Raw genomic sequence first — 57,671 nt, forward strand, 5'->3', positions numbered from 1 at the left:
AGAAGCCTTGTTCATCGAAGAAACGATGTAGTGCTTGTGCTAATGTGTGGCGAACACGAGCAACTGCACCAATTAAGTTAGTACGAGGACGAAGGTGAGCAACTTCACGCAGGTACTCAATACTATGACGTTTGGCGGCCATCGGATAAGTTTCCGGATCATCGACCATTCCTACCACAACAACATTGGTGGCGTGAATTTCAAAGTTCTGTCCCTGGCCCGGAGATTCAACAATTTTACCGGTGACTTCCACAGAACAACCTGTGGTTAAGTGCAGCACTTCATCTTGATAATTCGGTAAATTATTATTAATGATGGCCTGTACTGGATTAAAGCAGGAACCGTCATAGACGGTAAGAAATGAGATACCAGCTTTTGAATCTCTTCTTGTACGTACCCAACCGCGAACGGTGACGTCTTCGCCAACCGCGATACGGCCTTGCAGTACGTCGACTACAGGCGCAACGATCATAAATAAATCTCTCTTCGTTTAATTAAAATAATTGTTTGGTTAATTCACTCTGCCCCTGTCGGACAGTTTTTCTATGTTACTTGCAATAGCGCAGGAAACAAGTAGGAAATTTTAGTTTAAAGAGTCAATAAAGAAGAGAAAAGCTTTTGTATAAAATAAATTGGCAAAAATAGGAGAAATATTGATAAAAGTAGGAGTTATGACAAAAGAAAGGGTAATTATTACCCTTTCTTTCATTAATGAAGATTTTTAGCTAATTAACAGGCTTGTTTGACAAGTGGAACATCAAAGGCTTTGCGTAGCTTGTCAACAAAATCATCGTCTTCGCAAATCGTTTTACCTGGACTATCTGATAATTTAGCAACTGGCTTACCATTACACTCCACCAGCTTAATGACAATATTAAGTGGTGTTATTTCTGGAATGTTACAGGTGAGCCGAGTACCAATACCAAAGATTAAACGAATACGTTTATGGAAATGTTTATAAAGTACTAACGCCTTTTGAAAATCGAGGCTATCAGAAAAGACTAATACTTTACTCATTGGGTCGATGCCCAGTTTCTCATAATGCGCAATCGCTTTTTCACCCCATTCAATAGGATCACCAGAGTCGTGGCGTAAACCTTGATAACTCTCTGCGAAGGCCTTATCAAAATCACGCAAAAAAGCATCCATCGTAATACAGTCTGTTAATGCAATACCTAATTGATCGGGGTATTCATCTAACCAAGATTGTAAAGCTGCGCGCTGACTATTGGCCAGCTCTGGGCTAATTTGCTGATGTGCCTGAAACCACTCATGAGCTTGTGTACCCACAGGGGCTAATTGCATGCGTTCTGCTAAATGATAGTTACTTGTACCAATAAGATAAGGGAAATGATTTTTCAGCTCATCCACAATGGCGCACTGCACATCATAAGAAAAACGGCGACGAGTACCAAAATCCATCAATTTAAAATCAGCTAAGTCAATCTGCTGCTCAGCGGCATCACGGTAGAAAATATCAATTAATTTACGTAATTGATTAACTGCGTCATCTGGTGTGATTTGAGGTGAACGAGCACGATGTACAATTTCACTCACTAAAGCCAACAAAGGTACTTCCCATAAAATAACTTCACGCCAAGGGCCTGTGATTTTAATGGCAAGTTGGTTTTCAGGTGTGGTTGAAATATGGACTTGTTCTGGTTTAAAACGGAAATGCTTAAACCATTGCAGATAGTCATTTTTGAAAAAAGGGAGACTCTGAAGATAGTCAAATTCTTCATTCGTTAATGACAAGTCTGCCATCATATTAACTTGATGGCGTAAGGTTGTTGCATATTCACCTAGACGTTCATCACTCCGACAACGGAACTCAGCAACGACAGGAATATCACTATAATGATGGTAAACCGCTTGCTGCATGTGGAGCTTGTATGCATCGGTATCCAACAGTGATGTAATAATCGGTGTAGCGTCTAAAATCATAGCGCGTCAAGCATCCTCACGGAGCGTTTTTATGTCTGCTAAATCGTTAAGGTTGGAGAGTATACCCGAATATGGCGACAAAGCGTCACTATTCAACAATATTTCTCTGCAACATAAAAACAAGCTGTAAAACTTAGATGAGTTTACCACGTTAAACATAATTTGGGAGTATATTAGCATCATTTACCAAATAAATTGATTACATGTATTAATAAACTATTAACATTCTGTTGACTTTTAATGTTTTCAATTGAATATTCGACTGGCTAAACAGATTTTTGACGAGTAAGCTTTGGCAATATAACCGTTAAATAGTCGTGTTAACTAAAAGGTTTTTTCTATGACACAACAAAGAATCGCGAAATTTCGCAAAGATTATCGTGCCCCTGACTACACAATCACCGATTTACATCTTGATTTTATCTTAGATAAAGAAAGCACTCAGGTTACAGCAATCAGTCAATGTAAACGTCTAAACTCAAATGCGACGGTATTAGTATTAGATGGTGAAGATTTAACATTAAAATCAATTTCAGTTAATGATGTTGCTTGGACACACTATAAAGAAGAAAACGGCAAACTCATCATTGAACAATTACCAGAGCAATTTACATTAAAAATTATCAATGAAATTAATCCATCAGCCAATACAGCATTAGAAGGACTGTATGTGTCAGGTGATGCATTGTGTACACAATGCGAAGCTGAAGGTTTTCGCCATATTACTTATTATTTAGATAGACCTGATGTGCTAGCTCGTTACACCACGACAATCACCGCAGATAAAAAACAGTATCCTTATTTATTATCTAATGGTAACCGCATCGCACAAGGTGAACTTGAAGATGGACGTCATTGGGTAACATGGGAAGATCCACATCCAAAACCAAGTTACTTATTTGCGGTTGTTGCAGGTGATTTTGATGTACTACGAGATACTTTTATCACCAAAAGCGGTCGTGAAGTTGCTTTAGAGCTTTTTGTTGATAAAGGTAATTTAGATCGTGCAGATTGGGCAATGACATCATTAAAAAATGCGATGGCATGGGATCAATCTCGCTTTAATTTAGAATACGATCTTGATATCTATATGATAGTTGCTGTTGATTTCTTTAATATGGGTGCAATGGAGAATAAAGGGCTGAATGTCTTTAACTCTAAATATGTACTAGCGAAAAGTGAAACGGCAACTGACAAAGATTACTTAGGCATTGAGTCTGTTATTGGTCATGAATATTTCCATAACTGGACAGGTAACCGCATTACTTGTCGTGATTGGTTCCAACTAAGCCTAAAAGAAGGCTTAACGGTTTTCCGTGACCAAGAATTCAGTTCAGATTTAGGCTCTCGCTCCGTTAACCGTATTAATAATGTACGAGTAATGCGTACTGCTCAGTTCGCAGAAGATGCAAGCCCAATGGCACATCCAATTCGTCCTGATAGTGTGATCGAAATGAACAACTTCTATACTTTAACAGTATATGAAAAAGGTTCAGAAGTGATCAGAATGATCCATACCTTATTAGGTGAAGAGAAATTCCAAGCGGGCATTCAAATGTATATTCATCGTCACGATGGTAGTGCTGCAACCTGTGACGATTTTATTCAAGCGATGGAAGATGCTTCTAATGTTGATCTTACTTTATTCCGTCGTTGGTATAGTCAATCAGGTACACCACAACTGACAGTACGTGACAGCTATGATGTGAATAAAAAGCAATACACCTTAACTGTTAGTCAAATGACACCACCAACAGCTGATCAAGCAGAAAAACAAGCACTACATATTCCATTAGATATTGAATTGTATGATCATAAAGGCAATGTGATCCCTCTGCGTTCACAAGGCCAGGCGATTTCTAATGTATTAAATGTCGTCCGTGAAGAACAACAATTTGTATTTGATGACGTTCCAGAACAGCCAATCCCCTCTTTATTACGTGAGTTCTCTGCACCTGTAAAACTTGATTATCCATTTACGGATGAACAATTGTCCTTTTTAATGAAATATGCTCGTAATGCATTTTCACGTTGGGATGCGGCACAATCATTGTTGGGGCGCTATATAAAAGAAAATGTTACTCGAGTGCAAAAGGGTGAAAACTGCATTCTTCCTGAAATGGTAATTGATGCTTTCCGCGCAGTATTGCTGGATAAAGATATCGATCCTGCATTAGCAGCACTTATTCTGACATTACCAACAGATGTTGAAGCGGGTGAGTCATTTAGCATTATCGATCCAATAGCTATTCATGAGGTACTTGGTTTTATTCGTAAAACACTAGCAACTGAAATGGCAGATGAATTCTCTGCTGTTTACCATTCTATGCATATTGACGCTTATCGTGTTAATCATGAAGATATTGCAAAACGTGATTTACGTAATGTTTGCTTAGGTTATTTAGCGGTTGAAAATGAGCAAACAGGTAACAAACTTGTTGATGCACAATATCACAACAGCGATAACATGACTGATGCTCTTGCAGCACTTCATGCTGCTGTAATGGCGCAGTTACCTTGTAAAGATGAGCTATTACAAGAGTTCGATGATAAATGGTATCAAGATGGATTAGTGATGGACAAATGGTTTAGCTTGCAAGCCATGAGCCCAGCAAAAGATGTGTTACAAAAAGTACGTAGTTTGTTATCTCATCGCTCATTTACACTAGCAAACCCTAACCGTACTCGTGCATTAATTGGCGCATTTGTAAATAATAACCCAGTTGCTTTCCATGCTGAAGATGGTTCAGGTTACTTACTATTGACAGAAATTCTGACTGACTTAAATAGCCGTAACCCACAGGTTGCTTCACGCCTTATTGAACCTTTTATTCGTTTAAAACGCTATGATGCAACACGCCAAGAAAAAATGCGTGCAGAGTTATTAAAACTGAAAGCACTTGAGAATTTATCTGGTGATCTCTATGAGAAAATTACCAAAGCGTTAGCTGATTAATATCGTGCTTAATATCACTTTATAAGTGAATAAGTAGCGAAAAATTAGCATGATAATCAGATCCCCAGCATAGCCTGGGGATTTTTTATGGCAAATTGTGAAATTAGAGCGTTTACTTTTCATGCTTTTATCTATATTATGCTCGACGCTTAAATCGTCGTAGACATATCATTCCTAATACCCGATATTCTCAATGGAGATCGTATGTATTATTCCTTAGTAAGGAAGGCATTGTTTCGGCTAGATCCTGAACGTGCCCATGATTTTACCTTCCGTCAGTTAAAACGTTTATCTCATTCCCCATTTCAATTTCTTATTCAGCAATCACTTCCTTCAAAACCTGTTTCCTGTATGGGACTCTCATTTAAAAATCCACTTGGTCTTGCAGCTGGTCTTGATAAGAACGGTGATTGTATAGATGCCCTTGGTGCTATGGGATTTGGTTTTATTGAAGTCGGCACAGTGACACCACGCCCTCAAGTGGGAAATGATAAACCGCGTTTGTTTCGGTTAGTGGAAGCTGAAGGGTTAATTAACCGTATGGGATTTAATAATCTCGGTGTTGATAACCTTATTGAAAATGTAAAACAATCTCGTTATGGCGGTGTGCTAGGTATTAATATTGGTAAAAATAAAGATACTCCTGTAGAGCAAGGCAAAGACGATTATCTGATTTGTATGGAAAAAGTTTATGCACATGCTGGTTATATCGCGATTAATATTTCATCCCCAAATACTCCGGGCTTGCGTACACTGCAATATGGCGAAGCATTAGACGATTTGTTATCTGCAATTAAAAATAAACAGTTAGAGTTGCAAGGAAAATATCAAAAATATGTTCCTGTTGCCGTCAAAATTGCACCTGATTTAACACATGAAGAATTAATTCAAGTTGCAGATAGCTTAGTGCGTCATCATATTGATGGTGTTATTGCGACAAATACCACATTAGATAAGTCATTAGTCAGTGGATTAGATCATTGTAATGAAGCTGGGGGATTAAGTGGTCGCCCTGTACAATCAAAAAGCACACAAATAATTCGCCAATTAAATGAAGAATTAAAAGGCGCATTACCTATTATTGGTGTAGGTGGAATTGATTCATTAACAGCAGCCAGAGAAAAAATGGATGCCGGTGCTTCTCTTATTCAAGTCTATTCAGGATTCATTTATCAAGGTCCTGCACTTATCAAATCCATAATTAATCACATATAAATACATTTAATAATGAGTTAAGGGCTTTTCTTCTGCCCTTAACTCGTTTATATTGCCCCTAGTTGGTTATTTTTTATTAAATTGCACTGATTGTGCTTAATTAATAGTAAAATGAATCCTGTTTTTGTTAGGTGATATTAAATATTTTATTTATGTCATTTAATTTTGATTATTTGTCAGAGTATAAAACAGGTAATGAATCGAAGGGGGATTAATTAGTGATAATAAAACCCGATGATCGCTGGCGTTGGTATTTTGATGTTGAGCAACAAAGATTAATGCTTGATTTAGCCAATGGCATGGTTTTTCGTTCTCGCTTTCCAAGCAAAATGCTAAGTGAGAGTGCTTGCCAATCAGCATCTTTTACCGTCGATGACGCAGCTCTTTATTATGGATACGATGAGCAGATCCGCCAGATTGATATGCCGTCAGAATCAAGAGCTGAATTAGCTTTAAATGCATTAATAGCCCATCGCTTTTTAAAGCCACTGATGCCCAAGAGTTGGTATTTTGAAGTTAACAATAATCCAGCCAACCCTTATTTATCGCAAGTGGTAGGGGCTTCATTAAAAGAAGGTAATGAAAAAGCTCTTTTTTTAGTGGCAGAAGTGGGTACTCAAGCTTGTTTATGCTTATTAGCGCAACCTCAATTAACGTTATTCGATAGAACACTTAATTTTTGTGACCCAATAAAAATTATGAATGACAGGTTAAGCAATTACCATAAAGAATCGGAGTCAGGATCATTTTTGTACGAAAAAGTTATTTAACAAAAAGAGTAAAAAGGACTTACTCTTTTTATTATTACTCATTAATTTAACATCCAAAAAAATTTACCTTAAACAACACTTCCTAAAACCAAATCTCTATTATCCTTTTCTTATAATACACTTTTAGAAACAAATAAAATGAGTTCATCGATAATTCATTATTCAGGTCTTAATGAGATAATTCTTATTAAATAAACTGTTTTATTTAAAATAAAAAAGAAGATAAGGGCAAATTACCTTCTTTTAATTTGTGATAAAGATAAGTGTTATTTTTTGTTAAGTGAAAGTTTTACATTACTTTTAGGTATGCAACTGCATGCTAAAATTTTACCTGCACGTTTAATGGCTCCTGCTTTTAATGCGTTAACATCACCTTCATCTAATTGAATTAGACAAGAGCCACAAAGACCAGCTCGACAACTATAAGGAATGGTATAGCCATTATTCTCAAGTTGCTCTAATAGTACTTCTTGATTATTACCTTCAAAAACTTCACCGTTAAATTCAATACTGACAGTCTGTTCTTGTGTGTTTTCAACAATAGGTACTGATTGTGTTTCAATAGGAGCTGTTACAAGATACTGTTTCGCTTTTTTATAAGCTAATACCTCAACAGTATCTCCCACACGAATAATGCCAGTTTGACGAATGATGACATTTTGACCAAAATCGACATCACCTGTTTCATCACTACGGAATGTTTGCAGTGTTGCAAGTGGTTCTGTGTTAGGATGTTTAACGCCTTTATCAATACTAATTGTAGTCATGATGCAACGGCTACAAGGTTTCATCAGATCCATCACAACAGAGCCAACACGAATAGTCTGCCAAGTATCTTCTTCAAAAGGCTTTGCACCTGTTATGAGGATATTACCTCGAAATTGCTCAATATTAATTGAAGCGGGGCAACGCTGTTGTAAGTATTGAAATGAGGCTTCATTAATTAATAAGTAAGGGTAACCATCAGCAAAAGAAACAGAGGTTTCCGGATTTTTTTTCACTCGACGTGTCGATTTTTCGCCAGTCCAACGAAGTTGAACATCCATATTTAAATAACGACTGAACCACTGATTTATTTCATCTGGAGCCACATACGCGGTAAAATGGTTGCCCCAAACTTCTGTCGGTTGCAATGTGGTCTCAAAATCTTGATAAGTGATAGCAATACCCTCACCATCAGGTGCTTGAATATAAATACCATTTGCCATGACAGTGGGAATAAAACACAGCAAAACGGGAAATTTTCGTGCCGTGATAAAAGTCCCTTCAGGGGTAGTTATCATAAAATCACGATCAAACGTGAATCCGCTCTCACGAGCAAATGCATGAGAAAGGCGAATTCCCTTCATTGATTTAACTGGGTGTATATAAAGGCGTGAAACGTTGATCATCGGTGCTCCCAAAAGACATTATTATTTTTTATAGCCAGTAACTTTATGACAACGTAATACAATTAGCTATAATGCCCAACAATTTTATTTTAGGTGGTAACAATACTATGCGCTCTCTGTTTGCCAGCACAGGCCGAGGTCTGGAAGAACTATTAAAATCTGAACTTGAACACCTTGGTGCTCAGGCTTGCCAGATAACCCAAGGCGGTGTTTATTTTCGTGCAGATGATAAAACCATGTATCAGTCTTTGCTTTGGAGTCGTTTAGCGTCACGTATTATGCTGCCGTTAAATGAATTCAATGTGTATAGTGATCTAGACTTATATCTTGGTGTGCAGGCAATTGATTGGAGTGAGATTTTTACTGTTAATCAGACCTTTGCTATCCATTTTAATGGTACTAATGACATTATTCGTAATAGCCAATATGGTGCATTAAAAGCAAAAGATGCCATCGTTGACTCATTTCAACGCAAAATAGGGCAACGTCCTGATGTAGCTAAACAATCTCCTGATATCCGCTTAACGATCCATCTTCATAAAGAAAAAGCATCACTCTCTTTAGACTTAAGTGGTGATGGCTTACATCAACGAGGTTATCGTGATTTAACTGGGCAAGCACCTTTAAAAGAAAATTTAGCGGCTGCGATCATTATGCGTTCTGGTTGGAAAACCGATACACCATTAATTGATCCAATGTGTGGCTCAGGAACATTATTAATTGAAGCTGCTATGATGGCGACAGACTGCGCTCCAGCATTAAATCGAGTTCATTGGGGCTTTCGTCATTGGTTAGGCCATGATGAAGCATTATGGAAAGAAGTCACTCATGAGGCTTTTGCTCGTTTTCGTGAAGGTAAAAAGAATACCACTGCTCGTTTTTATGGTTTTGATGTTGATAAACGTGTGTTGGATATGGCAAGAGCTAATGCGCGTAGAGCTGATGTTGCTGATTTAATTACTTTTGCTCATGGTGATGCGGCAAAACTGACTAATCCTGTGTCAGCAGAAATAAAAGGAACAATTATCAGTAACCCGCCTTATGGTGAGCGTTTAGAAAGTGAGCCAGCACTAATTGCACTGCATAGTCAATTAGGAAGAGCTATAAAGGCACACTTCCCAGGTTGGCGATTATCATTATTTAGTGCATCACCTGAGTTATTGAGTTGTATTCAATTACGTGCAGAACGCGAGTTCAAAGCAAAAAATGGCCCTCTTGATTGCGTACAGAAAAACTATTTACTTTCTGATACCCCATCAACAATTAACACTGGGCTTGCTGAAGATTTTGCAAACCGTTTGCGTAAAAATGAGAAAAAACTCGCGAAATGGGCAAAACAACAGCAAATTGAATGCTATCGCTTATACGATGCTGATTTACCTGAATATAATGTTGCCGTAGACCGTTATGGCGAAAAAGTCGTTATTCAAGAATATGCACCACCTAAAACTATTAATGAACATAAGGCTCGCCAACGTTTGTTTGATGTTATTAGCGCTACGATGGAAGTATTAGCATTACGTTCTGATCAACTGATTTTAAAAACCCGTCAACGCCAAAAAGGTAAATTACAGTATGAAAAAATGGCAGAGAAGGGTGATTTCTTTTTAGTTAATGAATTTGGTGCAAAATTTTGGGTAAATCTTACGGATTACCTCGATACAGGGCTGTTTTTAGATCACCGTATTGCACGAAAAATGCTGGGTGAAATGAGCAAAGGAAAAGATTTCTTAAACCTCTTTGCTTATACCGGTACTGCATCTGTACATGCTGGGATTGGTGGTGCAAAAAGTACGACGACAGTCGATATGTCACGCACTTATCTTGAATGGGCGGAGAAAAACTTCCAAGCAAATGGCCTATCAGGTAGACAACATCGTTTAATGCAGGCTGACTGTTTACAATGGTTAATGCAAAGTAATGAACAATTTGATGTGATTTTTATCGATCCACCTACGTTTTCTAACTCAAAGCGTATGGAAAATACCTTTGATGTTCAACGTGATCATATTGAATTGATGAAACATCTAAAACGTTTGTTGAGAAAAGGTGGCACGATCATGTTCTCAAATAACAAACGTGGGTTCAAAATGGAACATGAAGAGTTAGCAAAAATAGGATTATCCGCAAAAGAGATAACACAGAAAACATTATCGCAAGACTTTGCGCGTAACCGCCAAATCCACAATTGCTGGCTGTTAACTCATGCTGGTGAGGAATAATTTACAATGCCGTTAATTAGTTTGACAGGGGCTTATTTATCTTTCAGTGATGCTCCTCTATTAGATAGCACCGATTTATTTATTGAAGAAAATGAACGCGTTTGTTTAGTTGGTCGTAATGGTGCCGGAAAATCAACACTATTAAGAGTGTTATCAAAAGAACAACCTTTAGATGATGGTCAAGTTGTTTATGAGCAAGATCTTGTGACTGCTTGCTTACAGCAAGATCCTCCAAGAGATATTGAAGGCACTATCTTTGATTTTGTTGCTGAAGGTGTTGAAGAGGATGCTAAATATCTAACGGATTATCATCATATTTCTAAATTGATTGAGACAGATCCTTCTGATAAAAATCTCAATAAAATGGCAGAGCTGCAAGAAGTACTCGATAGTCGTAACTTATGGTTACTTGATAGCCGAATTGCAGAAGTGCTAGAGAAACTTGGTTTAGATGGTGAAGCTGAGCTTTCTTCTTTATCGGGGGGGTGGTTAAGAAAAGCGGCATTAGGGCGTGCATTAGTTAGCGCACCAAGAGTGTTATTTTTAGATGAACCAACAAACCACCTTGATATTGAAACGATCCTTTGGCTTGAGAAATTTTTAAAAGATTTCCAAGGAAGCATCGTATTTATTTCCCATGACCGTTCCTTTATTCGAAATATGGCAACCCGTATTATCGATCTTGATCGAGGCAAACTTTCTTCATGGCCGGGAAATTACGATAAATATCTTGAGAGCAAAGAAGAAGCATTACGTGTTGAAGAGCAACAAAATGCAGAATTTGATCGCAAATTAGCGCAAGAAGAAGCGTGGATACGACAAGGGATTAAAGCACGACGTACTCGTAACGAAGGTCGTGTACGTGCTCTAAAAGCATTGCGTGTTGAACGTAGTGAACGCCGTGATGTGTTAGGCAGTGCGCGTATGCAAGTCGAAGAAGCAACTCGTTCTGGTAAAATCGTATTCGAGTTAGAAGATGTTAATTATAGTATTGGAACCCGCAAGTTAGTTCGCGATTTTTCTGCCAAAGTACAACGTGGCGATAAAATTGCGCTGGTGGGACCAAATGGTTGCGGTAAAACTACATTGTTAAAACTGATGTTAGGTGATTTAAAAGCTGACAGTGGTCGAGTGCATTGTGGTACTAAACTTGAAGTGGCTTATTTCGATCAACATCGTGCCACTCTTGATCCAGATAAAACTGTGATGGATAACCTTGCTGAAGGTAAGCAAGAAGTAATGGTCAATGGCCGCCCTCGTCATGTATTAGGTTATTTACAAGACTTTTTATTTCCACCTAAGCGTGCAATGACACCGGTTCGGGCACTTTCAGGTGGTGAAAGAAATCGTTTATTACTGGCTCGTTTGTTTTTAAAACCAAGCAATCTACTTATTCTCGATGAACCAACCAATGATCTTGATGTTGAAACATTAGAGTTATTAGAAGAACTCGTGGATGCGTATCAAGGCACTGTTTTACTGGTTAGCCATGACCGTGAATTCGTTGATAATAGTGTCACGGAATGTTGGATCTTTGAAGGTGATGGCGTTATTAATAGTTATGTAGGTGGTTATTACGATGCTCAGCAACAAAGAGCACAAACAGTTTCACTGAGAAGTGAACAAAATAAATCACGTAATGCACCAGAAAAAGCTGAAAAAGAAGCTAAATCTAAAGATAGCGCTAAAAAGAACACCCGTAGTGGCAATAAGTTAAGTTATCATTTAGCGCGTGAACTTGAACAATTGCCCGCTAAACTAGAAAATTTAGAAACACAGTTAAGTGCCTTACAAGAAGAAGTAAGTGCCCCAGACTTCTTTACTCGTCCCCATGAGGAAACTGAAAAAGTCTTGAAAACACTTGCGGATAAAGAACAAGAGCTTGAAACCGCTTTTGATCGATGGCAAGAGTTAGAACTGATGCAAAGCGGTGAATAAATCGCCAGCCGAAAACGGGGCATTTGCCCCGTTTCACTTTCTGGATTAAATATTCTTTTATTGATCATTAAAAAATAAGAGGTGTCACTGTGTGTTCTGGTCAACAACATCGTCATGAACATAAGCATGAGCAAATATTATGTCCTCAGTGCGATCTGGTGGTCAGTGTTCCTGAATTAGTGCAAGGAACCAAAGCAACATGTCCTCGTTGTCACACAGTGCTAACGGCACGTTGGCGCCAGCCTTTTTATCAACCTGTAGCATTGGCAATCAGTGCATTATTTATGTTACTGATGGCGAGTCAGTTTACGTTTGTCAGTATGGAAGTTGCAGGTATTGCTAATAACGTAACATTGATGCAGATCCCAAGAGTGATGTTTAGTGAAAACTACATTGAATTGGGGGCTTTTTTCTTACTATTTGTTCAAATTGTGCCTGCTTTTTGTATGGTGGCAATTTTATTACTGTGTACCCCAATCAAACTGCCTAGAAAATTACAAATCTGGTTATCTCGTATTTTATTCCAACTTAAATCATGGTGTATGGCTGAAATTTTTCTCGCGGGAATTTTAGTTAGTTTTGTAAAATTAATGGCTTATGGTGATATTGGTTTAGGGTTAAGCTTTTTACCTTATGTTTTGTATTGTTTATTTCAAATCCGCGCCTTTCAGTGCCTTGATAGACATACACTATGGGAAAAACTAGAGCCACGCCCTGATTATCCTAGTATTAAATCAGGTAAATCAGGATTAAAACAAGGCGTAAGATTATGTCGCTCATGTACGGCAATCTTACCAGTAGATCAATACGAATGTAGTCGTTGTGAAGTTAAAGGACATGCAAGAAGACCGAAAAGCTTGCAATGGACAGTTTCACTGTTGATTACATCACTTATTCTTTATATCCCTGCAAATTTATTGCCTATTATGGTGACCGAATCGCTAGGTAATAATCTTTACTCTACGATTATGGCTGGGGTGATTTTGTTATGGGAAGATGGCTCTTATCCTGTTGCGATGGTGATATTTATTGCCAGTATTATGGTGCCAAGTTTGAAAATGATAGCAATAGCTTGGCTGTGTTGGGATGCACACAAATCCAGCGGTAAAAGAGATCCTGCTAGAATGCATTTTCTCTATGAAGTTGTTGAATATGTAGGGCGTTGGTCAATGATTGACGTCTTTGTTATCGCTGTTTTAGCTTCATTAGTCAGAATGGGACGTCTGATGAGCATCTATCCAGATTTTGGTGTAGTGCTATTTGCAGTAGTTGTTGTATTAACGATGTTCTCTGCAATGATGTTTGATCCTCGGTTGACGTGGGATAAATGTACAGCCGATGATGATAAACCGATGATTAAGGAGCCTAAGGGTGACTGAACAGAATGAAACTGCTTTAACAGAAGCAAAAATTAACAAACTAAAAAGCTGGTCTCCAGTTTGGATCATACCGCTTGTCACCTTATTGATTGGTGCATGGATACTTTATTATCATTTCAGCCATCAAGGTCCAGAAGTTACCTTAATTACTTATAATGCTGAGGGCATTGAAGCGGGTAAAACAAAAATCAAAAGTCGTAGTGTTGATATTGGTTTAGTCGAAAGTGTTACACTCGATAGCAATTTTAGTCGTGTTATTATTAATGCGCGCCTAGATACAGGTATGAATGAGCTATTACGGTCAGATACCGCTTTTTGGGTTGTAAGACCCCAAATAGGTAAAGAAGGGGTGACCGGTTTAGGTACCTTGCTTTCTGGTGCCTATATTGAATTACAACCAGGTTTAACTGGTAAAGAGAAAGGTGAATTTAATCTTCTTGATGCACCTCCTCTTGCTTCACCTGATGCAAAAGGTATTCGCATAAACTTGGTGAGTGAAAGAGCTGGGCAGTTAAATGCGGGAGATCCTGTTTTATTCAGAGGTTATCAAGTTGGCTCTGTAGAAACCAGTGAATTTAATATTGATAGCCGAGACATGCATTATCAACTCTTCATTAAAGCGCCTTACGACAAAATGGTGACATCCAATGTTCGTTTCTGGAAAGATTCAGGAATTGCTTTTGATATGTCTTCATCTGGTGTGCGTGTTGAAATGGCATCACTTTCTACACTCTTTAGTGGTGGCGTGAGTTTTGATGTGCCGGCTGGTTGGTTGCCTGGTGAACAAATTGCACCTAAAACAGAATTCAAACTCTACGATAATGAAAAGAGTATTCAAAACTCCTTATATACAGATTATCGCAGTTACATCATGTTTTTCTCTGATTCAGTAAGAGGGTTACAAGCTGGAGCACCGGTTGAATTCCGAGGAATTCGAATGGGGACTGTTGTGCAAGTGCCTTATTACACGAAAGGAATGCAACAATCGCTTGATAAAGATTTTCGTATTCCAGTGCTTATCCATGTTGAACCAGAACGTTTTGCCAATGATGTTGGTGAAAGTTTTGATTTCGTTAAAGAGATCTCTTCAGCTTCTAATAATGGCCTAAGAGCTTCATTAAAATCAGGAAATCTTTTAACGGGAGCTCTGTATATTGACCTTGATTTCTATCCAGACGAAACAAAATGGGAAGGACCTCAAGAGGTCGCTGGTTTTCAACAAATTCCTACTGTTAGCTCAGGTTTAGCGCAAATTCAGCAAAAAGTGATGACATCGCTTGATAAGATCAACAATCTTCCGGTTGAACCGATGCTTAAAGAGATGACAGCAACTTTATCTGAAAGCCAAAAAGCAGTAACTGAGGCAAAAGAAACACTGAAAGCATTAAATGCCATGATTGGCAGTGATGAATTTAGAAATCTTCCTAATGATATTCAACAGTCATTGAAAGAGATCAATCGTAGTATGCAAGGATTCCAACCAGGCTCTCCGGCATACGGAAAAATGATCGATAATATGCAGCAGCTTGATCAGGTTTTAAGAGAAATGCAACCTTTATTGAAAACATTAAACAATAAAAGTAATGCATTAATTTTTGAGGCGAAGGAAGGTAAAGATCCAGAACCAAAGAGGGCTGAAAAATAATGAGATACATTATTGGAATATTTGTTTTGATGCTAACGGCATGTTCAAGCCAAACTGAGAAAACCTATTATCAGTTACCTGATATTTACCAAACAGGGGTATCAACTCAAGTCACGACAACACAGTCAGCGAAAAAGCCTCAAATTTGGGTTCAGCCGATCCGTTTGTCCAATATGCTGGTTAATGCTGGTATTGTTTATCAAACAACAGATATTAACTATACCGTAGCAAATCAGCATTTATGGATAAATCCACTTGATCAGCAATTACAACAGAACCTCATTTCAGGTTTAACAAAAGCATTACCTGGAACTGTTGTTGCGAACCAACCGATTGAAGATAATTTGGCAAAATTAACAGTTACAGTTAATTACTTTCAAGGTCGTTATGATGGGAAAGTGATCATTTCTGGTGATTGGATTTATACTGAAAATAGCAAAGTGATTAGTCAGCCATTCTCTCTTGTATTGACACAAACAGAAGATGGTTATCCTGCTTTAGTCCGTACATTAGGGCAAGGCTGGGAGCAGGTTGTTTCTGATATTGCGACAACAATTCAAACTCAATATTAACTAGCCTAGCATACATTTATTTAAACCCAATATTCTCTTAAATTGCATTTAAGTTGAATATTGGGTTTTGTTTATAAAAAAAGGAACAATATGTTAGAAATGCTTAAAAAGAAATATCCCTCTGCAATCAGCTGGTCATTTGGTGATAATGCTCAGTTAGCGGATGAACTTGCAGTGCTGGTGGTCGAAGGAAAAAAAACGGCAACGTGTAGTTCATTAAGCGGTTTTTTTAGTGACAGTACTATTCCTGTTATTGGTGGTTTTAGCATTATTTTAAATAGTCAAAATGAGCCTGTTTGCGTTATTCGCACACGTTCTATGCAGTTAATCCGTTTTAATGAAGTTACAGAAGAACAAGCTAATAAAGAAGGGGAAGGGGATTTAAGTTTGGCATATTGGCAAGACGGACATAAAACTTTTTTTACTCGAGAAGGTCATTTCTCAGAAGATATGGAGTTGGTATTTGAAGAGTTTGAATTAATAGAAGTATGTAAGAGGTATTAATAACTTATTTTACTTTCTAAGATGGCTAATTCCTTAATAACAATAAGGTAATTCTAATAGGCTTTTCTATAAATAAATAAAAAAAGAGCAAAAAGTTATATCGTCTAATAATAGCTTATATTGACATTACTTTAAAAATAAAGATTATTTTTGTTTATTTAATTTGTTGATTATCTAAGATAAAAACAGATCTTATTATCTGAAATATTTTTAAATTTATTCATATCAATAGGTTAAATCAGTCTCCATTTTAAATCTTAAATTTAACCCTACAAATATTAATTAAATAAAGTTAATGATAACAAGTGTTATTAAAATTAAATTTAGCTCGGCTTCACAAATATGACATTTGTATTAACTTCTTTACTTGCTTAAATGCTCAATAAAGCGTATCAATTTATAGTGGTTGTTGAAAAAACAATCATTATCTTTCCGCTTAAACTTAGAACGTGAGGGTTGTCTAGACATGAAAAGACAGAAACGAGATCGTTTAGCAAGAGCATTATCGAAAGGTTATCAAGCTGGTATGCAAGGCCGTTCAAAAGAGCTTTGTCCTTATTTCGCGATTGATGCGCGTTCACATTGGCTGGGAGGTTGGCGACAGGCCATGGAAGATCGCCCGAGTCTGGTAAAATAAATAACCCGTCGTAGTAAAATAAACAATGGTGATATTAAATATAATCACTAAATTTTGCCGACGAACAGAATAAGGGTTATTTATATATTTCTGTGCTCACATTGAACACAGGACAATTTGAGTATAAATAACAAACAGTAGTTATAAATTGAATATAAAAAGGCTTGCATATTTTGCGAGCCTTTTTACATCATACTGGCATTGTTTTTATATTCAGCTGTACTTATTTTCTTACGTAAACGAAACCCATAAATGGTGAAAAAATATATTGATAAAAACTAAAATGAATATGATCTGTTTTTTATAAAGAAAAAAAATACATTATTAGTACAGATAAAAAAAATACCGTGTACTGTATATTACACGGTATTTCTATAATAATTTTTTGGAATTACCGATCTTAGAATGCAGTCGTATCTTTAAATAAGCCAACTTTTAAATCTTTTGCTTCATAAATCAGCTTACCATCAACATACACTTCACCGTCGGCGATACCCATAATTAGTCTACGATTGATAACACGTTTGAAATCAATTTTATAGGTAACTTTTTTTGCAGTTGGTAATATTTGTCCAGTGAATTTAACTTCACCTACACCAAGAGCACGACCTTTTCCTTCACCACCAAGCCAGCCAAGATAAAAGCCAACAAGTTGCCACATGGCATCAAGGCCTAAGCAACCCGGCATCACAGGATCATTGACGAAATGGCAATCAAAGAACCATAAGTCGGGCTTGATATCGAATTCTGCTTCGATAAAGCCTTTATTATGGGAGCCGCCATCTTCAGTCATTTTAATGATGCGATCCATCATTAGCATATTACCAGACGGCAGTGGTGGGCCATCTTGGCCAAATAATTCACCACGGCCTGAAGCAATGAGGTCTTCTTTAGAATAAGATTCGCGTTTATCAACCATTGTCTATATAGCCTTTATCAAGTGTAAGACAACAGAATAGCTTACACTTGTACGCTGAACAACTCCGATCACTTGAAACAGAATTATCTGAATAGGCGTAAGAACCAAGGTAACTTAGGTCTATCTTGATTATTTGCAAGTGTTATACGGTCATGGATCACAGCTAACAAGTGTGCATCAGATTGTTCTGGCTCACATTGCTCTTCATAATATGGCTGACGAGTTAGTAATGTTATGGCTTCAGCAACATGTGTTACAGGCCAAATATGAAATTTCTCTTCTTTGACAGCTTGCTGAACATTTTCATTTAGTACTAGATGACGAATGTTCGCGAGAGGAATAATTACACCTTGTGATCCAGTTAATCCTCTTTGCTGGCAAATATCAAAGAAACCTTCGATTTTTTGGTTTACGCCACCAATAGGTTGAACCTGACCAAATTGATCAACAGCACCCGTTACCGCAATTTGTTGATCTATCGGCTGCAGTGCAAGTGTACTAATTAATGCACACAGTTCAGCGAGAGAAGCGCTATCACCATCAACCTCACCATAAGACTGCTCAAAAACAATAGAAGTGCTAAATGGTTGTGGTTGGTCTAAACGTAATTCTGAGTTTAAGTAAGCTTGCATGATCATCATTCCTTTAGCATGAAGATTACCACCAAGCTCAGCTTTACGTTCAACATCAGTAAACTCGCCATCACCAATATGGGCAACACAAGTTATACGAGTAGGTTCACCAATTAAATCAGGATAACCAGGATAATCTAAGACAGAAAGTCCATTGATTTGGCCAACGGCTTCACCTTCTGTTTGTATCATTACCTGATCTTGCAAAATTTCATCACGACTACGTTCTAACAGATAACTATGTCGCCATAAGCGATTTTCTTCTGCTTTTTTTAGTGCGTCTGCGTTTAGATAAGCATCATGATTAAAACGCATTGCGTAACGGAGTTGACGTAAGATCCATTCTAAATCTAAGCTCAATATCAATTGATCTTCATGTTGCCTTGCCGCTTGTGTTAATAACACTTCCCAAGCATCTGCTGATAAAGAAGGGAGGCGGTATTTTTGGCACAATGCATTTACAAAACCACACCATTGAGAAAGTGCGGCCTCGTCTTCTAAATACATATCGTATTCATATTCGCCATATAAAGCCACGTTACTTAATTCTGGCTCCATAAATTCGAGCTCTTCAAGGCTTAATCTATCGCCAACTAAAATCACTCGCAGATTGAGAGGCATACTTTCAATGGGTAAAGGCAATGATTGATTATCATTCCAAACAAGCCATTCAAAGCGTTGCTCTTCAACCATTTTTTTTAGGCGAAACCACATTAATGGTTGAGCTAATAAAGATTTAATGGAGAGAACAAGAATTCCGCCATTCACTTTATGTAATAGACCTGGGCTGACAGTGATATTATCTTTATGACAATAGAAAGAGCCAAAGAGTTGTTCGGGTTCTATCCACTGGCAGCAAGTAATAGATTCTGATGATGAAAATGTACCTTGTACATTTTCTTGCCAATAGATTTTATTTGATTCTGCTTGATAGGCACCAACAACCGGATAGGTTTTGATCTCTGATTGCGTTAATGTGTCTGTCAGCATATCAAAGTAAGCGGTAGAATCATCGGCTTTTAACAGCATAAACTGGCCTGAATCTGCATTATTTAGCCATTGTAGGCTTTCATACAGGCGAGGCTGAACCTCACGTAGTAGTGATGCAGGTAATTGTGATGCTGTTTGAAAGAAAGTCTGGTAGGAGGCGTAATCAGGACGTAACGCCTGCCATTCTAATTCGTTGTTTTTCAAGGTTACCGTTTTTATTATTGGTTAGTGAAAAGAGATTTATTAGATGCCACTATAAGTGGGTATCTATCCTGCAATAAGACGGTTCTTTAACTGTCATCAACTGCATAGGCAGGGAATATGTATCGCTACGACCTTATAGTGATGAGCTAACAAATCAGCCATTAAGTTTTATTATAGCGACGCTCGATTCTATCATAACGTGCCTAGAAAACTATCCCTTATCAAGGCTTGTTATTAATTGATAAAAAAAGATTATCCAAAATATCTTTGCTTATAAAATAGGCAAAAAATTTCGGTTCAGTGGCAGTATTTTTGTAAAATTGTTGATATGCTAGTATATAGTTACGTTGTCACGGGGATTTGTATGAAATATCAACAGTTAGAGAATCTAGAATGTGGCTGGAAGTGGGCGTATCTCGTCAAAAAGCATCGTGAAGGTGAGTTAATTACCCGTTATATTGAAAAAAGTGCGGCTGATGAAGTTGTCGAGCAATTATTGCTGATAGAATCACAGCCATTAAAAGTTTTAGAGTGGATAGACTTGCATATGAATCCTGATCTATCCAATAAGATGAAACAAACTATCCGTGCTCGTAGAAAGCGGTATTTTAATGCAGAGCACCAACATACACGAAAAAAATCGATAGATTTAACATTTAAAGTTTGGCAGCGTTTATCGGCTTTATCGCAACGCCGTGGAATAACATTATCAGAAACAATAGTACAATTAATTGAAGATGCTGAACGAAAAGAGCAATATGCTTTAAAAGTACATAGTTTAAAAGACGGGTTAATTGAATTATTAGAACGAGATAAAGAAAAGTAATCGATATTATTTTTTTATCTGTGTTAACGACATCTCTTTTTTATCTGTGTTAACGACATCTCTTTTTTATTGTGATACTTCATATCCCTTTTTATTTATTCAATCTTTGCCTCTCTATTTTTAATTGTATATTTTTTCTTCCCATAAAGAAAAACCCTGCCAGAGGCAGGGTTTTGAATTCATCAACAGTAGATTATTCTACTATCTGAATTATTTACCAGGTTGAACAACAACTTCAGTTGTACCTTGGATTTCGATTTCAACACGACGGTCTGGCGCTAAGCAATCGATCAGAGCTGAACGAGCTTTAACGTTGTCACATGTGTTGCCAGTAACTGGATTTTCTTTACCACGACCTTCTGCAGAGATGCTGTTTGCAGGGATACCTTTAGATACCAGGTAATCAACTACAGATTGAGCACGTTTTTCTGACAGAGGCAGGTTGTAGTTTTGAGAACCGATACGGTCAGTGTAACCAATAACTACTACACGACCTTGAGTTGGGTCGATGTTAGCCAGTTCATTGTACAGACCATTCAGAGCTTCTTGACCTTCAGCTTTCAGGGTAGATTTGTTGAAGTTGAACAGAACGTCTGAACGCAGAGTAAAGGTTTTGTTCTCAACAACTGGAGCTGGAGCTACAACTGGAGCTGGAGCTACAACTGGTGCTGGAGTTTCTTGGTTGAAGCGGTAAGCAACACCAACACTCAGCATGCCGTTGTCTGGACGCGCATTCAGAGTACCTTTATCACCAATGTTGTTGATCCACTGATATTCAACACGAGTAGCGATGTTTGGAGTGATCGCGTATTCAGTACCTAATGCGAATACTGGAGAAACGCCAGTGTCGTTATTAGAGAAGCTTTTCTGAGTTGGAGATGGTGAAGTTGCGTTTTTAGTTGCAGAAGAATCTGCACGCCACACCATACCACCTAAACGTGTATAAACGTCTAAGTCTTCCATTACTGGATAACTTAATTTAGTGGTTAATTGGATACCTTGAGCACGGAATGCGCCATTGTCATATGAACCTTTATAAGTCATACGACCTAACCAATCATAACCCAGTTCAAAACCTAAGTATTGGTTGTACTGATAACCAGCAAATGCACCTGCACCTAATTGATCACGGTGAGTGTTACCATTACCGATAGAAGTACCATCAAAATGGTTGCTAGTACCTTGGTATTGAGACCAACCTAATTTACCACCGGTATACCAGGTATTGTCTTTTGGAGCTGCTTGCGCTGCAGTTGCGAAAGCTGCCACTGCCACTGCTAATGCGATAGCTGTCTTTTTCATTTTTACGCCTCGTTATCATCCAAGTTAGGCATTTGGCTTTAAGCCTTATTATTTGCCCTTGGTTAAATTATTGTTAGGAATCCAATGCTTTCATCAAATGATGATCCCAAAAAATGGGATTTAAAGCATAACCTTAACGACATAAAGTCTACAATGAACTTAAAAAGTTACAAGTAATCCTTTAAAATTCGACTTAAAATTTTAAAAAGATCTGCCTAATTCCACAATGGGTAAGATTCTGTATTTTTGTTAAAATTATTGTAACTGTATGATTTATGTTATAAATACTTTTAACTTATCTTAAATGATATTGAGGTGTTCTGAGTATTAGGAAAACTCTTAAATTTCACTAATGGTAGTGAATTGAATGAATTTTTACGGAATTCAAATGTCGTTTAGATGTATTAGTACTTTCTAAATGGATATTTGTATTAATTTGTTGACGCATGATAAACCCCAAACTTTTACCTTTGCTTGCAGCAGATTCTAATCTTTTCATCTCTTCTGGCGATATTTCTGGTAACCAAGCTAGAACGACACTGTAATTTCCACTCATTAACGCTTTTTCCATCAAATCAACCGTATTGATTGTATTTGCATGATTTAATTGAATTATTTTATCAAGAGGTAATCCTGCGTTTTTCAACCAAGAGCGATTGAGTCTTTGTTGTGGGCTTAACCACAATAACCAACGTGATTCATGGCTATACTGTTTTAGTAATGGCAAAAGGATGTGATTAATAACGAGTGGATTTTGGTAGAGAAGTTCACTTACCATGCCTTGTTTATTATCACTCTCCAGAGTAACCCTTGCTGAAGGGATAGATAGAGGTAATACCTCATTCGAGATCTCTTGGAGAATGGTGTTTTGTCTTATCGGAGATGATGTTGAGATTTTCATATTTACCCCTGCCTATGTATACTGTATGAATATACAGTATATCTAAATTTCGCTTAAATCAAGCTCAATTTTTTGAAAGTTCCTCTCAAATTTTATGTAAATCTCTATTTTCAAGTTGTTAGCTATTGGCAATAAAAAGGAAATTCTTTATTGTCTTTATGGTAAGTTTTATATGCATGTTTTTGAATTCAAAGATAAAAATTAACATCAATGTTTATGTTGGAGTTTTAATGTCATTTTTACCTGAGCAACGGAAGGCTCATTTACTATCGCGTATTGCGAAATATGGAGAGTTAACAACAAAGTCTCAATTTGGTGGTGTTAGCTTAATGATTGATGACGTTATGTTTGCTATCACGTCTGATAATCAACTTTATTTAAAAGGAAGCGATTTTTTAGAGACGCTTTATAAGGCAACAAAAATGGAAGCCTATATATATCTGAAAAAAGGAAAGCCAATAACGTTACGTTATTATAAAATCACAGCTTCTTTATGGGAAAATCAGCAAAAATTAGATCAATATATTGATTTGTCATATCACTACAGCATGCAAGAGTATTTAGGCCAACGGAAAAGGCCTTGTCGAATAAAAGACTTACCTAATTTAGGCGTTATATTAGAGAAAAGACTAAGCCAAATTGGGGTTAATAAAGTTGAAGAATTACGACTTATTGGTGCCAAAGCCTGTTATTTGAAATTAATGCGCAGTCATAATTTAAAAAATAGTGAGCTTTTACTTTCATTAGCGGGGGCAATAATGGGTTGTCATCGTTCAGTGTTACCTAACCAATTAAAAGCAGAACTATTAGATTGGTATAATGAATTGTCTTTTCAATAAGATGAACCCAAGGACAGTTATTTTCTCTGATCTTCATATGAAATTAGAGAAAATAACGTCGATTAGGTATTAATGCTAATGTTGTGGTTCAAGTGCTTTGTTTGTTTCTCCTTGCTCAATCATTTGAATGCAGTTAATGATTTGAGGGAGCAAATCTAGTAATAATCGAATCTGAGTAATGACTAATTGAATTCGGCCATCATCAGCATTAGGTAATGAATTGATCCGTTCAATTAACTCGATATGAGATTGTTTAAATGCTTTATCTTGCGCTGTCTTACGACGCAAAGCAGCGTCGATATAACAAACAGTATCATTAAGCAACGTAAGTACTGTTTCATCTTCGATTTTAGAACGATGAACACCAAGTGCCGAAATATAACTAAGCAAGGTGTGATTCAAACAGAGTAACTGGAAAGCGACCTCTTGGGAGGCTTGATAACTTTTTGGCTCTGATGACATATTCGAGATAAGTGAAGCGAGTTCACCATCACTACTATGAGCATTACGGCGAGCAATTCGATAACCTAAACTATTGTCTTTTCCTTGATAATATTGAATAAGGATAGCATCAAGGTAATAGCAGTTATTTGTCATTGTTTTTTGAATAACAAAAGGTAATTGGCGGAACTTCCAATCAGGCCAAATAAAACTGACCGCAAACCATGCAATAGCGCAACCAATTAAGGTATCAATAATTCGAGGAAGAGCGACATCATAGCCTTCACCAAGTAAATTAAAACTTAGCAAAACTAATAATGTAATAAATAGTGTGGCATGTGCATATTGTATTGTTCTAAATGCAAAAAAGAGCGTACCGGTTATTACGATTAAGACCAGCTGTCCTTCAATAGAGGGAACAAAATACAAAATAGGGAAACCGATTAAAATACCAATAATGGTGCCACTTACACGTAATGTTAAGCGTCTACGTGTTGCATTGTAGTTAGGTTGGCACACAAACAAACTGGTTAATAATATCCAATAGCCTCTGTCTAATTGGAAAAATTGAATAATTGCATAACCAATACAAAGTACGAGTGACATTCTAACTGCATGCCTGAAAAGCGCTGATTTAGGGGTGAGATGTTCTTTTATTCTTAATGCGATATCTCGCCATCCGGTTAAACCATCATCGGAAAGTTGCGTTTCTTCTTTTTGGTCATGAGATATTTGGTACTGCTCTGTGCTAATACTGCGTAAAAGAGCATCAATCCCTTGAAGGTTTTGCAATAAATTATTCAAAGGAGTCATTAATTGCGGTTCTGAGGTTGTATTTTTTAAATGATTGAGGGCATTTTCTAAATAATTAATGGAACGCTCAAGAGCGGGATTATGCTGATATTTTTTATGCCAAAGAATGGATTGTGCAACTTGCTCACAAGCCCGAGCCTGCATAGAAAGTAAACGTTGAAAACGAAAAAGTACATCACTGTGGCGCAATTCATTACTCAATAATTGATACTGGACATGAGATGAACTTGCTCTTTCATGAATATCTTGAGCTACAAAATAGTAATGAAGCGTAAAGCGACTACTGCGCTGACCTCTATCACCTTTGAGTCGGCTTAATAATGTGACTTTAGTTTGATTCATTGTGTCAATAAGCTGGCTGTTTGCCATAGCCAAACTATAAAGCGAGTGTTGATAGTCATCTTCAATATCAGGATCAAATAAAGTTGCTTTTGCCTCTAGGTACGTTGCAAGTTGCTGGTAGCAGCGAGTCAAATTATCTTGTACAGGGCGAATAGGAAACAATAAGTGACCAACCAAGGTTAGCGAATTGTACCAAATAGCACCTAACAGCAGCAAAATAGGTTGTTCATACCAAACGGGGAAAATAGGCATGCCGAGCATAGTGTAAATGGCAATTAATAAAGCTCCAAAAGCAATGGTAGCGTAGCGTTGTCCTAACGCACCTAATAAAATAAATCCCCAAGTTGAAATTGCTAAACCACAAAAGAATAAAATAGGGTAAGGGTAAAGCAATCCTATTGATGCTGATGCAAGAAGAAAACAGCATAAGGTAATGACCAGGTTTTTTAAACGCCCGACAAGTCTGTCATCTAAGTCCGTTAATGCTGCTGCGACCACACCTAAAGTCAGCGGAATGGTATATTTAGGCTCTTGACCTAACACCCAAGGAAACAAAGTCGTTCCCGTAAGTGCGATTATTATGCGAATATAATAGAGAAAGTGGCTATTATAGATAAATCGGCGGGCGCCATTTAGCAAAGTGAACACAAAAAGCCCTTAAATAAACAAGATGGAGATAATTACCTCTTAGAATATAGGGTTTATCACCGATTAAAAAGAGCTTAACAACAGACTATTGTTATTTATTGCAGGAATTACGTATGGAACTGAAATCCACTCCGATGGGGCAACGTTTAGCACAGCATCCTTATAATAGAGTCAAATTGTTAAATGCAGGTATTGAAGTCAGTGGTGAAAAACACCAGTATTTAATTCCTTTTAATGAATTGATTGATATTCACTGTAAAAAAGGGATTGTGTGGGGCGAATTAGAATTTTTATTGCCTGAAGATAAAGTGGTTCGATTACATGGAACAGACTGGGAGGAAACACAGCAGTTCTATCGATATCTATTCCAGACATGGCAACTTTGGAGTCAAGAAATGAGTGAAATAAGTGCTCAAGTTCTTGAGAAACAACTCCAAAATATTACTGAAATTACGCAATCTAATAAATGGATAAAACAATCTAACCTTAGTGAAATTCAACAATCTATAAAAGAAAGCTTCTCGGCTATTCCACTTCCACTCGAACGCCTTACCCAATTTGATAATTGCCAAGTGCTTTATCAGCAATGTTTAGAGTGGTTAAAACAAGGTGAATCACTTATTAATAAAGAAAATTCTGCATGGATAACACAAATGCTAAATGAGCATGCGGAGTTTTTTAATTCGATTGAATCATCTCCACTCAATGGATCACAATGTCGCGCGGTTATTAATGGTGAAGAGAATATTTTAGTCTTAGCGGGGGCAGGAAGTGGTAAAACATCTGTATTAGTCGCAAGAGTAGGATGGTTATTACGTCGAAATTTAGCGCAGCCAGAGCAAATTTTGTTATTGGCATTTGGGCGTAAAGCGGCGCAAGAAATGAATGAACGTATCTCAGCGCGTTTAAATGCCGATATTATGGCGAAAACATTCCATGCATTAGCATTATCCATTATTCAACAAGCGACAAAGAAACAACCTAAAATTAGTGAACTTGAAATAAATAGTGAAAAAAGAAGAGCATTATTATTAGGCGAATGGCGAAATCAATGCCAGCAGAAAAAAGCACAAGCAAAGGGATGGCGTGAATGGTTATCTCAAGAGCTTGATTGGGATATTCCAGAAGGTGAATTTTGGCATGATAAAAAATTAGAAAATCAAGTTGCTGTAAGGTTAGAACGTTGGATTGGCTTGTTAAGAATGCAAGGCGGTAGCCAAAAATCACTGATTGAAAGTGTACAATCTGAATATACAGATGCATTTAAAAAATATTTAAAATTGTTATCTCCTTTATTAAAAGCATGGAAGATGGCATTAAAAGAAGAAGATGCGATAGATTTTTCCGGTTTATTACACCAAGCTATTAATCTTATTGAAAAAGGGCGTTTTATTAGCCCATGGAAACATATACTTGTTGATGAATTTCAAGATATTTCGCCACTTAGAGCATCATTATTAACAGCATTAAAGCAGCAAAATAAACAAACGTCTTTATTTGCTGTGGGTGATGATTGGCAGGCTATTTACCGTTTTAGTGGTGCAGAATTATTATTAACGACCTCTTTTCATCATTCATTTGGAGAAGGCGCCGAATGTGCATTAGATACGACCTACCGCTTTAATGACGTAATTGGTGATGTTGCTAATACATTTATTCAACAAAATCCAATGCAATTATCTAAGCCTTTAAATAGCCTAGCTAAAGGTAATAAAAAAGCGGTTGTTTTATTATCAGATGATCAACTTGAAAATCTATTAAATAAAATGAGTGGTTACGTTGGTGACAATGAAACGATCCTTTTACTCGCCCGTTATCATTATTTAAAACCTGAACTATTAAAAAAAGCTAAGACACGTTGGCCTAAATTAAATTTAGAATTTATGACTTTCCATGCATCGAAGGGTCAACAAGCTGATTATGTCATTATTTTAGGTTTACAAGAGGGTAAAGATGCTTTCCCAGCACCTGCAAGGGAATCAATTATCGAATTAGCGTTATTACCAAAAGTTGAAGATTATCCTAATGCAGAAGAACGACGTTTAATGTATGTCGCATTAACAAGAGCAAAAAAACAAGTATGGCTATTATTTAATAAACAACAGCCATCTTGTTTTGTTTCAGAGCTAAAATCTCAAGGTGTCCCTATACAGCGAAAACCTTAGAATTATTTTAATCTTTCTTTTAAATAACCTTCGTAATCAGGAATTTTAATTGTGGATTCTTGTGAAAACAGAGGCGATGAAATTAAAAAGTTTGCAGTTGCACGATTGGTGGCAACCGGAATGTTCCATACTGTTGCTAAGCGTAGAAGGGCTTTAACATCTGGATCGTGAGGAACGGCGTTCAATGGGTCCCAAAAGAAAATCATGATATCGATTTTCTTTTCAGCGATCATTGCACCTATTTGTTGGTCACCACCCATTGGGCCACTTAGCATTTGAGTAACACTTAGGCCTGTGTGGTGGTTAATTAAATTTCCTGTGGTTCCTGTTGCAAATAATTTATGTAGAGACAGTTGTTCACGATTATTTTGAACCCATTCAAGTAATGAGCTTTTACAGTGATCATGGGCAACAAGCGCGATATTTTTTTCTTTTAAGAGCGTGCGGTCAATTTGTTCCATTTGATACCTTTAAAAATAAATATAGTTATTGTTCCAGCTGTCAAAATACCTTTTTTTTATCTTACAAGCTATGAACGGATCAAGATACTATGATGTATCATAATATTTTCAATCTTCATGATGAACGGAGTATATAAATGGTGGACTCAGATATTTATGACATTTTAAGAAGTGTCAAAACAATTGCACTTGTTGGTGCGAGTAGCAAAGAAGATCGTCCAAGCTATAAAGTCATGAAATTCTTATTAGAACAAGGTTATGATGTTATTCCTGTAAACCCAGGTATGTCTGGACAAACATTGTTAGGTCAACAATGCTATACCTCATTAAAAGATATTCCTGTCTCGATTGATATGGTTGATGTTTTCCGTCAATCATCTGCCGCATTAGAAATCGCAAAAGAAGCGATTGAAATTGATGCCAAAGTCTTATGGTTACAAATTGATGTGATTAATGAAGATGCCAAAGAGTTAGCAGAAAAGGCAGGATTACGAGTGGTTATGGATCGTTGCCCTAAAAAAGAAATCGAAGCACATGGCCTTCCTTGGTAAGAAATCAAAATAAAATCGCCGAAAACAAATTCGGCGATTATCATATTTATTCAGATCACAGCTTATTTAGATTATTCGGTTAATTTCTTAATCGTGGAGCCTGTAATTGGCTACGAATTGACTGCGATAGCTCATCCAATGAGTCATTATCTAAGTGTTCATCTGAAACTTCATAAGTTATCTGCGCTTCAGCAAGATAAGTATGAATAGGTTGTCCTTCATCATCTTCCATCACAACATGGTACCAAGGTGCTGCTCGCAAGGTCACATTAGATGCAATATCATCCTCATTAGGCTGATCAAGGGAATATTCAGCATCCACATCGACAACAACGCCTAAGTAGCCGAGTAATTTATGTCTAACTTGCTGTCCTATCCCAAATTTGCTGGCGGTCATCATAGTATCACCTCCATATAGCCTTGCTTATTGGTTATATATATGAGGGCATAAAGTGAAATATCAAGGATTTGAAAAAAATATAATCCTTTGCTTTCATTATGAATAAAGAACCTCACAAAATCAGATTATCTATTGTATAAAGAAAAGACAATAACCTGAGTAGAATTTTTATTTTAACAACACTATCAGGAGAGCATATGAAAAAGGGCAGAGAATATATTATTCAAGGGCGTGTACAAGGTGTTGGATTTCGTTTTTTTACTTATCAATGGATGAAAAAACAACCAATAACAGGTTATGTTTGGAATCGTGACGATGGTAGTGTGGGAGTAAGAGCGTTTGCAAAGGAAGATGCATTCAAAGAATTTGAAAATTGGTTAGAAGCTGGTGGCCCTAGAAGCGCCAAGATTACATTTTGGTCTGCCACACCTTGTGAATATGAATCAATGGCAGATTTTTCAATCCGCCATTATGAGTAATGTAGTTTTTAATTATTTTTTATTAAAAGCTAATGTTTTAAATACATTTAACGGGTTTAGGCAAACCAGCCAGTTTTGTGGCTTGCTTCGCTGGGCCTTTAGGAAATAGGCGATAAAGGTAGCGACTATTGCCTTTCTCTTCGCCATATTTTTGCGCAAGGGCTTTTACCAGCATACGAATAGCAGGGGAGGTATTAAATTCTAAATAAAATTGGCGAACAAAGCGGATAATTTCCCAGTGCTGTTCTGTCAGCTCAATTTCTTCTATTTCAGCTAATGTTGGAACCATATCTTCGCTCCATTCATTGCTATTTTTTAGATAACCGTGACTATCTGTCTCGACTTCTTTTCCGTTAAATACAAACATATGCATTATGACCAATCAAAAATAATAGCGTTAATTTAGCAAAAATAAGGAAAATACCCAAGCAGAACCCATAAATCGTTGATTAATTAAGCCATTGACTTGTAATGCGTTTAATTTTACAGCAAACAGTACAATAAGACCTTTACAATATAAGCCTAGGTGTTTATATTGCTCCCCATTGCGGAGGGGTGGCCGAGCGGCTGAAGGCAGCGGTCTTGAAAACCGCCGATGGGAAACCATCCGAGAGTTCGAATCTCTCCTCCTCCGCCATCTCAACATCTCCTAGCGTCTCCTGAAGTCTCCTTATCCCAGTAAAATCAAACCTTCGCACTAAATCATTGTCTCCTGAAGTCTCTTGAAAGTTCCATTTTTTGGGTACAAATGGGGGAACATTATACCCCCTTAATACTTAATACCCTCAATATGAAACCTCAGATATTTAATCATGAAACTGGTGATGAAGATGATCTCTATTTAATCAATGCAAAATTGAGTAGGGATAAGTTTGAAAGACTTTCTATTAAAAACATTTCCATGTGTGACCCTATTCAGTATCTATCAGGATTTGAAGCATTAGTTAAAATGAATGCAATCGACCTGAAGTGGTAGTTTGCTACTATAAGTAACTATACCAAAGAAAATAAAAGTACTGCGGAATCATTGCCATTTTAGGGCTGTTTTTTCATTCTATTTTATAGGTGAGAAAATAATCAATAAAACTCACCTATTTAGTATTAGTATCAAAATAATTTTAAAGGCTTATTTGTTGATTTCATTATTTTGAGCTTGAAGAAAATCAGTGAGAAATGCTTGTGCATTACCTTCATGGGATATTTCTTCAGAGTAATTTACTGATATAGGCTGAGGTTCTCCTGGTATATAAAGGTTACCACAGCATTTATTCTCAATAATTAGGGTAACAAATTTATTTCCATTAATATTTATTGAGTACCGGGTATCTCTAGTGGTTTTTTCGACCTGCATTTTTTGAATTTTTAAATTCCAGTCATGGTCAATATTTTCGATCTGTACTAATGCTTCATTAGCATTACGATCACCAACACGTAGAGTCCAAACAATCACTCCTTGTTGACCTTTATAGGCAATGACATTATCTGCCACATCAGGGCGTTGCTCTGCATGTGCGCTCCCTATTATGCAGGTAAATAATATAACGATTAGTGCTATTAAATTTTTATAACTAGTCATATTTTCTATCCTAATTTATTGTTATATATAAATAATTATGTAAATACTAATATTCTATTACTATGATGTTAGTCATCATAATAGATTTATTTATTTTTAAACATAGCACGAATTTACTATTAGGATATTTCTTGTTTAATTTTCAACAAAATATTAATCAATTCTTTTTAAGAAAAAAATAATATAATAAAGATTGATACAGAGAAGCTACACTTCTCTGTATTTTTCTTGATTTAGTTTATAAAGATAAAATTCGTTCAGATATTAGCGACATTAATTTCTCTGATTGAACATCAGTGATTATCATCGTATTCATGCGGCATTCATTTGAATTGCCATTACTTCTAGATGGTGTTTGGTCATCATGGATTGTTGCGAAGCTTAGACCAAAGAGTTTGCCTGATCCGTACTCAATATCAATATGACCGTTTATACCTGTAAAAATATCTGGGCGAATTAGATAACCTATTACACAGGGATCATGTAAGAAGGGATCAAATGCAGCATATCCACGAGCCATTTTTGCTGCTGTTCTAGCAATAACGTTACCTTGCTCTAACGATTGACATAAACCAGCTCGAATATCAGCTTTATGGGTTACATCTAATCCCAGCATCGTAATATGCTCTGCTGTATCAAAAACAATATGTGCTGCATGTGGATCAACATAAAAATTGAATTCAGCGGCAGGTGTTATATTTCCACCGCGAAATGCGGCGCCTCCCATTAGAACAATATCTTTTACATTATCTTTGAGCCTTGGTTCTTTGAGCATAGCCATTGCGATATTGGTAAGTGGTGCTGTTGGACAAAGGGTAACTTCTTTAGGGTTAGACATCACTGTATCAATAATAAAATCCACCGCATGTATATCAGGATAAGTGTAATTAGATTTCGGTAACGTAACCCCCGCAAGACCATTGTTGCCGTGTACTTGAGTCTTATTTCCTCTGCGTGCTATCAAAGGTCGTTCACATCCTCTTGCTAGAGGTATATCGGGTCGTGATACAAATGAGAGAATATTACGAGCATTCTCATGAACTTTATCCAACTCAATATTTCCGGCTACGGTTGTGATCCCCAGAACTTTAATTTCTGGTGATGCTAATGCAAGTAAAATTGCAATAACGTCATCGACACCCGGATCACAATCTATAATAATTTTAGTCATATAACTTCTCCTTTGATAACTTACATAACACATTGAATAACAAATAAAACTAAAACTAGGACTAAGGAAATAAATATCAACTGACAAAAATACCGACTATTGTTGCAGATAAGCAACTCACCAACGTTGAACCGACTATCAGTCGAAAACTGTTTGCCGCTATCATTTTTCCATGTTCTTTACTGATACTGGCGACACAGGCAATAATCATTCCTATTGAACCAAAATTTGCGAACGAAATTAGGAATACAGAGATAATGGCTTCTGTTCTCGGGCTTAAATCATCCAATTTGCTATAATCAAACATTGCAACAAACTCATTTGTTAAAATTTTTGTGGCAATAATTTGCCCAAACTGAATACTGTCTTGCCATGGAACACCAAGTAAAAACGCTATGGGTGAGAAAATATAGCCAAGAAGACCTTGGAAACTAATTCCTATGCTGTATAAAAAAATATCATTCAACATGCTAATCAGGGCAATAAAGCCAAGAAGCATTGGAACTATAGCTAGAATTAATTTAAAACCATCAAGCATATGTTCTGTTAGTACTTCAAAAAAACTATGATGCTCATTTTTAGGGGCAAAAAAATGGCTCGATATTTCAATGGGATCGTTAGGATTAATAATAGAAACAATAACAAAAGTACTAAAAAAGTTTAGACATACACCAATAAAGACAAATTCAGGTGATAACATTTGAGTGTATGCACCCAGTATTGCGATATCCACAGTAGACAACGAGCATGCAGCTATTGTGTACATTTGTGGTTTTGTTAAATTGGGTATGTATTCTTTAATCGAAACATATACGGCCATCATACCTACAATAACAGCACTAACTGCTGAAAAAGACTCAAGTTTACCGACTTTTGCTATTTTATTAATAAGGTAACCAATAGTAAGAATAATCAATCGTAGAATACCAAAATATTTTAATATCCCAATAATTGAACAAATAAATACTAAAGGCATTAGAGCAACAATAACAAACACAATAGGTGTTTTTGTGCTTATATCTCCAAATACAAAATCAATTCCTTTATTTGCATGATGTATTAAATATTCTATACCTATATTCGTTGTATTAAGAATTGTGATCCCAATAGTTGTATGTAAAAGTATAAAAGCAACGGTGGCCTCTATTAATAGAAGAATAATTATAGGAATAAATTTCATTTTTATTTTATTAGCATTAAAACTAATAGAAGATGCCACTATAAAAATTAAGAGAAGGCTAATAATGAAAATTAAATATTTCATAACGACCTCGATTATATAATTTATTAACGGGGGGGTTATTTATGCACTTCCCTTACATACGCTCTTTTTTTAATCTGGCATCAACACTTGTCCTAGAAGGCATTGATGATGCACCTTTTTTTTCAACGGCCAATGATGCATAAGCAATAGAAAATTTAATTGCTTCATCCATATTTTTACCTTCTATTAATTTTGCGGCCAAAGCACCTGTGAATGCATCACCTGCACCACTTGTATCAACGACAGATGCACTCATCGCTTTGTAATATTTCATAGTGTTACCATTGAAATAAAGAGCACCACTGTCACCAAGTGTCATTACTATTTCTTTAACACCTAAATTGTGTATTGCTTTTATGGCTTCCTGCGCTGAAATAACGCTATCAATTTTAATGTTTGATATTAGTTCTGCTTCTGTTCCATTTGGTATTAATAAATCAACAGATGGCAAATGTGAGACAATGTGCTCTGAATAGGGTGCTGGATTAAGAATGACATAACATCCCGATTTTTTTGCTATTTCAATCGCAAACTTAGTTGCTTCTATATTATTTTCTAATTGAGTAAGAAAAATTTTTGCCGATTGTAGATTATTAATATCTGAAAGAATTTCAGCTTTAGTAATGGTTGCATTAGCCCCTAGATCAATAACAATACTATTGTTACCGGTGGTGCTCTCAACCATAACTAATGCATTCCCTGTCTTTGCATTGGCATCCTTAATTAAGGTATATGAACTTATCTTTGTAGTTCCGAAATATTTCTCTGCAGTAGCGCCGAATGAATCGTCGCCTACTTTAACAAAAAAATGCACATGGTCATTTAATTCAGCCGCCGCAACTGCTTGATTAGCACCTTTCCCACCAGGAAAAAAATTTGTAGAGATTGCTTTGATTGTCTCTCCGACAAAAGGAAATCTTTCAACTTCTGTGACAACATCTAAATTGAAAGATCCTAAAATATATAATGAGCATTTATCTGCAGTTTTTTTATCTCTACTTTGTTCTTCATAATTAAATTGAAGTACTCTGGTTTCATCAATAGTTCTATTTATTATTGGTTCTAATTCAATTTTTTGTAATCTCACTCCACCATGAAATTTAGTTGCTATACCTAATAACTGTAATTCATCTATGTATCTTCTTACTGTTCTTTCCGATACATGAAGTAGCGTACTGAGCTCTTTCACGTAGATAGAATTATCTTTCACTAATTTTTTTCTGATAAATGCAATACTACTCTTTTTTTTCATATCACCTCTCATTTGTTAAAAAAATGTTTTACTATTTGTTAACATAATAGAGGTTAATTAAGTTTATTCTGCCTGAGTAGTCACGTTTTTTGCTCGTAATTGGACAATTAACTGTCCGTTTAGATAAGTTTTAAGGAAAATATATGAATAATGCGATTTGCTTGTATTGGATGATTATCTAAAATCGTAATGGAATTATTGAAAATATTTAGACCAAAATTAATAAAAATATAAGATAAAGAAAAACAACTTCGATAGTATTTTCATATAAATTTTAATTAAATCAAAGTAATTGACTGAGTAAAATAAAAATCAAACAAATATCAGCGATAACAAGTAAGATGCCAATAAGTGTTCTGACCAAAAGGCATGAAAGTGCTGTAGAAGGAGCTTTAGGAAATAATGCAGAAAAAGACCAATGAGCCAGTGCGGCAATCAAAAATATAGCGAGTATCATATAACTTATAAAAAATACCATCATAAAATCCTTTAGACTATGTGTTATATTTTCTTCTAAAAAAGAATACCTTTATTTTTTATAGAACTTTTATAATTCTAATTTACTATTGAGATAATTTGAAGCATATTAGCATGATGATAGTCATTAATTTTATTATTACTATCTTGATATTAATAGGTTTATACCATATTTGTACTAGCAATTGTTTTTTTAGATGTTTGTGTGTTTTTTTATTTGTTTCTGGTTTTTATGAAATCTAGGAGATTACTTGGATTATAATTCTGATATTATTTTTCTTTTTATTTTTCTTTTTCTCATCATGTTAGCTTTGTGTTTTTATATCGAATTTATTCTTTGATATGGTTTTAATTAAATTAATGCTTTTTATTTGTATAAATACAAGGTTCTTATATCAATGAGGTCAATATGTTCCAACTTAAACGCAAGCTAGTTTGCATTAGCAAATTTCCCTGTTCAAGATCAAACGGTCAATATTAAATTTACCTCTAACTATTCACTATAGTAACGATCCAGTTAAATATGATGAAGCGAATGGCAAAGTAGATTTCACATTTACCTATGATTAATTATGAAAAATAAGTAAAAAAGCACCTAATGGAATATGAACTATCCAATAAACTGGGGTCATTTCAATATCAAAGGGTGCTTTTTTGAGATTTTAATTACGTGCAACAATACGTTTTTCTTTATGGCTGAACCAGCTTTCGCGTAATTTATCGTAACTAAGATTAAATGCATAAGTATAGAAAAGGAAGAAGATAAAAAATCCTATTTCTAATAAAAATACATCCAATAGCGACATATTTAATAAAAATGCCAGTATTGGCAAACCGATAATAACAAAACTAAATTCAAAACCAATTGCGTGCATAATACGTATTTTTGTTGGCCTTGGTCCTTTAGATAAAGGCCAATAACGATCGAAAATCATGTTATAAAATAGATTTAATAGCATCGCTAACGTTGATAAAACAATAGCCACTGTGCCCATTTGAAAAATGGAGCGACCCAAAAGCCATGCACTAAGCGGTGCTGTTATGGCGATAGCAATTGCTTCAAATGTAACAGCGTGAAAAACGCGCTCAGTAAATGTTTTTTGATATTGGCTCATATCCCACCTCAAATTAATTATTTAACAAAAAACGAGTGCAATTATTGGTGATATTTTGTATATATACAAAATAGGTGCCATCGAAAAAACCGATACCATAATGAATTATTCCATAGAAACTTTACGTACATTTATTGAAGCTGCTTCATTAAAATCATTTTCTGCAGCTGCTCGAAAATTAAATAAAAGCCAATCTACGGTCAGTAGCACAATAACTGGTTTTGAAGATGATATGGGGTTTGAATTGTTTGAGCGCAAAGGACGAGAATCAACACTCACTTTTGCAGGACAGAAAGTATTAAGCCTCGTTGAAGATATCTTAGCCGCTGATGAGCGATTACAGGCATTAAGAATAGAACTATCGCCTGAAATGGAGCCTCGTTTAAGTTGTGTATTCTCTGATATGTATCAACCACCTTATTCAGAGAAACTCTTGAAAATTCTAGATAAAGAATTCCCACATCTTGAATTTGAGTTTCTTGTTGCTGAGAATGATGATGTGATTAATATGCTGCAAAATAATCAGGCGCATATTGGTATGATGGAATCACGAATAGAATATCCTGCTGATATTGCTTTTGCCCGATTACCTATACAAGGTGAGCTAGGATTATATGCACATAAAGCCCACCCTTTGGTGAAAGAAAAGCAGATAACTTATCAGCATCTCACAATGAATCGTCAGCTTAGATTAAGTAGTCGTGCTCAATTTGTTATTAATAGTGAGAAAAACTGGCAGGCACCTAATTATCTATTATTGCTCGAAATGGCAGAACAAGAGATGGGATGGGCGATACTACCTACATGGTTAGTAAAGCAATTTGGGCATGGCTTATTAATGAGCTTAAATTACGATCAATTTCCTAAAAAAATAGATATTGATTTAGTTTGGTCTAGAAACAATCCGCCAGGAAAAGCAGGGTATTGGATGATAGATAGGCTCTTAAAAAATGATCTTCAATTTTCTCTCTAGGTATTAATCAATCACCTTCATTATCAATATATATAGTGAAGGTGATATATTCCTTTCACGACATCAGATCACCAACCACAAACATTTGTTTCTTCATCCATATCATAACCACGTACAATATTGATAAGATCTTTTACCATTAAACTTGATGTATCAGCATCGAGTAAATCGGTTAAATAACACTCTTGATCAACAGAAACGCCATTATTTTTGTTCGTGAGTTCCAAAGAGAGTTCTTGAGTATCAAGATTTATTTTATTTTTTAATTCATCAACTAATGATAAAATTTCTTTTGTTGCGATTTCTGGAATATATAAAATTTTAGGGTTAAGAAAGATTTTTTCAGCTTTTTCATTATCATTAGTGTTAATCAATGCTAATAAATAACCTTTGTTTTCATTTTCCATATTATTAACCTTCAGCAAGGACTTTGGGATCGACATAAAAATCGACATTAAAAACAGTATCTTCAGTTTTTGCTTCTATTTTGTGCCATGTTTCTGGTGGGAATACACCAAATTCACCCGCATTAATCACTAATGTTTCTGTTGGCTCCGGGCTAATTTCATCTGCATATGCGTAATAAACAATCACTCCTTGCATAACAGATAGTTTTGGGTAAACCCCTTGGCGAGTTCCTTTATCTAAATGTCTTTCCCATATTGATTTTGGGGCTGTATCTACAGTCCAAAGTGGCGTTGAGCGTACATGAATATAGTGAGTAGGGATAATAATCCTTTCCATTTTACCGCCCTTATTGCATTGAATAATGTGATTTATCTGCTTTTTATCTTAGTCAGAATAAAAAGCTAAATTTGTCACTAGGTAAATGACTTTTCTTAATGACAAATCTACCTCGTATAAAAAAGTATTTCAAATGCCACTTAACAATAAATTGCTAAAAATAGACGGAGGGTTAAATAAGATATTGTTTTTACTTAATAAAAAATATTTTAAAAAATAAAAAATATTTTAAATGAGAGGGTTAAATGATAACACCATGTTATTTAATTTGTTTATAAGGTGTCTCATTATAGTGCGAAAAAATAAAAAAATAGGGTGAAAAGTCATCTTTTCACCCCATATTTGACAAAATTTGTCGCTATTTCATTAATCCCAATTAGGTGCTAATCCTTCAGGGCTAACTAAACGATCATTACAATCTAATGCTGCAATTGCTTTTTTGTCTTCAGCATCAAGTTGAAGATGAAGGCTTAATAAATTACTCGCTAAGTTTTCACGTTTTGTTGAAGATGGAATAACAGAATATCCTTCACTTATTGCCCAAGCTAAAATAACTTGTGCGGCAGTTGCATTATGTTTTTTAGCAATTGCCTGAATAGTTTCATCTTTTAATGCTTTACCATAGGCTAATGTCATATAAGACGTAATAGGGATCCCATGTTCTCTCGCCCAATTAACAACATGATGACTTTGCAAATAAGGTGATAATTCGATTTGATTAGTTGCGATATTTTCTACTCCAACGGCGTTAATTGCTTGTTCCATTAATGGGATCGTAAAGTTAGAGATCCCAATTTCACGTGTTAAACCTTGTTTTTTTGCTTCTAATAATGCTTGCATAAATTCTTCTACTGAAACCGCATTATTAGGTGATGGCCAATGAATAAGAGTTAAATCAACATAATCGGTTTGTAAATCACGTAAACTTTGTTTTAAGCTCGGGATCAATTTGTCTTTAGGTAAATTTTCTATCCAAATTTTAGTTGTGATATAGAGATCTTGACGTGGAATACCACTTTCACTGATTGCTTGACCAACGGCTACTTCATTGCCATAAATTTGAGCAGTATCAATTGCACGATATCCTAATTCTAACGCTGTTTTTACAGAGGCAATAACAACGTCATCTTTTAAACGAAAAGTACCAAGACCTAATACTGGAACGCTCATAATATTCTCTCTTAATAAATTGAATTAATTTTAAAGCACAATTCAATATTCATGATGGGTTAATACAGCACATGCTCATAACTTATTGAATTTAGCTATCGTTACTTGCTGCTATAAGCTCATATTGATAGAAGGTCGTGCTATTCATAATGTTTCGATGGCAGTTATTGTATTCTTATCTGTTTTTCTAAAAAGAGGGATAAAAACAAAAGACTTTTGCTAAATAGGCAATAATGAAAGGGTAAATCTATGTGTTATAAGCTGAAAAATTCTGCTTTAAAGAGTTTCATTAACCAACGTAGTTTCTCTGTTCTATAATAAATTAAGTATAAGGTATTAATATTTTATTTGTTATTTAACGTAATTGAGATATCACTATGGAATTAAAGGATTATTACGCCATTATGGGCGTTAAACCTACGGATGATATTAAAACGATTAAGACAGCATATCGCCGTTTAGCAAAAAAATATCACCCTGATGTCAGTAAAGAGCCTGATGCTGAGGCGCGTTTTAAAGAGATTGCTCAAGCTTGGGAAGTTTTAGGTAATGAACAACGTAGGGCAGAATATGATGAGCTCTGGGCTCATCGCAACGACCCGAAATTTAGGCAATTTACGCAACAACACTCAAATCAAAACCAAGAAAGCTTTAGCCAAGAAGAGTTTGACGATTTTTATACCTCTTTTTTTGGACACCATTCTCCATTTGAAGGGCGACGAGCTCAACAACCTCAAAAACAACGTGGTCATGATTTAGAAATAGAATTAGCTGTTTTTTTAGAAGAGTCGCAAGAAGAGCATAAACGTACAATCAGTTATCATTTACCGGTTTATAATGTGTTTGGGATCTTAGAAAAAGAAATACCTAAAACATTGAATGTTAAAATTCCTGCTGGTGTTATTGATGGTCAACGTATTCGTTTAAAAGGGCAAGGAACAACCGGCGAGAATGGTGGTGAAAACGGTGATTTATGGCTAACAATCCGCATTGCACCACATCCTTTATTCGATATTAAAGGCCATGATTTAGAAATCGTTGTTCCTGTTGCACCTTGGGAGGCTGCATTAGGTGCAAAAATTCCTATACCCACAATAAAAGAAAAAATCTTATTAACGATCCCTGCAGGAAGTCAAACTGGGCAAAGATTGCGCATTAAAGGGAAGGGATTGGTTAGCAAAAAAGTCAGTGGTGATTTATATGCAATTATTAAAATTGTCATGCCACCGAAACCGGATGAAAAGACACGCGAATTATGGCAACAAATTGCAGATAGCCAGGCCGATTATAATCCACGTAAAGACTGGGAGAATAAATAATGGGTCAATTAACAACAACAGTATTTACTGTTACTGAATTTTGTCATCATACGGGAATATCCAGTGATGATCTCAAAGAATTTGTCGCACTTGGTGTTATTGAACCATTAGAAATTGAAACTCAAGAATGGTTTTTTGATGATAATGCGATTGTAGTAACACACCGCGCATTAAAACTGCATAAAGAACTTGCATTAGATTGGCATGGGATTGCGATAGCGCTCACTTTATTAGATGAAAATGAGCAACTTAAACAAGAAAATAAACAATTACGTCAGCAGTTAATGCGGTTTATCGATAAACTCTAGTTAAATAACATAGCCATTAAAGACATTAACTCTCTTAGTGGCTATTTTATTATTTTCTGACTTTAGCCACTTTTTATGCACTATTAGATACAGGATATAGAGTTATTTATACAAGTGCAGTAGAGCCTAACAAAGAGATCTACTATTTATTAGAATTTATAAAAAAACGCATCATTTAAATTTAATAAGAGAATAAATATTAATAAATGGGGGGGGTTATTAAATCACAATGGAATTAACATAATTTGTGCATTATATAATGATTTATTACATGAAGTGATTACTAATAACAATGTTTTTTAATATTTAATTGCATTCTAAATATATCTTTTAATAAAGATTATTAATATTAATACGATATGATTAAATAATGTTTTTATTTCGAAATATAATGCTTGTTGAGATATAAATCACGGAAATACTCTCTTTCTCATTGCTAATATTCTATCTCCAATTATCTATCTGGTTTTTTATTTCTTTATAGATATTTAATTAATATACAAATTATAAATAACAAGCAAATGGGAGTTTTATGTCTTTATTCAAAAAAGGCATTATTGCCTTATCAATTAATATAGCACTTGCTTCTTCTGCATTAGCATGTACCACGCTTTTAGCTGGCACTGAAGCAACAAATGATGGTTCATATATCATTGCTCGTAGCGCAGATAGTGATGCATTAAAAGCACAACATTTTGTTATTCATCCAGCAAAAACAAACCAAACAGGCATCTATAGCACTAAAGAGCATAATGGTGTTAATAACTTCACTTATCCATTACCTAAAAATTCATTACGTTATACCACTGTACCTAATTGGAAAACACAATTGCATGGTGCAACTGGGTTTAATGAATTGGGTGTTGGGGTTAGTGGAACAGAATCTATCTTCGCCTCACCTCAAGCACTTGCATTTGATCCTTATGTTGAAGATACAGGAATAACAGAAGATGATATTCCTGATGTGTTACTTTCAAGAGCAAAAACAGCGCGTGAAGCAATCGAATTATTAGGAAGTATTATTGAAAAACAAGGGGCTGGAGAAGGATTCGGAGTTGCAGTTGTTGATAAAAATGAACTTTGGTATTTAGAAACAGGGACAGGACATCATTGGGTTGCACAAAAAATGCCTAAAGATAAGTATTTCGCAACAGGCAATCAAGGCAGGCTACAATTTTATGATATTAAAAGAGATGATGTTTTAGGTTCTAAAAATTTAGTGGAATTTGCGATCGAAAAAGGACTTTATAACCCAGAAAAAGAGGGGGTTTTTAATTTCTCTAAAGCTTATACGCGTGATGATGAACGTGATCGCACCTATAATGATCCTCGAGTGTGGATCATTCAACAACAATTTAACCCATCACTAAAACAAGCTGTCGATGATGGGCGCAATTTTGCACCTTTATTAACGCCAGAGAAAAAAGTTTCTGTTGAAGAAGCTAAGGCAATGTTACGTAATCATTTTGAAGGTACAGAGCACGATCCTTATACCAATGGATTAAATGGTAAAGAGCCATGGCGCCCAATTAGTGTATTTAGAACTTATGAAGCACATGTAATGCAAGTTCGTCCTGAACTTCCTCAGGAAATAGGTGAAGTAACTTATGTTGGTTTAGGTATGGCGGATTTAACTGCATTTGTTCCGTATTACAGTGGACTAAAAGCTTATCCTCAACATTATGGAATAGGTACAAATAAAGCAGATAGCGATTCTATTTATTGGAAATATCGAAAATTACAAACATTAGTGATGACAGACTATCCAAAACTTGCACCAATAGTAAAAAAAGCCTACCAAGAATGGGAAGAAAAAACAGCATTAGAGCAAAAAGAAATGGAAGCTAAATATCTTGCTATGGTTAAAACAAATAAAGTAGGTGCAGATAAAATGCTAAATGAATTTAATTTACGTGTGATGGAAAGTGCGGAGTTATTAACCGAAAATTTAACAAATGAATTATTTACTGTAAAAACAAAAGATATTCAAGATGATATTTTCTTTGCTAATAAGTCTAAAAAAGACTGATAGATAAATATTGTTTTAAATATAGTTTAGACAAAAGATCCCAAATTGTTGGGATCTTTTTAATAATAGGCCATTAAATAACAGGAATATAGTAGCTAATTTTTTGCAAATACTGCCCACTTTGATCAAGTAATTTATCGTAACTCACTGGCTCTTTTAGTGTATATCGTTCAATATCAGGGCCAGGTCTACGTAATAAATTCATTTTTGGTAATACCTTAGTATATACCGTATAAATAATGTCATCATAACCCGTTAATGAATCCAAAATTTCATCCATATGGAAAGTAATTTCTAAGTAATTACCACTGGGTAGTTCTAATTGTGACATTGCTGAGATATTAGCTGCCGTTGATAGCTTTTCTTTATCAATCGCAGTGTTATAAATGTACATGGTGTCATCTAATGTACTTGCAGATGCTCTGTGCATTGCGTATAACTCAGTCGGTATTGTATGTACATCTTTCAAAAATTTACGCCAAAACTCCCTTCTGAATTTTTTCTTGTCTGAATTCCACGTTGAAATGGGTTTATTATACTGGTGTGACATGCCGGCTAATTTTAGAGAAGGGAAGGTAACGACCTCATATTTGGCACTTAGCTCAACAGTTTCTAGTGCTGGAAAAATAAGCTCACTAATATCCCAACCTGGTTTTTTTCTATACTCGGAAGGGGTGATATTAAATTGTTTTTTAAATGCACGACAAAATGTTTGCTGAGAGTCAAACCGGTATTTCAATGAAATATCTAGCAGACTGCAACGTGTAATACGTAAGGCATAAGCACCACAAGATAAGCGGCGGGCGAGTATGTATTTTCCTAAAGATATTCCTGTATATGCTTTAAATAAGCGCTGAAAGTGCCACTTCGTATAGCCTGATTTTTCAGCAACGATATCTAATGATAAACGTGAATCAAGATTCTGCTCGATCCAAACAATGATATCTTTAACAACATTCTCTTGAAGCATGAATATTCCTATTATTTTTCTCTATCGATATTTTTCAATAAGATCGATTTAATTTATTGAACTACAATAAATTTATAGGTGCTAGGATAATAGCATATCGTATAGTGGTAGTTACATTGAATAAAGTAAAATAGGCGAGTATTAATGTAAAGTTATGTATTGAAAATTATTTGAATTAAATTTGATTTTAAATAAAAAATAACCGGCGAGGTCATTAATCAATGATTGATTTTATTTATTCAAATAAAGATAAATTTTTTGTTTTCATTAAATGCGGAAGTATCCTATTTTGTCTTTAAAAGAAAGCGCCTAGCTTTATTGTATTAGTGAAATTCATTTACTATTTTAGGAGATATAATGAATAAGTTATTTTCTATTTCAGCTGTTGCTTTAGTCTCATCGTTAATAGCTGCTCCCGCTTTAGCTGCTAAAACGGATACTTATAATTGTGAAGGCCAGAAAATTAGAGTTTCATTTCCTAATGAACAGCTTGCTGTTATGTACTACAGCGATGAAATTATTGTTCTGCAAGAGGCTATTGCGGCGAGTGGTGCTCGTTATGTTGGTGAAAATTTCCAAATATGGGGAAAAGGGAAAAATGAGTTTAACCTCGCTACCATTTCAGAAGATGATGCTATAAATGGACGTGTTGCCGAAGATAAAGGGCGTATGTGCGAATTAGTAAAATAGCTTCGTTATAGCAATAATGTTTAAAATTAAAGGGGAGTGTGTATAACTTCCCTTTTATTTACAAATCAGGTTGAATGTAAAATATTTCCATAGAATGCAATGAGTTTTAGCATATCTATTATCAATTTAGTAGCTTTTAAAATTTAAAAATAAAAAGATCATAAATATAACTATAATAATTCCTGTGCTGTTAAATATAAGTTGGTGTTTTTACTGTTGTTCAATAGAAGGGAGAATATACTGTTTTTTTATTTAACAAATAGAAAAGGAAATTATTTGAATTAAACAAATATACTTAAAAGTACACGGAGGATAATGATAAAGGTGTTATTTTGAGCTCAATAAATAAGCTTAATTTAACTATATAGTGATATTGTGATTTAAGTAGTGATAACAGTATAAATAGGCTCTTAACGAATGGGCTCATTTTAGTTATACTGTGTGAAATAACATAAAAATTATTCGTTTCTTACCTTGAACACTATCAGAAAATTTATTGTGAGTTTATATGAAATCTTATCCTTAGCTAGTCTCATATTAGTTTTTAAAAGTTAAATTTAGAAAATAATACACCACTATTTAATATAGTGGGCATTATACTATCAAAAAATTAATAGAGAATAAATCTAATGAAAGTTAAAAATTCAAGAAAATATAATGTAGTGTTACCTGATAATAGAATTTTAGAGTGGTATGAGTCTGGGTCAGAACAAGGTAAACCAGTGGTATTTTGTACTGGTGCAGGTATGAGTGGTCTATTAGGTGTGGACATTGAATATCTAAATAAGCTTAATATCCGTTTAATTACCCCAACTCGTCCAGGATTAGGTAATTCAACGTTCGATCCTCATAAAACGTTAAAATCTTTTTCTCAAGATATTTTATTTTTACTCGAACATCTTAATATTAAAAATTTTAATGTAGTGGGATTTTCTCAAGGGGCTGTATTTGCTATGGCACTTTGCTTTTATTGTCATGTAGACAAATTAGCCATTGTCGCAGGACAAGATCAATTTGATTATCCTGATACGCGAAACCAACTCACAGACGATGTTGCTAATATGCAACAGCAGGCGGTGAGTGCTCCTGACGTATTAGCTTCTTGGATTAAGCAAAATATATCAGCTAATTGGCTAATGGACTTTATTCTAAATTACAGTGCAGATGTTGATTTAGCTGTTTATCAATCGATAGATTTTCTTCCTGTTTACCAAGAATGTATGGCTGAAGCTTTTAAACAAGGTAATGAGGGATATACTCAAGATCTTCTTATTGCTATGCAATCATGGGGCTTTTCACCAGAAGACATAAAAACGCCAACAACATTATGGTATGGCATGAAAGATACGAGTACCGTTCATTCTCCTGATTTTGGAGCATTGTTGTTTCAACGTTTTCCTAATGCACAACGACATTTATGGCCAGAAGAAGGTGGATCACTTCTGTGGACAAAAACTGAAGATATTTTATTAGAATTAGTTGATTAAAACTAAGCACTATATTATTGATGGAGTAGATACTGCGTATTATAAAAAATAACAGTATCTACTGTTTTAAGGTATATTTAATCGATTTACTTCAGTTCTACCGGAAAATACAATTATAAATATGGTTTTCGGTTGGATGGATAATTACTCTTATATTATAATTATTTTCTAAATTGCCAAAATGACATTTTTTTTTAAATAAATTTGAAAATAATTTGCTATAGATCGAATTATATGACTTAATAGCGCCACTGGTTTGGAAGTACAGACCTATTTATGTTAGTGCAGTTTTAAGTAGTTCACCGTTTAGCGTTATCCATGATACCTCTTCGTAGCGAATTCCTTCAAATAGTGACCATAAGTAAAATCCGAAATCAAACCGCAAACAATGCCTTATGGCAAAATAATTAATTAAAGGAAATCTTATGTCTAATACAATGACTGGTACAGTAAAATGGTTTAACGATGATAAAGGCTTCGGTTTTATCACTCCTAAAGATGGTAGCAAAGACGTATTCGTACACTTTTCAGCGATCCAAAGCGAAAGCTTCAAATCTCTGAAAGAAGGCCAAGAAGTTTCATTTTCTATCGAAAATGGCGCTAAAGGCCCTGCAGCCGCGAACGTAATCGGTCTGTAATTTTTAGTCATGATTAAATAAGATATTACGTTAAGTAATATCTTATTTATTAATCAGGCTAATAAAAAACCTCGCTTCGGTGGGGTTTTTTTGTGTCTGCTTTTTATATCCGCTTTTTATGTTACTTTATTTATATTTTCACGTAGTAAGATATATAAGTCATTTTATTAAAGTTAAGTAAATATTTAATGTAAATAATTTAAATTACCATAAGTATATTTACCTTTATAATTGGTATGATAGATAAAATAATAAAATTCTTATAATGCTGAAATAAAGATAGCAAGATATTGCCTTCTCGATGAAAAGAAAGAAAAAAACTTCATTAGAATAGAAAGATATCAGATAAATCATAAAAAATAATTTAAAGAAGAATATTAAATTAATATTTAATGACTTATCTAAAAAAAATGCTGTCTAATTCAATGTGGCTTAAATGCTTTTAGTTCTCTAAGGACAAACTTGTGTACGCTAAAAATTTTTTTTCATTGCATCTGTTACACCCAAAATATTTTTTAACTTGGTTTGGTGTTTTTATTCTTTTTCTATTAGTACAATTACCCTATTCTTGGTTACTTTTCTTAGGTAAACGTTTAGGGTTACTATCTCGTTTTTTTGTAAAAAGAAGAGTCTCTATAATAAAGCGAAATTTAGAGCTATGTTTTCCTAATAAAGATAAATATGAAATAAATAAACTCGTCATGGAGAATTTATCTTCACTTGGTGTTGCTTTATTTGAAACAGGAATGGCTTGGTTTTGGAGTGATCGCCGATTAAAAAAACTTTTTGTAGTACAGGGAATATCCAATTTTACAAATGCTAATGAGAAAAATGCAGGAATTTTATTAATCGGTATACATTCGATGTCGCTAGAGTTGGGTGGGCGTATCATGGGGCTTTGTTTCCCTGTTAATGCCATGTATAGACCGCATAATAATAAAGCGATGGAATATATTCAAACTAAAGCGAGATGCCGTTCTGATAAAGGGATGATAGATAGACGTAATTTAAAATTTATGGTTATGGAGCTAAAAAAAGGAAGGGCAATTTGGTTTGCTCCTGATCAGGATTTTGGTTTGAAAGGAACCACATTCTCACCTTTCTTTTGTGTCGAAAAAACATCAACTTCGAAAGGTGTTGCAATATTAGCCAAATTATCAGGAGCACCTTCTTTAACTGTAACGCTGATTAGAAACGAAAATAAGAAAGGTAAACAATACAGCTTAATTATTGGTGAAGAGTTGGTTAATTACCCTAGTGAGAATATTCAAAACGATACAGATAGAATGAATAAGTTGATTGAAACAGAAATCATGAGGGCGCCAGAACAATACTTATGGGCCCATAGACGATTCAAAACACGACCTGCAGGTGAAGCGAGTTTCTATCATTAACCTATTTATAAATAGGTTAATAAAAAAAGACCAACACATAATGTGTTGGTCACAGTAAATACTGGAAGCAATGTGAGCAATGTCGTTGTAAAGGTTGAGTAAAAAACTCAATTATTTACAATCTAAAAGATAATCATTATCAATTATCTTGTCAACCCTTACGTTTGTATGGATTAATGAAAAATGAAACAAAAGGATAGAATGGAAAATAAAAAGGTAAGAAGAAGAATAGAGTTAGCAGGTATATAAATTAATTACACCTGCTTAATATATTATGATCATAATAGAAAAATACCATTTATATAAATATAGTAATAACTTCTAATGTTCGAAAATATATACTCATTATTTAATAATAAATATTAGATTAGAGAAGTGATTAATTATATACTATATCCATTATAGCTAAATTTTCACTAAGCCAATTTATATTCATTGAACCTCTATTTTCATTTAATTTAGCATTAAATATTTCATTTGGTTCAATTTTATGCTGTGTTTCCTCCATTTCAACACCATTCCAGCAATTTGTCTTAAATATATGTCCGACAGAGTTAATCATACAATTACCTTCTACGATAGAGCCTGTAAAAGTAATTGTTCCTGAACCAATAACCTTATTATTATTTGCGAGGGTGGGTGCTGATAATAAAAATGTTAAACAAGCTCCTATAATAAGATTCTTTTTCATTTTATATTCCTTAATATTATTCTATTGGTCAAATTTAATAATTGATCTCTATTGTGAAAGATCTGTATTTTTTGTACTGGGCTGATGGAAGGAATATTAGAGAAAAAAAATATATCAATCTGTAAAAAAACTTGATGGATAATGACAATTATATAAACATTTATGAATGAATTATTGAAGGCTACAATAATAGAATAATAATTGAAATAAAAAATAGCTTACATAACTAGTTGAATAGTATTAATTTGATAAAATTAGGTCTACTTTTATTAACAAAATAAATTTATTAAACATAAGTTATATTACTTAATTTTTTCATGATACATTTTGTTGTTAAAACAAAAAATTAATAATCTGAGCTATTTAAATATGACAAAAAATTTGTCAAAATATTTCGACGAAGTTACTGTAAAAATAAAAACTATATCTTTATTTGATGATTTTTATCTAGTTAAGCATTGATATCTTAATTTATCACTTTATTATCATTTAAAATAAACAACAAAAAGAGAATAAAATATTTATGCAGAGTTATCATTCACTATCAGCCCAAGTTTACCAAATAGATAAACCTATAGGATGTAGTTTTGGTGATGTAGAATATTATCAAGAGCGTCTTAAGGATGTTAATGGTAAAATCTTAGAACCCGCTGCGGGAACTGGGCGTATTTTGATCCCTTTATTAAAGGCTGGGTTTAATATTGAAGGGTTTGATCTTTCAGATGAGATGCTTTATTTCTGTATGGAAAATCTAAGAAGTCATGGATACCCCCAAGATAAAGTGACTAAAGATAATTTGTTGACATTCCAAGTTGAGACACTTGTTGATGCAATAATTATTCCGACAGGAACTTTCTTATTGTTAGATAGCGAAACAAAAGCACTACAGTCACTTCAACAATGTTATAACGCATTAAATCCAGATGGACGTTTGCTAATTGACATTAGTCTGGCGCATACCTTTACCAAAGGCCAATGTTTTAGTCGACAATTTGAAACGCCGGAAGGGGATTTAATTACCTTGCAGATGGTGAATGCCGAAATAGATTATATTAATCAATTAATAATATCTCATCACCGTTATGATAAATGGAGAAATGGGAAAATAATTGAAAGTGAGTGGGAAGTGTTTAAATTGAAATGGTTTGGTATTTATGAATTTAAACGGCTCCTTGAGTTTATTGGTTTTAAAAAAATAACAATTTCTGGAGATTATCAATATTTACGCGAACCAAATAATGAAACAGAAATTATTACTTTTGAAGCTTATAAATAGAAATGAAATAAAATAGTGATAAAAAGGTCATAAAAATAATGGCCTTTTTAACTTGTTAGTTTTTTTGGTTTTTTCTTGAGAAATTAAATTTTATCTTAGCTATAAAAAACAAGTGAACATTTAATTTGAAAGGAACAGTAATTTTATTTACCAGTATTAAATTGAGTTCTTGAGATAAAAAAATCCCCGCACTAGGCGGGGGGAAATTAAATATCTATCAGTGATGAAATACTGAAACCAATAGTAAGGGAAAAAAAGATATCAATCTGTAACAAACTTTAAAAAAAAATAATGAAAATAAGTGTGAAACTAAAAGTGTTTTTTGAAAAAATCAATAGATACTTGATTCATTTTTAATGTAATTGATTGTTTTTAATCTATTTTTAATTTATTGGGAACTCAGGGGTGGATCATATAGCTAATAATCATATTAATTTAGCAATAAAATTTGTATACATTTAGCTGAGAGCATTGATAAATTTCTTAATCTTTAGAACAAAAAAATACGTATTTATAATTATTTTGGGTGAAAATTAGGCAATAATAATGATTGATTATTGCCTAATTAGAACAGATGCAAAAAGATGATAGGGTGTCTATCTATTAACTACCATTGTTTTACATCAATCATAGTGTTTGGGTATGCCTTAGCGATATAAGAAGAGATATTATTGCGAATATAGGGACTTTTTTCTTCAGGATACATTTCCCAAGCTTTTTTTAAATAACCCAATAGCTCACTATTGATATAATTTGAACTAGATAATGCCTGAATTGCGCCTAAGCTGATTTCTGCGTTATCAGAGATAGTTAGTTCAAAAAATGCTGAAATTTTATATTTTAAATTAGTATCATGAGAGGCTGCATAAATAGCACTTCTTATGATCTCTACATTTTGATGAGTAAAGAAAGGCTGAAAGTCCTCAACAAAAATAGTTTCTAGCTCTGTTAAAATGTAGCCGATAAAGCGCAATGTATCTTCGTGATTGGTTACTTTAAGAATAGAAATAAGACTTTCTTTAAATTGTGCATATTGGTCTTTATATTTGAAGTAAATAACAGCAATCGCAATGTCTGTTTTTTTATCATATGGCGTAATTAATGCTCGTTGAATATGAGGTAAAGCGAGTTCTTTAAAATAAGTTGCTAAGACATTTAAAGAGGCTTTATATAACTCAATACTTTCGGTTTGTAGTTGTTGCTCTAAAAAATATAAACTCCTATTTGATAATTTAGGTAGTTTAGTTAATGAGTTGATAGCATTGATTTTTCTAGTAATATCATCGTTATCGTTGGCAAGACAAAGTAGAACTTCTTCATTACCTCCCATACGATGACCAAACCAACTTGTGTCATAGCCTAAAATAACTTCATCTAACCAACGTTCATACCATTGTGTAAATGATGTCTCATAAGAAAATGTGTAGGGAGTATCTGAATTTACCCAATCAGATGTATATAAAATATGACCTTTATAATCACCATTCACTACTAATAAAAGATCGTACTCACAACCACAGGTTCCTAAATAGAGTGTACCTTGGTGAAGCCTATCGTAAATATTATCAAATTCTTCATCACTACAATCATCAGGTACATGACATAGTGCTTTCCATTCCTCAATATCCATATTAGGGCTAAGCAAGCAGGGTAATGCGTAGTTTTTTATATCATGTCTATCTATCGCGTCATCAAAAGCGTAGAGCCCATAATAAGGGCCTGCACCACCATAAGAACCTGTACCACCATGACCAATTCGAGTGATAAAGTCGATATAGTCCTGTGGAAATTTACATCCAGCTTTTTCTTGTAACTGATTAGCCTTTTCTATAGAGAGTGGTGGGTTTAATTGATAGTTATGGTTATTAGCGCCAAATTCTTTGTGTTCATGATCGACAATAGCAACAAGTACTAATTTTTCACGGATACGCTCAATAGGATTATCTGCATATTTTTTATTTATTTGTTCCCATTGTTGCAACGATGTCAATTTGTTCTCTTTTTCAAAGAGAGATGAAATAAAGCCCATAAAGTAAAATCCCTATTGATGATATGCTTTAAGTCTAAAATGCTTGTTTAACAATCCATTATTATGGGTAGAAAACCAAATATAAAATGATTTTCTTACTGAAATTACACTATAAACTATTTTATCTTTAATAAGAAAATAGTATTTTTAGGTAATGCTTTTCTTTATTTATTATGAAATGAGTATAAATATGCAATAGATAAAAAAAAGACCAACGCTAGGAGAGTTGGTCAATAAATACTAGAAGCAATGTGAGCAATGTCGTTGTGAAAAACCAAGTAAAACACTCAACTATTCACAAGGTAAAAGATAATCATTATCATTTGATATGTCAACCCCACTAAGATTATGGTCACTACTCATTCACACTAAAAACCAACAAAATAATCTAGTTTATAGAAACTAAAGTCGGTAATTTATCAATTATAACAATGAGATCACTTTTTTCTGATTTGGTATTTATCGCATTCTCAATTCTTTTCATTTTTTTTATTTTATTGATTAAATCCTTAGCGTGTCGAGATCGTAAATGTATTGTCTTTTTAACCATGAGTTTTCTCCTTATTTGTGATAACCACTACGATAATAGTGATAACACTCAAATGAAAATGATAATCAATATCATTTATTGCTTTGTATTGAGGAGGAGAATAAATTCTTGGTAAAGACTGTGACACATCTTATCCATACTTTATGCACAGATTTTCTTATCTCAGCACTATTAAAAAAATGATAGTATAAATAATCAGAGCTTTAATAAGGAATTGACGCTATGGCATATGATTTAACAAAAAGATTAGTCATAGGGCTATCTTCTAGTGCGTTATTTGATTTAGAAGAGTCAGATAATATATTTCGTACTGAAGGTGAGGAGTCTTATCGAAAATATCAGCGAGAAATGCAAGATATTCCATTAAGTAAAGGTGTTGCATTTCCGTTTATTAGCCGACTTTTAAAGTTAAATAACATTAGAATTGATGATCCTTTGGTCGAAGTTATTTTATTATCTAGAAATGATCCTGATACAGGATTAAGAGTGATGAATTCTATTGAGCATTATGAGCTAGGGATCACCAGAGCTGTATTTCTTCAAGGAAAATCACCTCATATTTATATTCCAGCCTTTGATATTGAATTATTTTTATCAGCAGATCATGATGATGTTATACAAGCAATTAAAGCTAATTATCCCGCAGGACAAATATTAGCGGGCCATGTTAATGATGATAATGCAGATGAATTAAGAATTGCTTTCGACTTTGATGGTGTCATCGCTGATGATGAGGCTGAGGTTATTTACAAAACATCGGGAGAATTATCACAATTTCATCTTCATGAGGCCAAAATGGTTGATACTCCTCATAACCCAGGGCCGTTAAAAAAATTTCTACTGCGCATTTCAGATATTCAAAAACTAGAATTAGAAAAAGTAAAGCAAGATCCTAGTTATGTTCCATTACTTAAGATCTCCATTGTTACTGCACGAAATGCACCGTCTCATAAGCGAGTTATTAATACCATGAGGGCATGGGGAATTTCTGTTAATGAAGCCTTTTTTATGGGAGGAGTAGAGAAAGCAAATGTACTAAAGATTTTAAAACCACATATATTCTTTGATGATCAAAAATTACATTTAAAATCCTCGTCTGAACTTCCTTCTGTACATATTCCGTTTGGAATAGCGAACAAAGATATAGATAATAAATAAATTATTATAATAAAAAAGGTGTGTGATATTTATATCATACTCTCTTTTTTTATTTTGTCTAATATTGCCTTTAGTGGGAATATTCTATTTTTATTGTTTTATTTTTGTTTTTTAAATAAAAGTAAGAACAAAATTGGATCTATTTTTATAGAAGTAGTATGGTGTTGGATGATTTATATATACTATAAATTAATAATATATATAAATATTTTATCTTAAGAGGTATCTAATTAATTAATATTAAATAAGGAAAATTGAAATGGATAATAATCATAGATTTTTTTCTGATGATGTATGCCCTAAAACTGCATTATATGGCCAATTTTATGGTGATAATCACTATGCTGGCCGAGATTATGAGCGGAAAATATATAATGGAAATAAATTTCCAAAAACTAAAAAAGGATTCTATTTTAAAAAATTAATGAATTTCAAATAATAAAAGTAACAAGCAAGTAATATAAATTTATTTTAAATAAAAATATCAATATTATTTAATACGTTCAAATTGATATTTGAAAATGAGTTGATGATTGCATAATTAGGGGAATTTACTACGCTGATAATTTACAGTGCAGTAAAAATAATTATTAATTTTTCTCAATACCAATCGGTTGATAACTTTGCCATAAAGGTTTGAAATATTCACCTGAATTATTTGGTATTAGATGAATGTAGTGATCACCGATTTTGCTCAATAAAATGCAATCATCAACATCTTTTAAATTATCTTTATGTTATTGCTGTCTATTGAATAAAATTGTTGTGATGACTTTTGGGGATCTTATTTGTTGATTGTGCAACAAATTGAATATCGTGAACTTCGATATTTTACTTACCGATATTGTCACCAGCATAAATAATTTCATTAAGAATCCATTTTTTTGTATTATTATCAATATATTATTTATTATATAATCATATTGAGAGTAAGTGTAAAAAATGAAAATGATTGGTTTTATGAACTAATTTATTCATTTTTACTCTAAATACTTGCTATTAATTTAAATGTTATTTGGGGTAGATATGAGGTTACTTATGCTTTTGAGTGTTTTTTTTATTTCTGCTTGCTCATCAACAGGAGCAATAGAATCTCAAGGAAGTAAAAGTCATAAAGAAGATCCATATTCTGATAGTACATTAAATAGTATTAAAACTAATCAGAATATTTATATTGAACAGCAACGTAGTAAAGGAAATTTTTAATCTATTAACTATAGGTCCAGATGAGGCTAAACTTAAATTATCAGATGTGTCTAGCTCTTTATTAATATCAGGCAGACCTACACCTGTTCTAGTGACCAGTAGTTACTTAAAAGATTTTCTATCAAGTTTGGAAAAATAAAGTAGCATTGATAATAAGCCTCTTCAAACAGGAGAGGTTTATTATCTAAAAAATATAGGAAAATCAGGTTTAGTGGATTAGTTTTTATAGAAGGCAGCTATATTAGCCAGTTACATAATATTTGTGAGAGTAATTTAATGTGCATAATACCTACTAAAAGAGAGACAGAAAGCAAAATAAAAATTATCATTTAAATGATATGTTGTGAAAGACCAGACTTAATCATAATTAGAAAAAGACTTTCTTATCGTAATAATAGTTACTGCCCCAAAAAATATAATAAAGAAAATAAGCGAATAAAATGTTAAAAAATTAATATCGCTTTCTTTAAATAACATCATTATCAATAATAAAAACAGAGAGAGTAAAAGGAATTTTTTGTTACTATTAATCATGCAATATATGAAAGAAACAAAAATAGATACGAAGAGAAAAGAAAAATAAGCTATAAGAAAAGCAATAAATTCCACACTATTAAAAAAATCAGAGGGTACTTTTTCTTCATGGAGTATAATTATCAACACTATGGCGGTTGCTATAAAACTCATTAAAGTAAAGATTAAAATAACAAATTTATTAGTATATAAAAATGATAGCTCTTTAAAATAAATAATTTTTATAGAAATTTCTAATGAAGATATAAATATGAAAAAAGCGATAAAGAAAATAACAGAAGAAATAGCTAGCCAAATAATATTATTACAGCCAAATGTAGATATGCTGATATAGAGTGATATCGTCAAAGATAATAATGGAGATGCAAATGTTAATAATTTTTTGTTTTCTTGTTTATCGTTCATATTCCTATCCATTGTAAAAATAACAGGATATTAATTAGACAGTGGCAATGATAACTGAATGATTATTTCGCTTAGTCAGTTACATTGAGCATTATTTACCACGTTTAGTTTTGTTAGACCTTCGATACAGAGAAGCCGTTTTTGCTAACTAAGCTGACTTTATTTTATATGAGATAGTATCTGATTTATCCAACGAGAAGAATATGCAACTATTCAAAAATGTGGTTAATGTGATAATACCAAGTATGCATATTATTTTTTCATATTACGCATCAAATATTTATTGTTTTTCTCTTAAGTAATGATACCTGCTATTTTATTTTTTTAGTTATCCAGTAAGAATCTTTTTACATAAGTTTTGCTAATGATTTTGGCAAAATAATCGCAATAAGAAAAGGGCAATTTTATAAGCGAAAGAAAGGACTGTTTTGAGGGATTAATTGTCGGGGTTTTACCAGTGGCAAATTTCAGACATAAAAAAACCAACCATAAGCGGTTGGTTTTCTTAAATATTGTTGGTCGGCATGATAGGATTTGAACCTACGACCCCCGACACCCCATGACTAACAGCAATATATATATAACCATATGATTAATATTAACTTTAATTACAAAACACTGTATGTGTAAACAGTGTATTTTATGCATGTTTGGTATTATGGTAATCAAATACTTACAGATACTTTTACACCACTAACTTACTTTTATTTCAGCATGTGGAACGCTAACCCAATCAACATGGTTTTGTGTATAAATTTTTGTTGATTTAGCATCGGAATGAGCCATGCGAGCTTGAGGATCTATTCCTTGTTGTTTGAATAAATATGCAGACAATGCTCTTATTTCATGAAAAGTAGGGCGTTGTTCTAATGGTAGTTCTGACTTAACTCCTACGCGATCCCTTAGTGCTGAAAATGCACGACTTAAGTAATCTGGTGCAACTTGAGTAGGATGTTTAACCATAGAGCTAATAGGATTACTATATTTTTTAGGTAGTCTATGAACAATATACGGGCTTGCTATGCTATCCCGACTTTCATCGATAATCCGCTTTAGTTCAGCACCGATAGGAATAGCTACGTGGGACGCCTCTTTGTCTTTAACTTTCTGACGATGAATATAAAGTGTTCCATAAATTCCATTTGTTGGATGATCTAGC

At 34.3% G+C, this 57,671-nt stretch carries 52 protein-coding genes, 1 tRNA gene and 1 pseudogene (2 of these 54 running past the window's edge); 28 read left to right on the plus strand and 26 right to left on the minus strand.

What is annotated here, in order from left to right:
• Together asnS and pncB are read right to left on the minus strand one after the other, a co-directional pair.
• On the minus strand, nucleotides 1-472 hold the beginning of the coding sequence (gene asnS / locus ABN217_RS05820; RefSeq protein WP_072069658.1) for an asparagine--tRNA ligase. 929 nt of this gene lie to the left of the window's left edge; only the first 472 of its 1,401 coding nucleotides appear in the window; its start codon is at nucleotides 470-472; its stop codon lies beyond the left edge, outside the window.
• Between the two features lie 257 nt (nucleotides 473-729).
• Nucleotides 730-1,944 (minus strand): nicotinate phosphoribosyltransferase, encoded by a 1,215-nt coding sequence (gene pncB, locus ABN217_RS05825; RefSeq protein ID WP_115350973.1) that lies wholly within the window; start codon nucleotides 1,942-1,944, stop codon nucleotides 730-732.
• Nucleotides 1,945-2,284: 340 nt separating this feature from the next.
• Between pncB and pepN the strand changes: the two genes are divergently transcribed.
• The 3 genes from pepN (at nucleotide 2,285) to ABN217_RS05840 (ending at nucleotide 6,885) form a co-directional block, all read left to right on the plus strand.
• Nucleotides 2,285-4,900: an aminopeptidase N gene (gene pepN / locus ABN217_RS05830; protein WP_349459171.1), complete on the plus strand. Its 2,616-nt coding sequence runs from the start codon at nucleotides 2,285-2,287 to the stop codon at nucleotides 4,898-4,900.
• Nucleotides 4,901-5,104: 204 nt separating this feature from the next.
• Nucleotides 5,105-6,115 (plus strand): quinone-dependent dihydroorotate dehydrogenase, encoded by a 1,011-nt coding sequence (gene pyrD / locus ABN217_RS05835; RefSeq protein WP_036912193.1) that lies wholly within the window; start codon nucleotides 5,105-5,107, stop codon nucleotides 6,113-6,115.
• A 218-nt stretch (nucleotides 6,116-6,333) separates the two neighbouring features.
• Complete coding sequence (locus ABN217_RS05840) at nucleotides 6,334-6,885, plus strand: cell division protein ZapC (RefSeq protein ID WP_349459172.1); 552 nt, start codon at nucleotides 6,334-6,336, stop codon at nucleotides 6,883-6,885.
• Between the two features lie 266 nt (nucleotides 6,886-7,151).
• Here ABN217_RS05840 and ABN217_RS05845 read toward each other — a convergent pair whose 3' ends face one another.
• Complete coding sequence (locus ABN217_RS05845) at nucleotides 7,152-8,276, minus strand: YcbX family protein (RefSeq protein WP_196553330.1); 1,125 nt, start codon at nucleotides 8,274-8,276, stop codon at nucleotides 7,152-7,154.
• Between the two features lie 107 nt (nucleotides 8,277-8,383).
• On the opposite strand from ABN217_RS05845, the gene rlmKL reads away from it, so the two are divergent.
• The 7 genes from rlmKL (at nucleotide 8,384) to rmf (ending at nucleotide 17,173) form a co-directional block, all read left to right on the plus strand.
• Nucleotides 8,384-10,498, plus strand: a complete 2,115-nt coding sequence (gene rlmKL, locus ABN217_RS05850; protein WP_196553329.1) for a bifunctional 23S rRNA (guanine(2069)-N(7))-methyltransferase RlmK/23S rRNA (guanine(2445)-N(2))-methyltransferase RlmL — start codon at nucleotides 8,384-8,386, stop codon at nucleotides 10,496-10,498.
• A gap of 6 nt (nucleotides 10,499-10,504) precedes the next feature.
• Entirely contained in the window at nucleotides 10,505-12,436 is a 1,932-nt protein-coding gene (locus tag ABN217_RS05855; protein WP_349459173.1) for an ABC transporter ATP-binding protein, read from the plus strand.
• 89 nt (nucleotides 12,437-12,525) lie between these two features.
• Nucleotides 12,526-13,815 (plus strand): membrane integrity-associated transporter subunit PqiA, encoded by a 1,290-nt coding sequence (pqiA, locus tag ABN217_RS05860; RefSeq protein ID WP_196553327.1) that lies wholly within the window; start codon nucleotides 12,526-12,528, stop codon nucleotides 13,813-13,815.
• Nucleotides 13,808-15,460 (plus strand): intermembrane transport protein PqiB, encoded by a 1,653-nt coding sequence (gene pqiB, locus ABN217_RS05865; RefSeq protein WP_196553326.1) that lies wholly within the window; start codon nucleotides 13,808-13,810, stop codon nucleotides 15,458-15,460. The genes pqiA and pqiB overlap by 8 nt, the downstream gene beginning before the upstream one ends.
• On the plus strand, nucleotides 15,460-16,032 hold the full coding sequence (pqiC, locus tag ABN217_RS05870) for a membrane integrity-associated transporter subunit PqiC (RefSeq protein WP_349459174.1): 573 nt from the start codon (nucleotides 15,460-15,462) through the stop codon (nucleotides 16,030-16,032). The genes pqiB and pqiC overlap by 1 nt, the downstream gene beginning before the upstream one ends.
• Nucleotides 16,033-16,122: 90 nt before the next feature.
• The gene (locus tag ABN217_RS05875) at nucleotides 16,123-16,536 is read left to right on the plus strand and encodes an ASCH domain-containing protein (RefSeq protein WP_349459175.1); all 414 of its coding nucleotides are present in this window, start codon (nucleotides 16,123-16,125) and stop codon (nucleotides 16,534-16,536) included.
• A gap of 466 nt (nucleotides 16,537-17,002) precedes the next feature.
• A complete protein-coding gene (rmf, locus tag ABN217_RS05880) occupies nucleotides 17,003-17,173 on the plus strand; it encodes a ribosome modulation factor (RefSeq protein WP_023581348.1) in 171 nt (56 codons plus the stop codon).
• 400 nt (nucleotides 17,174-17,573) lie between these two features.
• Here rmf and fabA read toward each other — a convergent pair whose 3' ends face one another.
• Nucleotides 17,574-18,092 carry a bifunctional 3-hydroxydecanoyl-ACP dehydratase/trans-2-decenoyl-ACP isomerase gene (gene fabA / locus ABN217_RS05885; RefSeq protein ID WP_072069647.1) on the minus strand — a complete coding sequence of 173 codons (519 nt, stop codon included), beginning with the start codon at nucleotides 18,090-18,092 and terminating at the stop codon, nucleotides 17,574-17,576.
• Between the two features lie 83 nt (nucleotides 18,093-18,175).
• Nucleotides 18,176-19,918: an AAA family ATPase gene (locus ABN217_RS05890; protein WP_196553323.1), complete on the minus strand. Its 1,743-nt coding sequence runs from the start codon at nucleotides 19,916-19,918 to the stop codon at nucleotides 18,176-18,178.
• Between the two features lie 364 nt (nucleotides 19,919-20,282).
• Here ABN217_RS05890 and matP point away from each other — a divergent pair, with 364 nt between their 5' ends.
• Nucleotides 20,283-20,744: a macrodomain Ter protein MatP gene (gene matP, locus ABN217_RS05895; protein WP_072069645.1), complete on the plus strand. Its 462-nt coding sequence runs from the start codon at nucleotides 20,283-20,285 to the stop codon at nucleotides 20,742-20,744.
• 210 nt (nucleotides 20,745-20,954) lie between these two features.
• Here matP and ompA read toward each other — a convergent pair whose 3' ends face one another.
• Together ompA and sulA are read right to left on the minus strand one after the other, a co-directional pair.
• A complete protein-coding gene (gene ompA, locus ABN217_RS05900; RefSeq protein WP_072069644.1) occupies nucleotides 20,955-22,046 on the minus strand; it encodes a porin OmpA in 1,092 nt (363 codons plus the stop codon).
• Nucleotides 22,047-22,395: 349 nt separating this feature from the next.
• A complete protein-coding gene (gene sulA, locus ABN217_RS05905) occupies nucleotides 22,396-22,947 on the minus strand; it encodes an SOS-induced cell division inhibitor SulA (RefSeq protein ID WP_115350979.1) in 552 nt (183 codons plus the stop codon).
• Between the two features lie 230 nt (nucleotides 22,948-23,177).
• Here sulA and ABN217_RS05910 point away from each other — a divergent pair, with 230 nt between their 5' ends.
• Nucleotides 23,178-23,786, plus strand: a complete 609-nt coding sequence (locus ABN217_RS05910; protein ID WP_072069642.1) for a TfoX/Sxy family DNA transformation protein — start codon at nucleotides 23,178-23,180, stop codon at nucleotides 23,784-23,786.
• A gap of 75 nt (nucleotides 23,787-23,861) precedes the next feature.
• On the opposite strand, the gene yccS is transcribed toward ABN217_RS05910, so the two are convergent.
• Nucleotides 23,862-26,030: a YccS family putative transporter gene (gene yccS / locus ABN217_RS05915; RefSeq protein ID WP_072069641.1), complete on the minus strand. Its 2,169-nt coding sequence runs from the start codon at nucleotides 26,028-26,030 to the stop codon at nucleotides 23,862-23,864.
• Nucleotides 26,031-26,143: 113 nt separating this feature from the next.
• Here yccS and helD point away from each other — a divergent pair, with 113 nt between their 5' ends.
• Entirely contained in the window at nucleotides 26,144-28,195 is a 2,052-nt protein-coding gene (helD, locus tag ABN217_RS05920; RefSeq protein WP_349459176.1) for a DNA helicase IV, read from the plus strand.
• A 2-nt stretch (nucleotides 28,196-28,197) separates the two neighbouring features.
• Here helD and ABN217_RS05925 read toward each other — a convergent pair whose 3' ends face one another.
• Nucleotides 28,198-28,656 carry a methylglyoxal synthase gene (locus ABN217_RS05925; RefSeq protein WP_072069639.1) on the minus strand — a complete coding sequence of 153 codons (459 nt, stop codon included), beginning with the start codon at nucleotides 28,654-28,656 and terminating at the stop codon, nucleotides 28,198-28,200.
• A 137-nt stretch (nucleotides 28,657-28,793) separates the two neighbouring features.
• Here ABN217_RS05925 and ABN217_RS05930 point away from each other — a divergent pair, with 137 nt between their 5' ends.
• Nucleotides 28,794-29,207, plus strand: a complete 414-nt coding sequence (locus ABN217_RS05930) for a CoA-binding protein (RefSeq protein WP_072069638.1) — start codon at nucleotides 28,794-28,796, stop codon at nucleotides 29,205-29,207.
• Between the two features lie 79 nt (nucleotides 29,208-29,286).
• Here ABN217_RS05930 and hspQ read toward each other — a convergent pair whose 3' ends face one another.
• Entirely contained in the window at nucleotides 29,287-29,607 is a 321-nt protein-coding gene (gene hspQ / locus ABN217_RS05935; protein WP_181879868.1) for a heat shock protein HspQ, read from the minus strand.
• A gap of 197 nt (nucleotides 29,608-29,804) precedes the next feature.
• On the opposite strand from hspQ, the gene ABN217_RS05940 reads away from it, so the two are divergent.
• Nucleotides 29,805-30,086: an acylphosphatase gene (locus ABN217_RS05940; protein ID WP_115350983.1), complete on the plus strand. Its 282-nt coding sequence runs from the start codon at nucleotides 29,805-29,807 to the stop codon at nucleotides 30,084-30,086.
• 37 nt (nucleotides 30,087-30,123) lie between these two features.
• On the opposite strand, the gene tusE is transcribed toward ABN217_RS05940, so the two are convergent.
• Nucleotides 30,124-30,453, minus strand: a complete 330-nt coding sequence (tusE, locus tag ABN217_RS05945; protein WP_072069726.1) for a sulfurtransferase TusE — start codon at nucleotides 30,451-30,453, stop codon at nucleotides 30,124-30,126.
• A 182-nt stretch (nucleotides 30,454-30,635) separates the two neighbouring features.
• Here tusE and ABN217_RS05950 point away from each other — a divergent pair.
• Nucleotides 30,636-30,723 (plus strand) — tRNA-Ser (locus tag ABN217_RS05950).
• Nucleotides 30,724-31,212: 489 nt separating this feature from the next.
• Here the strand turns inward: ABN217_RS05950 and ABN217_RS05955 are convergent.
• The 6 genes from ABN217_RS05955 to ABN217_RS05980 form a co-directional block, all read right to left on the minus strand.
• Entirely contained in the window at nucleotides 31,213-31,662 is a 450-nt protein-coding gene (locus ABN217_RS05955; protein WP_196553315.1) for a hypothetical protein, read from the minus strand.
• Between the two features lie 238 nt (nucleotides 31,663-31,900).
• Nucleotides 31,901-32,833: a nucleoside hydrolase gene (locus ABN217_RS05960; protein WP_072069636.1), complete on the minus strand. Its 933-nt coding sequence runs from the start codon at nucleotides 32,831-32,833 to the stop codon at nucleotides 31,901-31,903.
• Nucleotides 32,834-32,909: 76 nt separating this feature from the next.
• Complete coding sequence (locus tag ABN217_RS05965; protein WP_196553314.1) at nucleotides 32,910-34,097, minus strand: NupC/NupG family nucleoside CNT transporter; 1,188 nt, start codon at nucleotides 34,095-34,097, stop codon at nucleotides 32,910-32,912.
• 52 nt (nucleotides 34,098-34,149) lie between these two features.
• Nucleotides 34,150-35,349 carry a ribokinase gene (locus tag ABN217_RS05970; protein WP_196553313.1) on the minus strand — a complete coding sequence of 400 codons (1,200 nt, stop codon included), beginning with the start codon at nucleotides 35,347-35,349 and terminating at the stop codon, nucleotides 34,150-34,152.
• Nucleotides 35,350-35,632: 283 nt separating this feature from the next.
• A complete protein-coding gene (locus ABN217_RS05975) occupies nucleotides 35,633-35,827 on the minus strand; it encodes a hypothetical protein (RefSeq protein WP_349459177.1) in 195 nt (64 codons plus the stop codon).
• Nucleotides 35,828-36,488: 661 nt separating this feature from the next.
• A complete protein-coding gene (locus ABN217_RS05980) occupies nucleotides 36,489-36,941 on the minus strand; it encodes a multidrug/biocide efflux PACE transporter (protein ID WP_349459178.1) in 453 nt (150 codons plus the stop codon).
• A 100-nt stretch (nucleotides 36,942-37,041) separates the two neighbouring features.
• On the opposite strand from ABN217_RS05980, the gene ABN217_RS05985 reads away from it, so the two are divergent.
• On the plus strand, nucleotides 37,042-37,914 hold the full coding sequence (locus ABN217_RS05985; RefSeq protein ID WP_072069628.1) for a LysR family transcriptional regulator: 873 nt from the start codon (nucleotides 37,042-37,044) through the stop codon (nucleotides 37,912-37,914).
• 68 nt (nucleotides 37,915-37,982) lie between these two features.
• Here ABN217_RS05985 and ABN217_RS05990 read toward each other — a convergent pair whose 3' ends face one another.
• The 3 genes from ABN217_RS05990 to dkgB all read right to left on the minus strand — a co-directional run bounded on the left by ABN217_RS05990 (nucleotide 37,983) and on the right by dkgB (nucleotide 39,828).
• Entirely contained in the window at nucleotides 37,983-38,321 is a 339-nt protein-coding gene (locus ABN217_RS05990; protein ID WP_196553310.1) for a DUF1869 domain-containing protein, read from the minus strand.
• Nucleotides 38,322-38,325: 4 nt separating this feature from the next.
• The gene (locus ABN217_RS05995; protein WP_196553309.1) at nucleotides 38,326-38,658 is read right to left on the minus strand and encodes a TehB family protein; all 333 of its coding nucleotides are present in this window, start codon (nucleotides 38,656-38,658) and stop codon (nucleotides 38,326-38,328) included.
• Between the two features lie 366 nt (nucleotides 38,659-39,024).
• The gene (gene dkgB, locus ABN217_RS06000) at nucleotides 39,025-39,828 is read right to left on the minus strand and encodes a 2,5-didehydrogluconate reductase DkgB (protein ID WP_197269368.1); all 804 of its coding nucleotides are present in this window, start codon (nucleotides 39,826-39,828) and stop codon (nucleotides 39,025-39,027) included.
• 377 nt (nucleotides 39,829-40,205) lie between these two features.
• On the opposite strand from dkgB, the gene cbpA reads away from it, so the two are divergent.
• From cbpA to ABN217_RS06015, 3 genes are all read left to right on the plus strand, one after another.
• Nucleotides 40,206-41,147, plus strand: a complete 942-nt coding sequence (gene cbpA / locus ABN217_RS06005) for a curved DNA-binding protein (RefSeq protein WP_196553307.1) — start codon at nucleotides 40,206-40,208, stop codon at nucleotides 41,145-41,147.
• The gene (cbpM, locus tag ABN217_RS06010; RefSeq protein ID WP_196553306.1) at nucleotides 41,147-41,455 is read left to right on the plus strand and encodes a chaperone modulator CbpM; all 309 of its coding nucleotides are present in this window, start codon (nucleotides 41,147-41,149) and stop codon (nucleotides 41,453-41,455) included. Before cbpA ends, cbpM begins: the two co-directional genes overlap by 1 nt.
• A gap of 532 nt (nucleotides 41,456-41,987) precedes the next feature.
• Nucleotides 41,988-43,484 (plus strand): C69 family dipeptidase, encoded by a 1,497-nt coding sequence (locus ABN217_RS06015; protein WP_349459179.1) that lies wholly within the window; start codon nucleotides 41,988-41,990, stop codon nucleotides 43,482-43,484.
• 73 nt (nucleotides 43,485-43,557) lie between these two features.
• Here the strand turns inward: ABN217_RS06015 and ABN217_RS06020 are convergent, their stop codons facing one another.
• Entirely contained in the window at nucleotides 43,558-44,454 is an 897-nt protein-coding gene (locus ABN217_RS06020; protein ID WP_349459180.1) for an AraC family transcriptional regulator, read from the minus strand.
• 357 nt (nucleotides 44,455-44,811) lie between these two features.
• Between ABN217_RS06020 and ABN217_RS06025 the strand changes: the two genes are divergently transcribed.
• The 4 genes from ABN217_RS06025 (at nucleotide 44,812) to lpxL (ending at nucleotide 48,663) form a co-directional block, all read left to right on the plus strand.
• Nucleotides 44,812-45,144, plus strand: coding sequence for an MliC family protein (locus tag ABN217_RS06025; RefSeq protein ID WP_196553304.1), 333 nt, complete (start codon nucleotides 44,812-44,814; stop codon nucleotides 45,142-45,144).
• A 629-nt stretch (nucleotides 45,145-45,773) separates the two neighbouring features.
• On the plus strand, nucleotides 45,774-46,631 hold the full coding sequence (locus ABN217_RS06030) for an alpha/beta fold hydrolase (RefSeq protein ID WP_196553303.1): 858 nt from the start codon (nucleotides 45,774-45,776) through the stop codon (nucleotides 46,629-46,631).
• Between the two features lie 425 nt (nucleotides 46,632-47,056).
• Nucleotides 47,057-47,269 (plus strand): transcription antiterminator/RNA stability regulator CspE, encoded by a 213-nt coding sequence (cspE, locus tag ABN217_RS06035; RefSeq protein WP_193014255.1) that lies wholly within the window; start codon nucleotides 47,057-47,059, stop codon nucleotides 47,267-47,269.
• A gap of 464 nt (nucleotides 47,270-47,733) precedes the next feature.
• Nucleotides 47,734-48,663: an LpxL/LpxP family Kdo(2)-lipid IV(A) lauroyl/palmitoleoyl acyltransferase gene (gene lpxL, locus ABN217_RS06040; RefSeq protein ID WP_340896001.1), complete on the plus strand. Its 930-nt coding sequence runs from the start codon at nucleotides 47,734-47,736 to the stop codon at nucleotides 48,661-48,663.
• 379 nt (nucleotides 48,664-49,042) lie between these two features.
• Here lpxL and ABN217_RS06045 read toward each other — a convergent pair whose 3' ends face one another.
• Nucleotides 49,043-49,354 carry a YmdA family protein gene (locus tag ABN217_RS06045; RefSeq protein ID WP_349459181.1) on the minus strand — a complete coding sequence of 104 codons (312 nt, stop codon included), beginning with the start codon at nucleotides 49,352-49,354 and terminating at the stop codon, nucleotides 49,043-49,045.
• Nucleotides 49,355-49,877: 523 nt separating this feature from the next.
• Here ABN217_RS06045 and ABN217_RS06050 point away from each other — a divergent pair.
• A complete protein-coding gene (locus ABN217_RS06050; RefSeq protein WP_196553300.1) occupies nucleotides 49,878-50,630 on the plus strand; it encodes a class I SAM-dependent methyltransferase in 753 nt (250 codons plus the stop codon).
• A 607-nt stretch (nucleotides 50,631-51,237) separates the two neighbouring features.
• Here the strand turns inward: ABN217_RS06050 and ABN217_RS06055 are convergent.
• Nucleotides 51,238-52,659 (minus strand): SMI1/KNR4 family protein, encoded by a 1,422-nt coding sequence (locus tag ABN217_RS06055; RefSeq protein ID WP_196553299.1) that lies wholly within the window; start codon nucleotides 52,657-52,659, stop codon nucleotides 51,238-51,240.
• Nucleotides 52,660-53,431: 772 nt separating this feature from the next.
• Between ABN217_RS06055 and ABN217_RS06060 the strand changes: the two genes are divergently transcribed.
• Together ABN217_RS06060 and ABN217_RS06065 are read left to right on the plus strand one after the other, a co-directional pair.
• Nucleotides 53,432-54,367: a 5'-nucleotidase gene (locus ABN217_RS06060; protein ID WP_196553298.1), complete on the plus strand. Its 936-nt coding sequence runs from the start codon at nucleotides 53,432-53,434 to the stop codon at nucleotides 54,365-54,367.
• A gap of 259 nt (nucleotides 54,368-54,626) precedes the next feature.
• Nucleotides 54,627-54,806, plus strand: a complete 180-nt coding sequence (locus tag ABN217_RS06065) for a hypothetical protein (protein WP_115351004.1) — start codon at nucleotides 54,627-54,629, stop codon at nucleotides 54,804-54,806.
• Between the two features lie 151 nt (nucleotides 54,807-54,957).
• Here ABN217_RS06065 and ABN217_RS20635 read toward each other — a convergent pair.
• Nucleotides 54,958-55,104: pseudogene (locus tag ABN217_RS20635) on the minus strand (DUF1543 domain-containing protein); the annotation flags it as partial.
• A gap of 289 nt (nucleotides 55,105-55,393) precedes the next feature.
• On the opposite strand from ABN217_RS20635, the gene ABN217_RS06070 reads away from it, so the two are divergent.
• On the plus strand, nucleotides 55,394-55,573 hold the full coding sequence (locus ABN217_RS06070; RefSeq protein ID WP_196553297.1) for a hypothetical protein: 180 nt from the start codon (nucleotides 55,394-55,396) through the stop codon (nucleotides 55,571-55,573).
• A gap of 357 nt (nucleotides 55,574-55,930) precedes the next feature.
• Here ABN217_RS06070 and ABN217_RS06075 read toward each other — a convergent pair whose 3' ends face one another.
• On the minus strand, nucleotides 55,931-56,512 hold the full coding sequence (locus ABN217_RS06075; RefSeq protein WP_196553296.1) for a hypothetical protein: 582 nt from the start codon (nucleotides 56,510-56,512) through the stop codon (nucleotides 55,931-55,933).
• A 693-nt stretch (nucleotides 56,513-57,205) separates the two neighbouring features.
• Nucleotides 57,206-57,671 carry the final stretch of a tyrosine-type recombinase/integrase gene (locus tag ABN217_RS06080; protein WP_349459182.1) on the minus strand. The gene runs 716 nt beyond the window's last position, so only the last 466 of its 1,182 coding nucleotides appear in the window; its start codon lies off the right edge, out of view; it ends in the stop codon at nucleotides 57,206-57,208.

This window comes from Proteus sp. fly-1067, from assembly GCF_040139345.1.
Lineage (GTDB): Bacteria > Pseudomonadota > Gammaproteobacteria > Enterobacterales > Enterobacteriaceae > Proteus > Proteus vulgaris_B.

Bases quoted from the DNA above. Each gene is read 5' to 3' on its own strand.
- pncB (WP_115350973.1), bottom strand. From the start codon at position 1,944: ATGATTTTAGACGCTACACCGATTATTACATCACTGTTGGATACCGAT.
- pepN (WP_349459171.1), top strand. From the start codon at position 2,285: ATGACACAACAAAGAATCGCGAAATTTCGCAAAGATTATCGTGCCCCT.
- pyrD (WP_036912193.1), top strand. From the start codon at position 5,105: ATGTATTATTCCTTAGTAAGGAAGGCATTGTTTCGGCTAGATCCTGAA.
- ABN217_RS05845 (WP_196553330.1), bottom strand. From the start codon at position 8,276: ATGATCAACGTTTCACGCCTTTATATACACCCAGTTAAATCAATGAAG.
- rlmKL (WP_196553329.1), top strand. From the start codon at position 8,384: ATGCGCTCTCTGTTTGCCAGCACAGGCCGAGGTCTGGAAGAACTATTA.
- ABN217_RS05855 (WP_349459173.1), top strand. From the start codon at position 10,505: ATGCCGTTAATTAGTTTGACAGGGGCTTATTTATCTTTCAGTGATGCT.
- pqiC (WP_349459174.1), top strand. From the start codon at position 15,460: ATGAGATACATTATTGGAATATTTGTTTTGATGCTAACGGCATGTTCA.
- ABN217_RS05875 (WP_349459175.1), top strand. From the start codon at position 16,123: ATGTTAGAAATGCTTAAAAAGAAATATCCCTCTGCAATCAGCTGGTCA.
- rmf (WP_023581348.1), top strand. From the start codon at position 17,003: ATGAAAAGACAGAAACGAGATCGTTTAGCAAGAGCATTATCGAAAGGT.
- fabA (WP_072069647.1), bottom strand. From the start codon at position 18,092: ATGGTTGATAAACGCGAATCTTATTCTAAAGAAGACCTCATTGCTTCA.
- matP (WP_072069645.1), top strand. From the start codon at position 20,283: ATGAAATATCAACAGTTAGAGAATCTAGAATGTGGCTGGAAGTGGGCG.
- ompA (WP_072069644.1), bottom strand. From the start codon at position 22,046: ATGAAAAAGACAGCTATCGCATTAGCAGTGGCAGTGGCAGCTTTCGCA.
- sulA (WP_115350979.1), bottom strand. From the start codon at position 22,947: ATGAAAATCTCAACATCATCTCCGATAAGACAAAACACCATTCTCCAA.
- ABN217_RS05910 (WP_072069642.1), top strand. From the start codon at position 23,178: ATGTCATTTTTACCTGAGCAACGGAAGGCTCATTTACTATCGCGTATT.
- helD (WP_349459176.1), top strand. From the start codon at position 26,144: ATGGAACTGAAATCCACTCCGATGGGGCAACGTTTAGCACAGCATCCT.
- ABN217_RS05925 (WP_072069639.1), bottom strand. From the start codon at position 28,656: ATGGAACAAATTGACCGCACGCTCTTAAAAGAAAAAAATATCGCGCTT.
- ABN217_RS05930 (WP_072069638.1), top strand. From the start codon at position 28,794: ATGGTGGACTCAGATATTTATGACATTTTAAGAAGTGTCAAAACAATT.
- hspQ (WP_181879868.1), bottom strand. From the start codon at position 29,607: ATGATGACCGCCAGCAAATTTGGGATAGGACAGCAAGTTAGACATAAA.
- ABN217_RS05940 (WP_115350983.1), top strand. From the start codon at position 29,805: ATGAAAAAGGGCAGAGAATATATTATTCAAGGGCGTGTACAAGGTGTT.
- tusE (WP_072069726.1), bottom strand. From the start codon at position 30,453: ATGTTTGTATTTAACGGAAAAGAAGTCGAGACAGATAGTCACGGTTAT.
- ABN217_RS05955 (WP_196553315.1), bottom strand. From the start codon at position 31,662: ATGACTAGTTATAAAAATTTAATAGCACTAATCGTTATATTATTTACC.
- ABN217_RS05960 (WP_072069636.1), bottom strand. From the start codon at position 32,833: ATGACTAAAATTATTATAGATTGTGATCCGGGTGTCGATGACGTTATT.
- ABN217_RS05965 (WP_196553314.1), bottom strand. From the start codon at position 34,097: ATGAAATATTTAATTTTCATTATTAGCCTTCTCTTAATTTTTATAGTG.
- ABN217_RS05970 (WP_196553313.1), bottom strand. From the start codon at position 35,349: ATGAAAAAAAAGAGTAGTATTGCATTTATCAGAAAAAAATTAGTGAAA.
- ABN217_RS05975 (WP_349459177.1), bottom strand. From the start codon at position 35,827: ATGGTATTTTTTATAAGTTATATGATACTCGCTATATTTTTGATTGCC.
- ABN217_RS05980 (WP_349459178.1), bottom strand. From the start codon at position 36,941: ATGAGCCAATATCAAAAAACATTTACTGAGCGCGTTTTTCACGCTGTT.
- ABN217_RS05985 (WP_072069628.1), top strand. From the start codon at position 37,042: ATGAATTATTCCATAGAAACTTTACGTACATTTATTGAAGCTGCTTCA.
- ABN217_RS05990 (WP_196553310.1), bottom strand. From the start codon at position 38,321: ATGGAAAATGAAAACAAAGGTTATTTATTAGCATTGATTAACACTAAT.
- ABN217_RS05995 (WP_196553309.1), bottom strand. From the start codon at position 38,658: ATGGAAAGGATTATTATCCCTACTCACTATATTCATGTACGCTCAACG.
- dkgB (WP_197269368.1), bottom strand. From the start codon at position 39,828: ATGAGCGTTCCAGTATTAGGTCTTGGTACTTTTCGTTTAAAAGATGAC.
- cbpA (WP_196553307.1), top strand. From the start codon at position 40,206: ATGGAATTAAAGGATTATTACGCCATTATGGGCGTTAAACCTACGGAT.
- cbpM (WP_196553306.1), top strand. From the start codon at position 41,147: ATGGGTCAATTAACAACAACAGTATTTACTGTTACTGAATTTTGTCAT.
- ABN217_RS06015 (WP_349459179.1), top strand. From the start codon at position 41,988: ATGTCTTTATTCAAAAAAGGCATTATTGCCTTATCAATTAATATAGCA.
- ABN217_RS06020 (WP_349459180.1), bottom strand. From the start codon at position 44,454: ATGCTTCAAGAGAATGTTGTTAAAGATATCATTGTTTGGATCGAGCAG.
- ABN217_RS06025 (WP_196553304.1), top strand. From the start codon at position 44,812: ATGAATAAGTTATTTTCTATTTCAGCTGTTGCTTTAGTCTCATCGTTA.
- ABN217_RS06030 (WP_196553303.1), top strand. From the start codon at position 45,774: ATGAAAGTTAAAAATTCAAGAAAATATAATGTAGTGTTACCTGATAAT.
- cspE (WP_193014255.1), top strand. From the start codon at position 47,057: ATGTCTAATACAATGACTGGTACAGTAAAATGGTTTAACGATGATAAA.
- ABN217_RS06045 (WP_349459181.1), bottom strand. From the start codon at position 49,354: ATGAAAAAGAATCTTATTATAGGAGCTTGTTTAACATTTTTATTATCA.
- ABN217_RS06050 (WP_196553300.1), top strand. From the start codon at position 49,878: ATGCAGAGTTATCATTCACTATCAGCCCAAGTTTACCAAATAGATAAA.
- ABN217_RS06055 (WP_196553299.1), bottom strand. From the start codon at position 52,659: ATGGGCTTTATTTCATCTCTCTTTGAAAAAGAGAACAAATTGACATCG.
- ABN217_RS06060 (WP_196553298.1), top strand. From the start codon at position 53,432: ATGGCATATGATTTAACAAAAAGATTAGTCATAGGGCTATCTTCTAGT.
- ABN217_RS06065 (WP_115351004.1), top strand. From the start codon at position 54,627: ATGGATAATAATCATAGATTTTTTTCTGATGATGTATGCCCTAAAACT.
- ABN217_RS06070 (WP_196553297.1), top strand. From the start codon at position 55,394: ATGAGGTTACTTATGCTTTTGAGTGTTTTTTTTATTTCTGCTTGCTCA.
- ABN217_RS06075 (WP_196553296.1), bottom strand. From the start codon at position 56,512: ATGAACGATAAACAAGAAAACAAAAAATTATTAACATTTGCATCTCCA.